Consider the following 57,142-nt stretch of genomic DNA (forward strand, 5'->3'; position numbering starts at 1 on the left):
TTACAGTTTTCATAGCGGATAGATTCCTCCTGTTGCTTTTTTGGTTTAGCAACTTAACTGTAACACAGAGGTTCTCTATTCGCTATACTTTTTTTGCTTTTTGTAACACATCAATTGTAATCCTACAGAAGTACACATCACGAATTTACATTGTTTTGTTGACATATCGTGATTTTTGGTTTATAATATAATGATATTAAATGGAGGTGCGATAATGGCTGTATGTTATGATAATTTATGGAAACTGCTTATTGATAAAAAGCTCAAGCGTACTGATTTAAAAGAGCTTTGCGGAATTAGCAGTAATGTTTTAGCAAAACTGGGGAAAAACGAACCGATTTCTATGGATTCATTAGAAAAAATATGTGCTTCGTTAAGTTGTCGTATAGAAGATGTTATGGAATTCGTTGAATTTGATGATACAACAGCACAGAAATAACAAGAGGAGCTTAATCAAAATGGCAAATAAAAAAATGGCTATAAATACTGTTCCGATTATTGATACAATTATAAACGGAGATAGTATAACATACATGGCATTGCTACCAGATAATTGTGTAGATCTTATCATTGCTGATCCGCCATACAATTTATCTAAAGGCAGAGATTGGAAATGGGATAATAGTATAACGTTAAACGGAATGGGTGGAAATTGGAATAAGGTAATGGAATCTTGGGATGATTTTACCCTTGAAACTTATTATCAATTTACATTTGCGTGGTTACAAGAAGCGCAGAGAATATTAAAGCCTACTGGCTCTATGTGGATTTTCGGAACTTATCATAATATTGGAATAATTAATTTAATCTGCCAAATACTTAAAATTGAAATTATCAATGAAGTTGTTTGGTATAAAAGAAATGCTTTCCCAAATCTATCTGGAAGACGTCTTACTGCGAGCCATGAAACAATTCTGTGGTGTAATAAAGGTGGCAAAAAAAGAGAGTATTATTTTGATTATGAATATTCAAAAAATGGCAACTTCGTTGGCGACGGTCTAAAAAGCCCAGAAAAACAAATGCGCACTGTTTGGGATATCCCAAACAACAAAGATAAAGAAGAGTTAAGATACGGAAAGCACCCTACGCAAAAACCGATTAAAATTTTAACTAGGATGATAAAACTTTCATCTAAAGATAGCGATATTGTATTCACGCCATTTGCTGGGGCAGGAAGTGAATGTGTTGCTGCTAAACTCTGTGGTAGACATTATCTTGGTGTTGAGCTTGAAGAAGATTATGTAACTATAGCTAACAATAGATTATATCATACAAAACCAAAGTGTGAGCAATTTACATTGTTTGAAACTATAAATCAGGAGGAGTAATAATGTTTCAGCCGGTAATTAAATGGAGTGGTAGCAAAAGAACACAAGCTGAAATCATTTGTTCTTTTCTTCCTGATAAATTTGATACATACTTTGAACCGTTTATTGGCGGTGGATCAATGCTATATGCCATTAATCCATCTAAAGGAATATGCGGTGATGTTTGTGAGCCGTTGATTTCACTTTGGAATAAAATAAAAAACTCCCCTGCCGAGTTGGCAGAGGAGTATAGATTGCGTTGGGAAAGATTACAGAAAAATGGATATGAGGTTTATTATGAAATTAGAAATGATTATAATAAAACCCATAACCCAGAAGATCTTTTGTTTCTTTCCAGAACTTGTGTTAATGGCTTAATTCGTTTTAATTCGAATGGTGATTTTAATAACTCTTTTCACCATACTAGAAAAGGGATTGAACCAGGAAAGTTAAAAGGAATTATTAATGACTGGTCTTCACGTATTCAAACCGCTACATTTATTGCAAGTGATTACGAAGAAACAACCGCAGCCGCAACCGATAAAGATCTCGTATATTTAGATCCGCCATATTTTCACACTAAAGGAAGATACTATGGAACAATTGATTTTGATAGATTCCTTGCGTATCTTGAGTCGCTCAATTCAAGGAAAATTAAATATATTCTTTCTTTTGATGGAATACGTGGTGACAACGATTACACTGTAGAACTTCCTAAAGAACTTTACAAGCGACATGAGTTCATATCTTCAGGAAATTCGAGTTTCAAAAAAGTAATGGATGGAGAAAGACAACAAGTATATGAATCATTGTACCTTAATTGGTAATTCATGATAATGTAATATACGGAGTATAAGTTCTGCCAAGAAGATAACTTTTTAGTATTTCAGTTTTTCTTGAAGATGTAACTATTTCAATATTCCATCCGCACTCTCTAGGTTCAAGAATAAATAACATATCGCAATTGCTGTGATCGAAAACGATGTCGTTCCTCTGAGCGGTATTTTTTAAATAAGCGGCAGCAGATATCGTTTCAAAAGAAGAAAACTCTAAATTTTGATGTGAACGTTCCCAATTTCCGACAGAAGGAATATAGTTGCGCTCAACATTTGGTATGTAATTCATCAAACTGTAGATATAGTTTTTTAGCCCTAAACCAACATCTGTTTCTAAGTCGGACGATTTTTCTTTTGATTCGATTGACAACAATAGGGGTTTCTCAAACACGTCAAACAACTCGATGATATGATCCGGACGTTTTCCTTCAATGTCGCTACTTACTCTTGGAAGAGATAGCCATCTATATTCTTTGTTGTTAAGAATCACAGAAAAACCGCTCCAATCTCCGCCCGGAGGGTTACACATGCCTTCGAAACAATATCCATTCAATATGTGCGAAAACAGAAAATGAATGCCTGTGTCAACATCATCTTCATGATATTCTGTGGGCACACTAGAAAACACAGCCTGTACAAGATTCTCATTCAAGATATTCCTTGTTGAATATTCATTCTTTAATTCAGTTGTGTTCATCAAAGCACATGCATCAGATATTGGACCTGACAAAATAGGTACGTCAAGTGCGACAAAATTGCTCAAAGCAAGTATTGATTTCCAAAAACCATTAGCATTTGCTAATCTTTGCGGTGCATTTAAAAGTCTAATATAGTTATTATAAATTATAGGTCCGTACAAATAGGTCATCACATCAACATCTGATGCGGACAACATGGTTGCCAAAGGAAGTAATCCTCTATCCGGTCGATTGTCATCACCTCGAGGTTTAAACCCTTTTATCAAACACAACACTAAGTGTTTATCTGTGGCTGCAATCAGATTAATTGTTTCTTCATCGAATTCTGGGTAAAGGAGCTTTAATCCTCTAGCAAAAATAGGACGCTGATTGGTTGGGATAATACCGAAAGGAAGATCTCGAGAGGCCAGTCCAATACTAACTCCATCAATTAAAGTTAAGACATCTTCTGATTTCCCATGATGACCCCTTGCAGTGATGGTTTTATGGAAGTTAAAGGTGGAATTTTCGTTTGCAAAATCAATAATATCCAAAGGACTATTATATAAATCAATCCATTGTTGCTGAGTAAAGTTGGTGTTTGGATTGGAACCATTGGATAAAAACAGTACAACATTCATGTTTTTCCGCAATAATATCTCTTCAACTTCACTTGTGTCCATGTCAAGCATTTTGCAAACAATATATTCCTTTAGCTCTTTTTCTCCAAAATCTTCCTCATTAAAGTTAGCAAGGGATATATCTCTTGATTTGTCAAATTCTTCGGACTTAACATAAACTTGCGCAACAAAGTTTTCCGTGTTTTTTGTAAAGTTTATATAACTATACGGTACTGCGGGGTTAGGAAAACGCAATGCCTTACGAGCCCTTGTTCTACTATCAAGTTCATATTTAACAAAATCGACAATATAAAGATACGGACAACCCGCCCTTCCTGTAGAAAAAGCCCTTCCGCTCCGTTGCCATGCTTGATTTCCTGCTTGTAAAGCACTGCAAAATTCAACAGCAAAAAGGATAGTCTCATTTTCGTTTTCAACTTTTGTGATAATGGCATCCGGCGTTTCATCAAGAAACGATCCGTTCGCCTTTAGGATATCAAATATATTTTCCTGCCAACGATGGCGACCAGATTTATTGAATCCCGGTAATAATTCTAAACACCATGTTTGTTCAAGATCTTGATATGTAAAACTCATTTGAATATTTATTGTTGATGGTGAAATAAGAGAAGTTACGAAAGATTCGGGATTAATTTCTTCTCGTATCAAACGGGCAATTCGTTCACACTCTACAATATTGTCACCATGAATTCTAAATGTTCTCATAATACTGCCTCCTTAATCGTCGATAAATAACTTATAAGTTTCAACTCCTAGAGCATCAGCGATACGTTGAATGTTTTCTAAGGAAATACTTCTGCGATAACATTCAATAGCACTAATATAAGTACGATGCATACCGCATTTATCAGCAAAAGCTTCTTGTGATATGCCCAAAGCGGTACGGTATTTTTTTAAGTTAGTTCCAAAAACTTTTACAATATCCATAGTTGCAATCCTCCTTATAATATATTATAATATAATTGAACACTATAAGTCTACATACAATAAGTGTCTGAAAAGAGGTCATAAAATGGCTATAAAGAAAATCAAAATTAGAAATTTCAAATGTTTTAAAGGACTATTTGAAATAGAATTGAATAAAGGTTTGAACATTCTCGTTGGCAACAACGAAACGGGTAAATCAACTATTTTAGAAGCAATACATATTGCATTAACAGGTTTATATGGTGGAAGAAATATCAGAAACGAGCTTTCCCAGTACCTATTTAACAAAGAAGTTGTTGACTTATACATTAACTCCGTCAATAGTGGTTCCGCATGGCCTCCACCCTCGATTATCATTGAAATATTCTTTGATGGATCTATTGATCCGGAGTATGAAGGCAATGAAAACTCAGAACATGATTCTTGTGAAGGCTTGAAATTTGAAATTACTTTTAATGAAAAATACAATAGTGAATACAATACTTTAGTTTCCAAGAAGAGTATGATGAGCATTCCAATTGAATATTACGAAGCTTCTTGGACTTCGTTTGCTCGCCAATCGGTTACCATTCGAAGCATTCCTATTAAATCTGCAATGATCGATTCTTCTAACTATCGCTATCAAAATGGCTCTGATGTCTATATATCAAGAATTGTAAAAGATTTGCTTTCACCTGAAGAGGTAACTGCGGTTTCACAAGCACATAGAAAAATGAAAGATACATTCATAGATGATGACTCTATCAAAGCAATTAATAAACGAATCAGTTCAGAATCCTCAATAGTTGACGGAACTGTTTCGTTGACTGTAGATTTAGGAACGAAAAATGCTTGGGAAAGTAGTTTGGTAACACAGTTGAATGATGTCCCCTTCGGCTATATAGGCAAGGGGGCACAATGTGTAATGAAAACCGAATTGGCACTGACTCATAAAAGTGCACAGCACGCCCAAATAGTTCTTCTTGAAGAGCCTGAAAGTCATCTATCCTTTTCAAAATTAAATCAGTTGATTAAAGCTATTGAGGAAAAATATGATGACAAGCAAATAATTATTTCGACGCACAGTAGTTTTGTTGCAAATAAGTTGGGGTTAGAAAATTTGCTGCTCCTTGAAAATCATCAAGTTATTAGAGTAACAGAATTGGCATCAGCGGATTTCTTTAAGAAGATATCAGGGTATGATACCTTAAGACTTATATTGTGTAAGAAAGCTATATTGGTTGAAGGTGATTCTGATGAGCTTGTAGTTCAAAAGGCATATAAGAACAATAACAACAATCACCTTCCCATTGAAGATCAAATTGATGTAATTTCAGTAGGTACATCTTTCTTGAGGTTTTTAGAATTAGCAGAAGCTTTGAATTTGAACGTTGCTGTAGTTACTGACAATGATGGCGATATAGATGCAATTGAAAGAAAGTATGCTAATTTTATTAAGGAGAACAAGAAGGATAATATCAAAATTTGTTATGATGAGGTTGTGGATACTGGTGCGCTCACTATTAATGGCAAACCGTATAACTATAACACTCTTGAGCCTAAATTATTAAAAGCGAATGGAAACGATTTAGCGTTATTTAATAAGATACTTGGTACTGATTTTGAATCTCTTGATGAACTTCAAAAATATATGAAACATCACAAAACAGAAACCGCATTGGCTGTTTTTGAAACAAGCGAAGAGGTGGCTTTCCCTGAGTATATATTGGAGGCTATAAAGGATGAGTAATAAACTAATTATTGCTGCGGCAGGATCAGGAAAAACAACTCATCTTGTTAATGAAGCTTTGAAGGTTACAGATGGCAAAGTTATTATTACCACATATACTGAAGCAAACGAAAAAGAAATTGTCAAGAAATTCTACAAATTAAATGGGTGTGTACCTGATAATATTACTATTCAAACTTGGTTTTCATTTTTAATACAACACGGAGTTAAGCCCTATCAAAGTGTTATTTATAATGGCAAAGTTAAAGGATTGTTGTTAGTTAATGAAAAATCCGGTTTTCGTTTTAGGGGTTGGAATGGACAACCTGTATATTTTGGAGAAGATGACCCGAAGAATCATTATTTTAGCAAATCGCAACTTATATATTCTGACAAGCTTTCCAAATTTGTTGTTAAAGCAAACGAATTAACGGATGGAAAGGTAATCAAGCGAATAGGCAAAATTTATTCCCATATATTCATTGATGAAATTCAAGATATGGCGGGATATGATTTGGAAATAATTAAGCTCTTGTTTTCTTTAGACTCTAATGTTTTATTAGTTGGAGATCCCCGACAAGTAACTTATCATACTCACGATGAAGCAAAACACAAAAAGTATACAAATGGCAACATAAAGGAGTTTGTTGAGAATGAGTGTTCAGAGCTCTCTGTTGATATAGACGATACAACGCTCAATAAGACTTATCGAAACAATCAACCGATATGTGAATTCGCTAATTCAATTTATAGCAATTTCAAACCTTGTGAATATATCGAACACCTACCAACGGGGCACGATGGAGTGTTTTTCGTATCACCGACGGATGTAGATGCTTACTTATCAATTTATCAACCTATGCAACTAAGAGATACTCGAAGAACATCTGTAAATTCTATGTATTCCGCAATGAATCTCGGTGAATCTAAAGGGCTGACTTTTGAAAGAGTGTTGATTTACCCTACTTCAAAGATGCTTGATTGGATGTTGGATCATAGCAAAGAAATGAAACCACAAAGCAAATCGAAATTTTATGTTGGTGTCACTAGAGCGAAACATAGTGTGGCAATAGTCTTTAATAATAAAAACGGAATTACCATACCGGGAATAATTAACTTCACATTATAAGAAAATCGGTGGACATACATCCGCCAATTTATCAAATGTTATTCAAAAGTGTTCATGTTACGACAAAAACCACTTGACAAACGAATGTTCTGTCATGTATACTGAAATACCCTCGTAGGAGGGACTACAACTGAATATGATGTCTTCGTAGAGGTATAGTTAAGCACCAGTCCGCTATACCGCCGGTGATCTCTTTGGAGAAAGCCGTGATTCGTCACCGTGAATTTTTTGTACTGTTTATGGTGGAGTTGAGTCGACACAAATAGTATGGTCTTTTTGAATTAATTCAAAGCCGTTATATATGAGCATCTGATTTGAAGCGAGAGCTAAAAGCTCCCGCCGATTATTAGTGTTGATATATAACGGCTTTTTATTTATTCTTGGACTACTTAATAGAATTTACGAACATGACATATAGGGCGAGTATGTTTCCACTATAAACTGCTTAAAATAGATTGCTTTGCAGCAGATGATCCTAACCAAAAAGAAGTACGGCAAAGAAAACGGATATATTGCTTGGCACGGTTATCAGAGCTTTAAGCCAGGTGAAGTTACGGCAAAAGAAGCACACGAAATCGGATTGCAGACAGCAAGAGAATTGTGGGGTGATCGGTATCAAATTATCGTTACAGATTCATTGGGTATATTGAGAAACCCAAATGCGGAGGTAATTACAATGCAGACACCTGAAAAGGCGTGGCAGTCGAGTTATTACCAAATCCGCATAAAACAAAAGAGCAGGCTTAAAAACCTGCTCAGTACATAACGAAGAAACTCGAAACTGCAAAAAATCGAGTGTCCATAACTCAAATCCGTTATGAACACTCGATATGGTGCGGATAACAGGACTTGAACCTGCATGAAATTGCTTTCACATGGACCTGAACCATGCGCGTCTGCCAATTCCGCCATATCCGCATATTTAATTTTTGCTCCTAATTTTTACACGGTGGAGCGACCGAGGTGGGGAGTATATCCTAATCCACATATATCATAACAGAAAATCTGTTACAAACTTATTTTACACAGAAGTGGCGTGACCTGAACCATGCGCGTCTGCCAATTCCGCCATATCCGCATATTTAATTTTGCTCCTAATTTTTACACGGTGGAGCAACCGAGGTGGGGAATATATCCTAATCCACATATATCTTAACAGAAAAATCTGTAAGAAGTTAATTTACACAGAGGTGGCGTAACGTGAACCATGCGCGTCTGCCAATTCCGCCATATCCGCATATTTAATTTTTCTCTCTGAATTTTTACACGGTGGAGCAACCGAGGTGGGGAACATATCCTAATCCACATATATCATAACAGAAAATCTGTTACAAACTTATTTTACACAGAGGTGGCGCGACCTGAACCATGCGCGTCTGCCAATTCCGCCATATCCGCATATTTAATTTTTGCTCCTAATTTTTACACGGTGGAGCGACCGAGGCGGTGCTTACTTTCAGATAAATCTTACTATTCGGCATACTCCGCATATATCATAACAGAAAATCTGTTATAACCTTACTTTACGCAGAAGTGGTGTGATCTGAACCATGCGCGTCTGCCAATTCCGCCATACCTGCATATTTAATTTTTGCTCTTTTATACACGGGGAGCTGTCGTACCATGAATAACCTTAAGTTAAAAATACTGTTTAACCTTATCCATTTATTCAATAGGTTGCTTATGCAAACTGCTTAAATATTATATCAAGATATTATCATTATGTCAACTAAAATTTCTCTCTAATTTTAACACATACAAATTTCTCTCTAATTTTAAATTGCTGACATCAATTTATATTAAATTCTGAGATAATTGCCTTGCTTTGGCTGAATTTTTAATTTCCGGTTGATATTTTATGGCAAAAAAAGTATAATTAAATGCAGACATTGAATCAGAAAGGTTGTATACACTATGAATCAAAACGCAGTTGATTTTTTGAAAACCTTAAGCGGTAAAAAAATCGCTCTTTGTGGAATTGGTAAAAGCAATTTGTATTTAATAAAATTATTCAAAAAATACGGGGCTGAGGTTATAGCCTGCGATAAGCGTGACGAGGCTGCACTTGGCGAGAACGCAGTTCTTGCTAAAAATGCAGGAGCTGTTTTATCGCTCGGCGAAAATTATCTTGATCTTGACGATATTGATATACTTTTTAGAACCCCCGGAATGAGATACTATATGGACGAGCTTGTTGCCTTTAAAAAGAAAGGTGTAGTTGTAACCTCTGAAATGGAAATGTTCTTTGAGCTTTGCCCTTGTAAAATCATAGCTGTTACAGGCAGCGACGGGAAGACAACAACCACCACAATTATCTCTGAGTTTCTCAAAAAAGAGGGGAAAAGAGTGTTCCTCGGCGGCAATATAGGTACTCCACTGTTACCTCAGATTGAAGAAATTACAAAGGACGATATCGCCGTTGTAGAGCTTTCAAGCTTCCAGCTTATTTCTATGCGTAAAAGCCCTGAAATTGCTGTTGTAACAAATCTTGCTCCTAATCACCTTGATATACATAAGGATATGCAGGAGTATATCGACGCCAAAAAGAATATAGTGCTTCATCAGAGTGCCTTTGGTAAGGCTGTTTTAAATCTTGATAACGAAATTTCAAACAGCTTTGAAAATGATTGCAGAGGCAAGGTTCTTAAGTTCTCAAGAAGAAATACTGTTGAAAATGGAGCTTATTGTGATGAAAACGGCTGTATGATTTATGCCGAAAACGGAAAAACTATTCCTGTTATGAACGCAAGTGATATAAAAATTCCGGGTCTTCATAATGTTGAAAATTACCTTGCTGCAATTTCAGCTGTGTGGGGAATGGTAAGCATAGAAAATATCGTAGAGGTTGCAAAAACCTTTGGCGGTGTTGAACATAGAGCTGAATTTGTCCGTGAGCTTAACGGTGTAAAATATTATAACGATTCAATCGCTTCAAGTCCAACAAGAACAGCCTTGGGTACATTGTCACTTTACGATTTTAAAATTATACTCATTGCAGGCGGTTATGACAAAAAAATTCCTTATGCACCGTTAGGCCCTGTAATCAACGATAAGGTTAAGGTATTAATTCTGATGGGTGCAACCGCTCCTAAAATAGAGCAGGCTGTGAAAGAGGCGGAAAACTATAATCCTGATAATATCAAAATTATCCATGTTTCAAATATGGGCGAAGCTGTTAAGGCGGCTCAGGAAAACGCAATAAGCGGAGATATTGTTTCAATGTCACCGGCAAGTGCAAGCTTTGATTTGTACAAGAACTTTGATGAAAGAGGAAAGCACTTTAAATCTATTGTAAATAACCTTTAATTGAAAGAATGATATAAATGAAAAATCTACTTTTTGACCTTTGCTCGGCAAACGGTGTAAGCGGAGAGGAAGGCTCAGTTGCAAAAATTGCTAAGCTTATAATGGGAACCTACGCTAATGTTGAATGCGATGTCAACGGCAATGTTATTGCTGAATTTGGCAAGCTTGACGCGAAGTATTCAATTATGCTTGATGCTCATATTGATCAAATTGGTCTTATTATAACCCATATTGACTCAAACGGCTTTGTTAAGGCGTCGCCATGCGGCGGAATTGACAGGCGCATTTTGCAGGCTGAAAAATTTTTAATTTTGGCAGATAAACCGATTCCGTGCATATGCTGTTCAACTCCTCCGCATTTGTCTTCAGGAAATGATGAAAAGGCTGTTTCTGCCGATAACCTCTGGTTTGATACAGGCATCAGCGGTGATAAGCTAAAAGATATTGTTTCCCTTGGCGACAGAATTGTATTTGACGGTCATCCAAGAGAGCTTCTTAATAATCGGGTAACCTCCAAAGCTCTTGATAACCGAGCAGGCGTAGCCGCAGTTATGTATTGTGGAGATTTATTGAAAAAGCAGGATTTAAACTGCAAGGTTATTATTTCTCTCTCCACAAGGGAAGAGGTAAATATGCTCGGCGCAAGGACGGCAGCTTTTTCCTGTTACCCGAGTGAAGCTGTTGCAGTTGACGTAAGCTTTGCTAAGCAGAGCGGTGTACCGTCAGAGAAAAGCGGAAACATAGACGAAGGTCCAATGATCGGCATAGCACCTGTGCTTGATAAGGAAATTTCAGAAAAGCTAATAACTGCGGCTAAGGTTAAGAAAATGAAGTATCAGTGTGAGGTTATGGGCGGTGCAACAGGAACAAACGCAGACGTTATTTCCTCCACAAGAGGCGGCATACGAACAGGTCTTGTTTCCATACCTCTTAGAAGTATGCATACAGGTGCAGAGATTGTTTCGCTCAATGATATTGCCGCAGTTGGCGAACTGTTGGCTGAATATGTTTTAGAAAGGAGTATTGCTGTATGTTAGATTTATCCTTTCTTAAGAAGCTATGTCTGTTAAGTGGAATATCAGGCGATGAAAAAAAGGTAAGTGAGCTTATTCAAAAGCGATTAAGGGATAGCGGAGCAGAAATAAATATTGACGGTATGGGAAATCTTCTTGTAACCAAAAAGGGAAGGAAAAGAGCAAAGAATAAAGTTCTTCTGTCTGCCCATATGGATGAGGTAGGCTTTATAGTAACTGATATTAACAGCGACGGAACTCTGAGGCTTGAAACGGTTGGCGGTGTTGACAGAAAGGCTGTATACGGAAAAAATGTAATTGTCGGTAAGAATTGTATCAACGGTGTTATCTCTGTAAAACCTGTTCATTTGCTCAAGCCTGATGAAAAGGACACTGTTATACCCGTTGATAAAATGGCTGTTGACATTGGTGCAGAAAGCAGGGAAGAGGCGATAAAATATGTTTCTCTCGGCGACAGTGTTTCGTTTGTTCCAAATTATAATGACGATAACGGAATAATAATGGCGAAGGCTCTTGACGACCGTGCAGGATGCTATATTCTTACTGAAATATTAAGGCAAGAGCTTGAATATGATATAACTTGCTCCTTTGTTGTGCAGGAGGAAATCGGCTTAAGAGGAGCGAAAGCCGCAGCATATACGATTGACCCTGACTTTGCAATTGTTGTAGAAGCAACCACAGCTTCAGATATACCAGGCTGTGACGACACAAATAACGTATGCTGCGTAGGTAATGGCGCTGTACTCTCATTTATGGACAGAAGTACAATTTACGATAAGGAATGTTTACAGCTTGCCTTGAAAACAGCGCAGGAGAAGAAAATAAACGTACAGCTGAAAAGAGCGGTTGCAGGCGGCAACGACGCCGGAGCAATCCATACCTCACGTTCAGGTGTGCGAACGATGGCTGTTTCACTGCCTTGCAGATATATTCATTCTCAAACAGGGTTAATATCTGCTTATGACTTAGAAAGCTCTTTTAATATTGTAAAAGAAATGGCTATGAAGCTTGCTGTAATTTAATGATACGTTCAATTAATAATACTGATAAAATTAATGCCTTAAATCCTTTTGGCATAAGGATTAAGGCATTACATAATGCATACGGTGGTACAAATATTTGCAGCTTTTATGTTGATACCGATACCTCCTGTATTATGGCGAAAAGCGGAAGCGTTTTGATACTTGATGGTAGCAATACATCTGATAATCAACTGTTATTTGACTTTTGCAAACTGCTCGGTGTAAATAGGTTACTGTGTAGCAGTGAGCACACATTTTCAAAAGAACATAAAACAGAGGGGTATATACTAAAGCATAACGCCTCTAAAACCAACTTACACAATAAGCGAACAGTAATAAATGATAAACTGCGTGACATTTTTCCGCTGATAAAAAATAATCTCGGTGAAAGTCTTTCCGGTGTCAGCTTTGATGAATTTTATGTTGATTTATCACACAAGGTTCGTCACGGCTGTGCTGCAGCAAGCATTGTATACGACGAGTGTAATCAACCCGTTTCATGTGCTGTTGCTCCATTTGTGTGCAATGAGGGAGCTGTTATTTCTGCTGTTTGCACAAACAAAGAAATCCGAAATAATGGCTATGCTTCTTCCGCAGTTAATGCAATAATTGACCACTTGACAGCCTGCGGGGTTGACAAAATTTTTCTTCAAATCAGCAATATAAAATTGCTCGATTTATATAATCGACTCGGATTTGTGTGTTCCGGTAAGTGGCAGGAAATATTATTATAAATTATATATGAGGTTAAGATGAACAGTTTTTTTAAATTTGATAATAGAATAATTAAAGCCGCAAAGCAGGCAATGAGCCTTTGTAAGGAAGAGATTGAAAAAATTGAAGAGATTAAAGAATATAATCAAAATAAAATGCTATACGCTTTTCAAAAAGCGCAGACAAGCGAAAGCCATCTGCTTGCTTCAACCGGCTATGGCTACGGCGACAGAGGCAGAGACGTGCTTGACGAAATTTATGCAACTGTATTTGATGCTGAGGACGCATTGGTCAGATATAATTTTGTCAGCGGTACACACACACTTGAGGTTGCGCTTTTCGGTGTCTTAAGACCCGGCGATAAAATGCTGTCTGTAACAGGCACTCCGTATGATACAATTCATCCGGTTATCGGAATAAACGGCGAGGGTGACGGCAACGGCAATCTTAAGGACTTTGGTGTTGAATATGACGAGGTTCCGCTTACAGCCGATGAAACGCCCGACTATGAGGCAATAGAAAGAGCGATTGACACATCCGTTAAAATGGTGTATATCCAGCGTTCAAGAGGTTATAGCACACGACCGTCCTTAACCTGTGAAGAAATCGCAAAAATCGCCGGAATAGCCAAAAGAAAAGCACCTGCTGCTATTGTTATGCTTGATAACTGCTACGGTGAATTTGTAGAGGTTAATCAACCGCTGTCAAACGGTGTTGACCTTATGGCTGGATCTCTCATTAAAAATCCGGGTGGCGGCATTGCTCCGACAGGCGGTTACATAGCGGGTAGAAGGAATTTGGTTGAGCTTTGTGCTTGCCGATTAACTACTCCTGCAACAGGCAAGGAGATAGGAGCTACTCTCGGTCATAACAGAGAGCTATTTATGGGTGCCTATAATGCTCCGATTGCAAGCTGTGAAGCGTTAAAAACAGCTGTTTTTGCAGCAGCCTTGTTTGAGGTTTTAGGTTATGAGGTTTCCCCACGGTATAACGAGCAAAGAGGTGATATAATACAGGTGATTAAGCTTAAGTCACCTGAAGCCCTTGTAGCGTTTTGCAAGGGTATTCAACAGGGAGCGCCAATTGATTCTTTTGTTGTGCCTGAGCCATGGGATATGCCCGGCTATAACTGCAAGGTAATAATGGCAGCCGGTGCGTTTACGCTTGGCTCTTCTATTGAACTTTCCGCAGACGCTCCTTTGCGTGAGCCCTATGCTTGCTGGATGCAGGGCGGTATTAACTTTCCTGCGGGTAAAACCGGCGTAATGCTGGCAGCACAGTCAATGCTTAATGAAGGGATTTTGTAATAACCGTTTTTATCAGTACTTTATATTAAAATTACGAACGCACCGATAGCCGGTAAATTGGCAGTCGGTGCGTTTTTCTCGGTATTAAATTACGTTATGGTCTTTTGATATAAGTAAAGAGTTAACAGTTTTTTGCAAAAATCTGTTAAAAAATTTTACTGTGACACCGGTTAGCAAAGCTGAAATTATAGTGCCTTCCCTTGTTCCTACGATAGTGAAGTTGAATAGTAACAGAGATAATAATATCGCTGTAATAACGCAGCTGACATCAAAAGCTATTTTTACATTACCAAACTGTTTATGTGTTGTGTCTGAAATAGCTTTTACAAATGCCTCTCCTGAGTTCATTATAACATTGGCTATAACAGCAAGCGAAATGCCAAATCCTAAAATTATGATTCCGATTATAACCATTAACAATTTCATAATGTACAAATCTGTGGGAATTCCCGAAACTATCCACATTCCAATGTCTGTAAAATACCCGAATAAAAATGATAACGGAATTTGCAAAAGCTGAATCAATTGGAATTTCTTTCTGAGAATTAATATCTGTCCCAAAATCAAAACACAGTTCCAAATTATCAACCATGCGCCGATAGAAAGAAAATCAAATTTGTAGCTCAAAACATTCGCCACTGAAGAAATAGGGGAAACACCAAGCTCACCGTGTTTTGTAAACGCAACTCCAAGAGCAGAAAAAAACAGACTGATTATGAAAAGTATGTATCGCTTTGTAATTTCTTTTTTATTCAATTTCGTCAACTCCGTTAACGTCTTTATTTCTTATTTTAACTTTCGACAAAGGGTTTGATTCAGCTGCTTTTTCGAGCTGTTCACTCGATAGATGAGTGTAAATTTCTGTTGTTCCGAGGTTTTCGTGTCCTAACATTTCCTGCAAAACTCTTATATCAACGTTTCCGTGCTGGTACATCAGCGTAGCGGCTGTATGCCTTAGTTTATGTGCAGAATAGCCGTTTCCGTCAAGTCCGATTTTTTGAAGAGACTTATACACAACATCCTGAACAGCCTGATTTCCCATACGCCTTTTAATTTGACTTATAAAAAGGGCGTGTTTATCTTTTGTATCGTTTGGCCGAACGGCAATGTAGTTTTTCAAAGCTGAAACGCAGGAATCGTTTAAATAAACAATTCTCTGTTTGTTTCCTTTGCCTGTAACAGTCATTATATTATCGGTTAAATTAATATCGCTGATATTCAGACCTACAAGCTCAGACAGGCGCAAGCCGCAGTTTAAAAATAACGTCAAAATGCAATAGTCACGCTCTTTATATCTGCCGTCAACGCTTTGTAAAAGCTCAATACTTTGCTCAAGCGTAAGATACTTGGGCAGTGATTTTTTAGTTTTCGGCACTTCAAGCTCTTCGGCAGGATTAATAGAGAGCAGACATTTTTTATTTGTAATATAAGAGAAAAAGGATTTTATGCTGGAAGTTTTTCGTGAGCGAGTTTTAGCATTATTTTGCCTGTCGGTAATTGCGTAATCCATAAAGGAATAAATATCGGTAAGAGTAACAGTTTTGATTAAATCAATATCAATGTCAGAAATTTGAATCTTATCAAATTCAGCATCGGGTTTTTCACGACCCTTGAGAATTTTTATGTATCTAAAGAAGGTTCTGAGGTCGAGGTAGTATTCGTCAACTGTTTTTTGAGATTTACCTTTGATATTCTGCAAATAGCCAAGAAAATCCTTAATAACATCCGGCGCTTCAAAAATATATTTGCTATTCATTTCACCACCACTTTCATTTTAATGATAACACAGAGAAGGAGATAAATCAATTGTCAAAACTACACAAAATGAATATTTTGTGTAGTTTAGGGAAGGGGAACAAACAAATTCTAAATAATAGCTACAATCCCACCGATGTCCAAAAGCGGCTTATTACTCAACTTTATTAGCTCAACACCGTGGTTTTTACAAAATGATTTAATGTTTTTGAAGTCGCTGTGCTTAGAATAATCTCCACAAAACGCCAAAGTATTCTTATCTAATTTAAAGCAACAACCGCCGATTAATCCGTAATCATAACCGTCAAGCATTACCGAGCCTTTTGAAACCTTAAGAATGTCAATATCTGTCTGATTATTGCATTTGCTGAAAATTGCTTCGTCGTCAGTTATTATTGCGTTGTGGCTGACAACAGCCGTTGAGCATTTTGCGTAGCCTTGGTTAGCGTCAATAATTTGTACGCCGTTTTCTATGTAAAGCCTCAGCAATTCTTTATTACTGTGGCGTATATTGCAGATATATTTGTCGCCGATAAAAGCTCCGTTTAAGCTGATATTATGCGGGTATTTGCATGACGGGCAAGCTTTTTCAATTATTATATTTGCTTTAGGGTTTAGAGCTTCAAGTTTATTTTTCAGCACCGAACAACTGTTCCGTAGGAAATAGAGGGTTTCAGAAAAATTATGAACCTGCATATCTGCGTGATATCTTTCACTATACGGCAAGTCAACAGATTCAATGCTTTCTATAACATTTATGCCAAGCCTTTTAAGCTCGTCTGTAATACAGCAGTATTGAGGCGATACGATTGCCGCTTTTATTTTGCGTTGCGGTAAATTAGGATTATTCATTTTCTTCTCCATTATTCATATTTCAGCGCATCAATAGGCTTAAGCTTAGCAGCCTTAATTGACGGATAAACTCCAAATACAATTCCTGAAATAGTTGCGAACAGAATTGTAAAGACAATATATTTCCAGTCTGCTATTAACGTCATTTCCATTATTGAAGTACCAATATAAGAAATAACCAACCCAAGTATCACACCGATTATCGAACCGATAAACGAAAGCAAAAATGCTTCTGATAAAAATTCGCTTACAATCTTTTTCTTTGACGCACCTATTGATTTTTTTATTCCGATTTCTCTTTTTCTTTCAGACACTGAAACGAGCATAACCGTCATTATACTAAGGCCGGCAACAATAAGAGAAATTGCGCCAATTGCAGTTAAAATCAAGGTAACAATGCCCAGTATATTTGCAAGAACATCCCTTTGCTTTGCCATATTGCTTGCTGTGTAGCCGTCATCAACGCCCTGTGATGAGTTAAGTGTCTGAGTAATTCTGCCGGACAGCTCATCAATATCAACTCCGCTGTCAAGCTTTGTAATGATTTGATTATAATTGCTCTGTCCGGTAATTTCAGCCGCCGTTGTATACGGTATATAAACAAAGCTCGGCACATAGCCGCTTAGAGCGTTTTGTAACATTCCACTGCCTGTCTTTAACACGCCGACCACACTGTAATCTTCAACAGCACCGTTTATATTAACTCGTACTGTTTTGCCGACTATGTTGTCTGTACTGAAATTTTGATTAGAAAAAGCCTTGTCAACCATACAAACTCTTGCTGAGGACGCAATATCATTTTTATCAAAAAATCTTCCATACAACACTTTCAGAGAAACAGTTTCTTGCGCAGTTTCGTTAATACCCCATGTAATCACATCTGTGCTGTCATCTCCAAGGAGAAAGCTTGACGGGAGTGCCATAACAGGCGTGGCACTGTCAATTGAACTGTTTGTTGAAATAAGCTCAAGCTCTGCATTTGTCAACGGAAGCTTTTTGCCTTCTTTAATTGTGATGTTCATTCCGCTTAAGCCTAAGCTGTCAAGCTCGTTATTTACTGCCGTAGTGCCGCAGGCGCTGATACAACTTATAATAATAACAGAGGTTACGCCGATTATTATTCCTATCATAGTTAATGCGGCTCTGCTTTTTTTGCGGATGATATTGCGCATAGCGCATGACAAGGTATCAATCATTTTCATCCTCCGTTGCCTTTGCAAAGGATTGTTCTTTAATGTCTTCCGGTGATGAAATAATCAGTTCGTTTTCGTCAATTCCGGAAAGAACCTCTACCCCATTTTTATATTCTTCTCCGGTTTTTACACTGCGCTTTTCACATATTCCTGCCTGGGAATAGCAAAGAACATATTCCTCTCCACTGTCATCGTATTTAATAGATTCATACGGCAATATTACGGCGTTGTCCTTACTTCCGACAGTTATAGTGCATTTTACCGAGTAGCCTGACTTTACAACGTCTGTCAAACCGCTGTCTATTTTTACAATTACATCTATTGTTGTTTCTTTACCTGTGCTTGTAGTAGTTTGCTTTGCAGAATTACCTATTTTGAAAACAGTGCCGTTCATAATATTGTTTTTGACCGCATTGCAGGTTAACTTTGCTTTTTGTCCAACCTTTATTTCACTTATTTTATTTTCGCTTACACTGAGCCGTGCCTGCATTGAATTACTTTCTGCAAATGTTATTAATTCGTCACCCGGAGAGATAAGATTTCCTTTCTTAATATTAACTTCGCCTACTGCTCCGTCATAATCGCTGCAAACAAGAATTGGCTCAGCGCCGTTATCAACTTTAGTTGATACAGCGATACCATCCTTTTCGTAACTGTCAAGCGAGCTTATATCTCCGCTTAAAACTGATTTTATTATTTCATCTTCAGTCATTTTTGCGGCTTCATCAACCTGAGAGCCTAATGTCGACGTATTTTGAGGAATATAAGAATATAGCTTATCTCCTTTTTTAATTATATCTCCTTCTGTTACAAAAACTTCTTCAACAACAGCAAGCTGATTAGCGCACAAAATTTGGTTGTCGCTGTATTCCATTCTTCCTGTGCATATAACCGTTGTATCTACTTTTTGAGGGTCAACAGATATAACCTTAACATTTGGAACCTTTGAAATGATTATTCCGCTTGTAATAAAGCATAACGATATAATAACTGCTGTTAAAGCAATAATTGTAGATTTTTTAACCACTAACACCACTCCCTTGCTATTCTATTATTTATCGAATAGCGTGTTTTATTAATGTTAGTGTATTAATTTTATCATTTAGGATTTGCCTTATACTGCCATACAGATTAAATTTATACACAGCGCAGCAGCGCAGGCAAACACCGCTACAGTTAACAAGCTTTTTTCCTTAAAAGCAAGTATGCAGGCAACAGCAAAACCTGCTGCCGAAGCAACATAATTTCCTGTTGAAAACAAAATAGCAGGAAAAGTCATAGCTCCGAGCACTGCGTAAGGCACATAGTACAAAAAGCTTTTTATAAAAGTGTTTGTGATTTTACCTCTGAAAATAACAAACGGAATTACTCTTATAAGATATGTAACTCCTGCCATAATAAAAAGATAGATGAAAAAGTCTTTTACTAACATTGCGTTTCCTCCTTTATCGGGAAGAAAATTGCTCCTACCAGAGCTGCAACTACTGTACAGATTATAATTACAAAGCCGCTTGAAACGCTGCTCAACACAGGTACCCATTTAAATGCGCAGCTCAACAGTACGGAGATAACTATAACCTTTAATATTGCCGAATTTTTCTTTGCCGGTGGTATTATTATTGCCAAGAACATACCATAAATTGCAATGCACAGCGAATCTCTTACAACTCCGGGCAAAATTTGTCCTGCTACTGCTCCGAGGAATGTACCTGATGTCCACCCTAAGACAGGCAATGCAATAATACCGTAAAGGTAGTTACGGCTGACTTCATTTTCGTTGCCCATTGATACTGCAAATATTTCGTCGGTAATGCCAAAGCCTGTCAGCCAGCGGTGAATACCTTTAACGCTTTTATCCGTTTTTTGTGATAATGAAAGCGACATAAGAGCGTAACGTAGATTTATAATCAGCTGAGCGCAAGCCATTTCTACCCAAAATCCACCGCCTCTTACCATTATATCAAGTCCTGCGAACTGACCTGCAGATGTGAGGTTTGTCAGCGAAACCAACACAGTCTCCCACCAATTAAGACCGGAGGCGATTGATTGAAGACCGAATGTGAAGGAAACCGATATATATCCCAAACCTATAGGAATTCCGTCCCTCAGTCCTTTTTTTAAGTCCGTCATATTTTTACCCCTCATAAACCGTCTTTACTTAAAGAAATTGTATATTCCAACTGCAAAAATAATAAAGACTATAACAGGCAAAATATATGTCATATATCCTCGCATAAAGCTTTTAACCTTAATACCCTTACCGGTATTGGCTTCTTTAACAAAGCTTTGCCATCCCCAACCTTTTTTACTTACGCAAAAGAGAATAAATACTAACGAGCCTAACGGAAGGATAATATTGCTTACAAGGAAATCCTCAAGGTCCATTATTGTCGAATCTGCTCCGAATGGGTGAATGTTACTGAGTAAATTAAAGCCGAGAGTACACGGAAGAGAGAGTACAGACATTAACACAGCGTTTATCGCACAAGCCTTTTTTCTGCTCCAATTAAATAAATCCATTGAGGATGAGATTATACCTTCAAACACTGTAAAGATGGTTGAAAGTGCAGCAAAAGACATAAATACAAAGAAAAGAGTGCCCCATATTCTTCCCATAGGCATATTGTTAAATATATTTGGAAGTGTAATAAAAATAAGGCTAGGACCACTGCCGGCTTCTACGTTGTAAGCAAAGCATGCCGGGAAAATTATAAGACCTGAAACGAACGCTACAAATGTATCAAGCAGAGCAACATTGACAGCCTCGCCCATAAGACTTCTCTCTTTGCCTATATAGCTTCCAAATATAGCCATTGCGCCCATTCCAAGGCTGAGTGTAAAGAACGCCTGATTCATAGCCGCAACTATAACATTGCCGATGCCTGCTTCAACCATTCTGTTGAAATCGGGCAGAAGATAAAATGCCAAGCCTTTTTCTCCTCCGTCCATAAATATACTGTTTACGGCAAGAATAACCATAATCGCAAGCAGAGCTATCATAAGGACTTTTGTTATTCTCTCTAACCCGTTTTTGAGTCCGAATGAGCATACTAAAAAGCCGATAATAACAACAATCAGCATATACAATACCATTGAATTTTGGTCAAGCAGCATATTGTCAAAGTGCTGTGCAACTCCGTTTGTATCAAGTCCCTCAAATTTTCCGGTTGCCATTGAAACAAAATACTGAAGCATCCAACCAGTGACACTTGTGTAAAACATCATAAGAAGGTAGTTGCCTATGACTGCAACAGAACCGTGAATGTGCCATTTTGTGCCCTTTGGTTCAAGCTGCTGATAAAGTTTTGCAGCGCTTTTCTGGCTTGCACGCCCTAAAGAGAATTCCATTGTCATAACCGGAACACCCATAATAATCAAAAAGAATAAATAGATTAAGACAAATGCACCACCGCCGTACTGACCAACAACGTATGGGAATTTCCACACGTTTCCTATTCCAATTGCACAGCCCGCACTGAGCAGAATAAAGCCAAGACGGCTGCCTAATCGTTCTCTTTGCATATTTTCGTAACCCCTCACAAATATTGATTTTAGCTATGAATTGATAATTTGTTATTATATCATAAAGCTGTAATTTCCTAAATGAACAAATAAAACCTTATGAATACATACAAAAAGGTATTCCGCAGTGTGTGTAGAATACCTAATTATATATGGATATGAAAAATATAATACTAATCAGATACAAAAGAAAAAGCTTCTCTTATATTTTTTACACCTATAATTTCAATATCAGTGTAATTTGATTTGTTTATACTTTTAAGGCTGTAATATGGTACAATACAGCGTTCAAAACCAAGGCGTTGTGCCTCGCTTATTCTCAATCCGCAGTGCGAAACAGCTCTGATTTCGCCTGCAAGACCTAATTCACCAAAAGCGAGCGTTCTTTCATCAATTGGTTTGTCCTTAAGACTGCTGACAAGAGCCATTGCAACAGCAAGGTCAACAGCAGGCTCGTCAAGTCTTAAGCCACCGACAATGTTCAGATAAGCATCTGTGTTAGAAAAGAAGAAACCTGCCCTTTTTTCAAGAACAGCAAGCAGAAGCGACATCCTGTTAAAGTCAAAGCCTGTTGCCATTCTTCGAGGATTGCCGTAGTTGCTTGAGCAAACCAATCCCTGTACTTCAGCAAGAATAGGCCTTGTTCCCTCAATAGCGCAGGCAACGCAGGTACCGCTAACATTTTTCGGTCTGCCTGATAGAAGCATTAGCGACGGGTTTTCAACATCAAATAACCCCTTGTCGCTCATTTCAAGAACACCTATTTCATTTGTTGAACCGTATCTGTTTTTAATAGCACGCAAAATGCGGTACGTCATTTGCTTGTCGCCCTCAAAATACAACACAGTGTCGACAATATGCTCAAGCACCTTTGGACCTGCTATTGCACCATCTTTGTTAACATGACCGACTACTATAATCGGCACATCAAGGCTTTTAGCGCAACGCATAAACATATTTGTACATTCTCTAACCTGAGTTACACTGCCGGGTGACGAGCTTAAGTCAGATAAGCTCATGGTTTGGATTGAATCTATTACAACTAATTCCGGCGATTCTTCCTTAATTAATTCGCATATTGTCTGGCAATCTGTTTGAGTGTAGAGAAAAATGTTATTCCCGTCAACCCCAAGCCGAGATGCTCTAAGCTTAATCTGTCTTTTAGATTCTTCGCCGGAAACATACAGTACTTTTTTTCCGTTTTGTCCCATATAATTGCATACCTGCATTAATATTGTCGATTTACCTATTCCCGGATCTCCGCCGATAAGTACAAGTGAGCCTTTAACAAGTCCGCCGCCAAGCACACGATTTAATTCCTTAGAGCCGGTTGAGTATCTTTTTTCATCGTCGGTGTCAATATCAGTAATTTCCTGTGGTGGAGAATATATAGCTGTTTTAGATTTTATGGTTGATGGGTTTTTAGCGGCTTCTTTTATTTCCTCATTCATAGTATTCCATTCGCCGCATCCTGGGCATTTTCCTAACCACTTGGCAGATTCATAGCCACAATTTGAGCATATGTAAACGCTTTTGATTTTAGCCATTTGCTTTCACCTCAATTATCAGTGGATTATCGGGTTTTTCTGTTTCGATTTTAAGCGTATAAAGCTAAATAAAAGGAGAAAACAAAACGTTCACTCCTTAAATACCACATTATTTTTAAGTATATCACTAAAAAGTCGCGATTGCAAGCAAAACAACGCCGATAAATTCTTATAGAATACTATAAAAAACAGCGGCTTTTGCCGCTGTTTAAACTGTACTGCAATTAATCTGTCCTGCCCAAGAGATAATCAACAGAAACCTCAAGTATGTCCGCAAGAGCAACAAGCTCAACGTCTGTTACAAACCTTATCTGCCCCTCAAGTTTAGAAAGACCCGAGGCGTTCATATCAACACCGTTCACTTGAAGCTGAGCTAAAAGCTCCTTTTGCTTCATGCCCTTCTTTTTTCTTGCTGACTCTACCCTTGCACCTATTAGATTTCTTGTGCCAAGCTCTTGCTTACGCAATCTCATTACATTATCACTCCGCCAAATTCTATAAGCACAAAATACGTGAAAATACTTCAATTGCAATTGTTAGAAATTATTATCGCATATTTTGGCATCCTGTAAAGATTATAATATTATAAAAGAAAAAAAACAAGTTCTTTTTTGCAAAAAATAGCAACAAAATTTAAAAATCTCAACATTTGTGCCGATTTTTGTCTTAGGCAACAAAATACAGTACTTACAAAAAAGTGAAGCAGTAAATATACAAAACGTAAAGCCTGTAAAATCTGTTTCGGATTTATAAGAATAAAATGTTTGTTTATTTTCACAAAGGAATTATTCAGCAGCCATAAATTTAATAAAAAAATTTGTGAAGTTTTACCGTTATTAATTTTCATATTCCGTATTTAGTTTTAATTCGTTGAAGTTTCTTTCCGATAGGTTTCGTCATTAAAAGAAGAAAAACAACGTTTGACACAGCATAAACAGCCATTATTGGCAGTGATGTTGCGAAAAATGCAAAATAACGCTCAACATTAAAGCCTCCGTCTGCCCACAGAGTTGTCCATATATCCATTACCATAGAATAGAAAACGCCTGAGAAGATACCCCACAGCGAAATAGTTAACTTATTCTTTATAATATATCTTGCAAGCACGCCTGAAAGTAAGCCGACTAATCCCCACACCATCATCTGAAACGGGGTCCACGGACCTTGTCCAAAATAAAAATTAGACAGCAGTGCGGAAAATGCGCCGGTAATAAATCCACATTCACCACCGAAGTACAGTGCAGTAATAATGACAATTGATGTAACCGGTTTAAAAAACGGAATAGGTGAGAAAACAAATCTGCCTGCCACTGACAGTGCAATCATTACAGCTATAACTGCAACAAGCTTTCCGTTAGCAGCATTTTTCTCGAAACTCAAAACAAACGCAAGTGTTGATAATACAGCTATAATTAATGATGCAATATCATACCTGTTGTTACTGAAAAGTGTGTATGAAAGTATAACAGTTATCGGAACAGCTATTAAAAGCAGTATAGACGCAATTGTTTTTTTCAAAACGCTCATATTCACTCCTCCGAAGCTTTCCACATTTTCGCAACATCTTCACAGGTTACGGCATTATCAATTATACCCCTTGATATTCTGTTTGCGTCAGTTGTGTAGAAGCAATTACCGCAGAAAAAGCTTTGCGGTGCTGAACAAGAGATGATTTCACCGTTAAAGAGCAAAGCGCAACGGTCTGCCGTTTGTGCAGAAAATTCAATATCATGAGTAACAGTTATCACCGTTACTCCTTGTTTGCACATAGCCTTGATTAACCCCGTTAGCTCCTTCTTGCCATTGGGGTCTATACCCTTTGTGGGTTCATCAAGAAGCAGAACATCCGGATTTTTGAGCATAAGCTTTGTCAATGCGGCACGCTGAGTTTCTCCGCCGCTTAAATCGTAAGGATGACGGTCAAACAGATTTGAAATATTAAACACTTGAGAAAGCTGTGCTATTTTTTCTGCTCCGTCTTTATCAGAATATCCAATTTCTTTGCAACATTCAGTTAAATCTTCAAGCAGATTATCCTTTAAGAATACAAGCTCTGCTCTTTGTGGCAGCATGGAAATTCTATGCTTGTTATCAGATTTCATCTTTCCGATATACGGCTTAATTCCTCCACTAAGCATACGCAAAAGTGTACTTTTACCAGCTCCATTTGCACCTAAGATGCATAGACTCTCTCCTTTGTATACGTCAAGGTCAAGCTGGCGAAGAACATCGGGTGTATTTTTCTGATAGCGAAAGTGAATATTATGAAGCTTTATTATTCGCTGTCTATTATTCATTTTTGCTTTTTCAATATTTTGTTTTATATATTTCCCCTCAAAAGCCTTTCTAAGGTACGCTCTGCCCTGTCTGACATCTATCGGGCATTCTCCATCGCCGTTTGTCATTGCATATATTCTTGAAGAGGCAGGAAGTGAGTTGAACAATGGTGAAGCCTTGTCTTTGATAATTTGTTCGGCTATGCTTTTAGGTGTATCACAATATTTTATTCTGCCGTTTTCCATAACAGCGACCCTGTCAGCAAGCACAAAAGCATCTTCAAGGCGGTGTTCAGTCATAATTACGGTTGTGCCTGTTTCCCTGTTTAACCTTGTAACAGCGTTTAAAAATTCTCGTGCCGCTATTGGGTCAAGCTGTGATACAGGCTCGTCAAGGAGAAGCAACCGAGGCTGCATCGCCATGACAGACGCTAAGTTTAAAATTTGGGTCTGACCGCCGGAAAGCTCACTTGTGTTTTTGTCAAACCAAGATGAAATGCCGAGAAAGCTTGCCATCTCACCTGTTCTGAGTCTTATTGTGTTTTTATCAATTCCTAAGTTCTCAAGACCAAACGCTAATTCGTGCCATACCTTGTCAGTAACAATTTGATTATGAGGATTCTGCATTACTAATCCAACGTCACAGGAATTTTCATTATCACGAGGATTGCCGAACAGAGTTATTTTACCGTTAAGCTCACCAACAGGTGAAAGCTCTTTTTTTATTAACTTTAAAAGTGTTGTTTTGCCGCTGCCACTGCTGCCGCACAGCAGAAGGATCTCACCTTCTTCAACTGTCAGGTTTATATTATTAATGGCATAATCCTGCCCTGTGGAGTATTTAAAGCTTAAATTTTCGAGATTGAGTATTTCCATTTAATCTCACCCCACAGATTTATTGCAGTCGGCATTAGGAGAAAAACCGCACATAGGATGTACGATACATCAAAATTAATTTTATCCATCTCCGGATAATAGTTATAGTTTAGTAAGCCGCTGAAAAAGACAATATACACAAAGCCTGTTATAGTATAAATCAGCAGCAGAAAATCAGCAAATGTAAATCGAAAGCGAGAGTAGCTTACCCTTTTATGTAAGCCATAGCCTCTTGCTTTCATTGAGCTTAATTGTTCAACAGCACCCTCAAGACTGCGAGTAATAAGGCAGGAGAAAATGGCGATATGTTTTTTTACCCTTTTTATTATTCCGCATCTAATAGGAATGATAGAATTCTGTATTTCAAGCATTTCTCGACCACCACTGATAAATTGTGGTACGAGCCTTAAAGCCATAGATATTGTTAGAGCTGCTTTTGGCATAACAGCGCCAAACAGGCACAGAAACTTGTCCGATGTAATTACGGTGTTATAGCAGGAAAACCACAGCAAAACTGCAATTATAACTGCTCCGAGGTATACACCGTACACAAATGCCTCCAGCGTTATAGGGTTTCCGTTTAAGAAAAAAAGCACTGTGACACCGTTATGACTAAATATTGGGTTTGTTATGGCTGTAAGCAAAAAGATAAGTGGATATATCCACACGCTTTGTGTTGCTTTTAGCGACAGATAGAAAACAAACGCCGCTACAATTGAAATTGCCGCAATTACGATATTGCGGCTGAACATAGTTATGCACACAGCTGAAATCAGATATAAAAATGATGAAATAGGGTGAAAAGCCGAAAACCTCTGCATTATTTCCACTCCTTAGTTTTCGCTAAAATTTGGTGCTCCAAGGTCAGCACCCAAATTGCAAGTGTACTGCCACCGTACAACATCACCATCACTCAGCTTATAATTTGCAGACGAGGTATTCCCAAACTCTCCGTTTACGCTGTAATACCATCCGCTCAGCTCCCCGCAGGAAAATTCGTATATATGATTTATTCCCTTAACATAAACCGAACCAAGGGCGTTCTGCTCTGCTCCCTGAAACTCCAGATGAATACGCTTATCTTTTGTTGCTTTTTGCAGAATTGAAAAGGCTGTGTCATTTTCATCAATAGGATATTTCGTTTCTTCAAGGATAACTCCGTCATTCGGAACATACTTTTCATTTTTAATGCTTTCATCAAGCATATCATAGTTATCAAGTATGGTTTTGCAATCTATGGAAACAGTTGCATAACTGCCGTTGCCACTTGAGCCGGAAGAGGAATAGTAATCGTCAACACTTTGAATTGAGCAAGAGGTGAATGTCAAGGCAATGCAAAGCAATGATACGAGAAATGTCAGATGCTTTTTCATATTCACTCCTCCGTTGTAAGTCCGTTATCATCATTTGCAGAGCTGTCGAGCATTTCATTTCCGGAAGCGTTTTCATTTTCTGAATCTTCGCTATCCGAATTTAATTCTTCGTCGCTTTGCTTTTCAAACTCTTCCCTATCCTTTTTGAGCATATTAAAAAAATCGTCCTCAGGTTTTTGCTTTATAAGTCCTTTTTTCTTTCTGTATAAATAATACCCAACGAAAGCAGCAATCAAAATTATGCCAAGCAAAACGAATGCAGTTGAATTTATTGCAGGGCCGTCGTTATCACTGCTTTGAGTTATCATCTCTTGTGAGCTTGTACTTTCGGAGCTGTTTTTCTGTTCTAAAATGCTGTTTGAACTACTGTTGCCTGACGCATCATTGCTCTTTGTCGCCTTTGCACTTTCCTTTTCATTAGCTTTCACACTTCCGCCCGTAGTACCACCGATAGATGAAGCTGATTGAGAAGAATTTGCAGAATTTGAGCTTGACGATAAAGCGGCAGTTGTACTTCCGCCATGATTTTGAGCAGAATTCACACTTGAAGAGCTTGAACTATTGCTGCTTGATGTTTTGTGTGGATTTGACGGTACGGGTATGGTTGGCTGCTCGTTGTCTGTCTTTGGAACAAATGTTGTCATCCTAATGCCGTCGGTAAAGTCAAATAATCGTGCACCGCCGCCGTAAAAACGTTCAAGAGCCGCAACTGCACCCAAAGCCTGCTCACTTGCCATAGCGTCAGAGCCACCGCCCGGCTTATGTGCAAAACCGCCGTCGCTTTGTTTATAGCTCATTAATGAATCAAGCAAGCTACGATTTTTTACAAATCGCTTATCTGACTGAGGGTCAATTCCAAGCGAGCATAGAGTGATTATAACCTGGCTTACACTTTCACTGTTTACAGTTCCGAAAGACTCATATCCACCGTCCTGCTGTTGTGCATCAGAAAGAAATGCGAGCGATTCGTCAATGATTTGACCGACAGTCTTAGTTACGGTTCTGTTTTTTCTGCCATACTTCGGAACATATGTGTAGCTTTTATTGTCATACTGATAAGGCGCAAGTGCGCAAAGAGTCATCGCTGTTATGTCAATGTCTGATTTGGTAGCCATAGGAACAACAGAGAAACCGCCGTCTTTAATTTGATATTTAAGTATTTCAATGATAATTTCTTCTCTGTTATAGCTGCTGCCATCAGGAATTTTTGTATTAAGGCTATCGAGAGTAATAAGCCCCCATGTCCAGCCGTTGATTCCCTGTTTACCTAATGAGGCTGTTCTTTTTCTGTTGTACACTCCGTCTGCGATAAGGTTTACACCGCCGACATTATAAGGGTTTCCGCCCGCTGATATTACAGCTAAAGCGATTTTATGATAGTCGGTGGCGTAGGTATCGGAAAGCGTACCGCTTTCATTATATTTTTTGACTACATAAGTTGTAATTGAATCAAGAAAGCCTTGTGGATTATCCTCAAAGCCGAGCCTGCCCATATAGCAGGCATACCACTCACCACCTGAAGAATTTGCAATATTCTGCGTGAATTTATCGGTAAAAAGGCAATTTCCTGTTCCCTCAGCATTTTTCTTCCATTTTACTATACCGTTGGCAGTTGTTCTGAAATCGTATGAGGAATAATCCGCAGCTCCTGCAACAGTAACAGAAGACATAAGAATAAGTACAAATAAAAATATTGCAGCTGCTCTTTTCATTTTAATTCCTCCAAAACAGATATTTATTCAGTACGGGCGCAGCTATAATGCTACGCCCGTAAAATGTCTTATACTATACCAATTCCGATTTTTTGCACAGTAATTGCGTCTGAAAGATTTACTGAACCGTCGCTGTTACAATCAGCGATAAGAGCTTGTACGCTGTCAAGGCTTGTAATTTCAAGTGAAGATTTCTGAATAAGTATTGCATCCTTTACAGATACGGAGCCGCTCAGGTCAACATCACCTGTAATCGGATTGAGTCTTGCTATGGTGTTATAGTCACTAAGGACTGAATCAACCTCTTGTTTCGTTGCCGGAAGATTGGCGGCGGTGTTTTTTAATATTTCAACAGAGTTGTAAAGCGGTGAGGGTTTAGTTGCACTCGACTGCCCAATTACCCTTGTAAGCTCAGTTTTGTCTGTTGTTTCGTAGAAATCCGAGTGATATCCCCACTGCGGCATACCTGAGAGATTTGCAAGACCTATATCTGCACCACAGTCGAGTGAAAATTGAACCCTGATAACATCGCCGTTGTTAAGCTTAGTTTGCGATAAACCCAATGACAATGATTCAGCTGTTGGCTGATTAACGCTGAACATCCAGCCGGAAAGCGGATAATAGTCGCCGGCAATTAAATCATTAGGAGTATAGTCCTCGTCAAGATAATCTCCAAAAAGAATATCCTCATCATATTCATCGTCGTGTGCAATGATAGTATTTAATATATATGACGGAATTTTGTCAGTATGAGCGAAGGTTATGCCTTTTAGGTAAAATCCGTACTCGTTCGTTGAGCTAAATGCTATTTGTTTTTGTTCAAGAGCTTTTTGCACGGCTGTTGCTGCCGTATCGCCCTCGTTAAAGCTTATCAGTGTCGGCTCTACAACATATCCGCAGCCGATTGAGAATGCTTCAATTGAAACAGTAACAGTTTTTTCTTCGTTTGGTGCTGCAGCGGCACTTGTTGCAAATATGCCAAGTACAAGAATAAGCGACATTGCAGCTGTTGTGATTTTTTTGATTGCTTTCATTTTTAATTCCTCCGATTAAAATTTTTATTTCGGAAAACAAAAAAGCGCCATAACGGCGCAGCAATACTTATATAAAGTACAGCCATTCTCCTCCGAAATGTCAGTTTACTGTAAGTGCGGCAGGTCTCCTGGCTCAAATTCAACCTAATTGCTCGCCTTCCCGACCGAAGTCAGTGACTTTTATAGAGCTTTCGTCATTTTTACAGTAGCGGGGACTGCTGCGGATTCTAACCGCATTCCCTTTTAATTCTCTGTAAAGAGAAACCGCAAATACAATGTTAAGTTTATACGATATCGCACTCTATGTCAAGGAAATATTTATTAGCGAATATTCACAGCAAGTTTCACAGCACAGTGCAGCAGTAAGCTCACCGATATTAAAGCAGGCAAAACTCCACTGCTTTTCGTCATTAGAATTCAGAATAATATCTTTACCAGAAATACCAAAGCTGAAGCTTTTAGGCGAGAGTTCAAAGCCAAGTCCCTTAGCCTTCATATAGCTTTCCTTTAAGCACCAAAGCTTATAGAAATCGTTTTCCAAGTCGAAGGTCTGTGAAAGATAAGAAAGCTCGTTTTCACAAAATACAATCCGTCCTATCGACATATAATTTCTCTCACTGTGCTCTTGAATATCAAGCCCAACCGAAGAATCTGATACCGCAACAGCGCAAACTCCTCCGCTGTGTGATATTGAAATGTAACCGCCGTGTTTTAAACACGGACAACCGTTTTTATCTTTATAGAGAACAGAGTTATCGCCAAACACTTTATTTATAATCAAGCCGATTGCAAGACAATCAAGCTTATCATCCTTTTTTTTGAGCCTTTTAAACCGCTCAAACCGTTCGGCTGACAAAAGGCTTTCTGCTTTGTAAACAAAAGGCTTTGCCAGTGCGCTTTCCATATAGTATATTTTAGTCATGAATTTATGGTAACTCCTTTAATTTCAGCTGTCGGTCAAGTGTCTGAGCTTTAAATTACGTGCGTACTTCGGTCGCCAATTTCCTCTTAGGTAGAACACAATTGAAATTGTCGCTGAAATTATCCAGCCAACAGGCCAGCTCCACCAAATTCCGTATATACCGAAAAAGGGCGAGAGTATAAACGCCATAATGACCCTGATAATAAGGTCAGAAAATGTTGTTGTCATAAAGCTTGCCATTGCGCCGCCACCTTTAAGCACAGCATCAGTGGTGAGCTTAGCGGCTACTGAGAAGTAGAACGGTGAAGTAATAATTATAAAACTTGAGCCGGTTTGAATAGCAACGTCACTTGGCGAATTCATAAACAAGCCAACAAGAGAATCTCTGAATGTAAGAGAAACAACGGTTACTACTGCGCAAAAGCTCAGCGCCATAACAAGCGCACTTTTATACCCTAAGATTACCCTTTTAAGCTTCTTTCCGCCTATATTCTGAGACGTATAGCTTGACAATCCGTTTGACATTGAGGTAAAGCATGTTATACAGAATGTGTTGATTTTTACAGCCGCAGAGTAACCTGCTACTGTTGCGGAACCAAAGCCGTTTATCAAGCTCTGAATAAATATGTTTCCAACTGACACAAAGCTTTGCTGAATAATACTGGGGATTGCAATGCGGCTAATATGCGAGAGCATTGAAAAAGAGAAAATGGGTGCTTTTTCTTTATTATCAGCTTTAAGTTTTGAAAGGCGCCTTAGCAGAACAAAAAAAGCTAAGACAGAAGCAACGCCTTGAGCCACAAATGTTGCCCATGCAACACCCAAAACTCCAAGGCCAAAGGAAGCGACAAACAGCACGTCAAGAGCAATGTTGCCAAGTGATGACGCAATAAGAAAATACAGCGGCGTTTTGGAGTCACCAAGTGCGGTAAAAATTGCGTTGCAGATATTATATACAAAAAGAAATATAAGCCCGGTTATGTATACTTTAAGATATACGCTGCTGTCGGCAAAAATATTTTCAGGAGTGTTAAGCAAGGCAATAACAGAGTCGCAAAAGATGAGCCCAAAAACGGTCAGTATAAGACTTAAGACTACAAAAGAAATAAATGACGTGTTTATTGCAAGGCGCATATTGCGATAATCCTTACCGCCAAAGTACCGTGAAATTACTACATTACAGCCAACAGAGCCGCCCATAGCAATAGCCACAAATATCATAGTAACAGGAAAAGAAGCTCCTACTGCCGCCAAAGCATTTTCACCGGCAAAATTACCTGCAACAATACTGTCCGCCATATTATAAAGCTGTTGAAAAACACTGCTTAAAAGCATTGGCATTGAAAAGCTCCATAATATTTTTGCAGGACTCCCCTTTGTTAAGTCCGTAATCACTTTTAACCCCTCTTCCAAACAAATCTATGCTGAATTTAGTATAATTCCGCAGTTATAATTTGTCAAATAAGTGTCAGGATTAATTTGCTGTATTATGAAGATTTATGAGTTATATATGATTTCATTTCATAGTTTGCTTATATTTTTTTCGAGTTGCCAACCCTCCTCTGATATGCCTTTGTGCCTTGTTTATTTCAAGAATATTTTTAACCTCAATGTAAAGACCGGGATCAACGCCCTTTAGCCTTTGGCTGACATCCTTGTGAACTGTACTCTTGCTTACTCCAAACTTTTTTGCAGTACTGCGAACTGTTGCTCCGTTTTCTATTATGTATTCTCCAAGCTCAACAGCACGTTCTTCAACTATTCCTTTCATACGCTGCTCCTCCCTATATAAGTCTTTAGCTAATATATATGTTATTAAAGCGGAGCAATATTACTTTTTAATTTTGAGTGGCCCGTATAGTCATAATAATGAATAATTCTTGATATATAAATAAAATGCTACAAAAATCTACTAATATTTATATTTTTTCCATTGACATTATCCTAATCAACGAGTATAATATAAAGTGTGAAAATATTATAGGGGGATTTTCTATGTTAACAAAAAGCGAACTCGAAATCATGGAGCTTTTGTGGCAGGAGGACGAGCCGCTGACAAGCTCACAAATTATTGATATGTCTGTAAACAGATCATGGAAAAAAAGCTATGTACATTTATTGATTAACTCGCTTCTTGACAAAGAAATGATTGAGATTGTAGGGTTTATCAAAACAACTAAGAATTACGCACGTACCTTTAAAGCTAAGATGAGCAAAGAGGAATACTCTGTTAACAGATATACAAGTATGCGAAGCTTTCAGCAGAGCGATATTCCGAAAATGTTATCTGCTCTAATCAAAAAGACAGATGACCCTGCCTTGATTAAACAGCTTGAAGATATGATTGAAGCGAAGAAAATAGAGCTTCAAAAGTAATTTTTAAGTCTTTTTAGTTTTTATCTTATTATGCAGTACAACTGAATGATTTTGAAAGCGAGTGATTTTATTGTTAACCAAGAGTGAACTCGAAATTATGGAGCTTATGTGGAAAGAGAACAAGCCACTTACAAGCACCCAGATTATCGATTTATCAGTTAATAGAACTTGGAAAAAGAGTTATGTGCATCTTTTGATCAATTCTTTGATAGAAAAGGACATGATAGAAGTTTCCGGATTTGTAAAAACAACAAAGAACTATGCACGCACATTTTCAGCTAAGCTTACAAAAGAGGATTATTCCGTAAACCAGTTCACATCTCTTCACGGATATAACGATAGTGATATTCCAAAGATTGTGTCTGCTTTAATTGCTCAGACAGACAGTCTTGAGGTTATTTGTGAGCTTGAGAGAATAATTAAAGACAGAGAAAAAGAGCTTGAAGCTTGATTTTTTAGTACCTATTTGATGTATTATGGATATCTCACTTTATTCAATGGTTATGTCACTAATAACCAGTAGCATAATTATTTTAGTGATTCACTTTTTTACCAAAAACAGAAAAATTGACAGGCACATCGGTCTTACCAGCATTATTTTCTTATATATTGCCTCAATTATCAGGCTTGCTGTTCCGATTGAATTTCCTGCCAATGTTATAATCATAAACGACCCGGTGGTTTACCCTATCTTTTCAGATTTCTTATTTTCTCCGATTATTGACACAAGAACAAGCAACTTTGACCCTATTAACAGTATAAGATATGTTGATTTATTTGCGATACTACTGTTAGTTGGTACCGCAATTCTCTTGCTTAGGCAGGCATTAAAATACCATCGCTTTATAAAGCTTATAAAAAGCTATACTAATCTTGTCACACCAAGAGAACAAAAGGCATTTGATAAAGCAAAATCAGAAGTAGGTTTTAATCGAAAAGCTGAGCTTAAGGTTATTGATGAAAACATCAATCCGATGACTTTCGGAGTTGTTAAACCGGTTATTCTTCTTCCATGCAACGATTTCTCTGATGATGAATTAAGTTTCGTTCTCAAACATGAGATTAACCACCAAAAGAACGGTGACCTTTTCATAAAGCTTCTTACAGAGATTTACTGCTGTATCTTTTGGTGGAATCCGTTTGTATATTTGCTTAAGTACAATCTTTCACAAAAGCTTGAGATTAAGTGCGATTATGCGACAACCCGTGATTATGATATGCAGAAGAAAACAGACTATCTTACCACTATCCTCAAATGTATGAAAGAGAGCACAAATAAAGAGATAAAAAACACTTTGTCTGTGAAATGCTCGTTTGTAAGTTCAGAGTTTGCTGTTGCAAGTGACGCTGATTTTGCACTTGAACGCTTCAATTATATACTTGAAACCGATAATCGAAAAGAATTCGGTAAACTTGTTAATATTGCACTTGCTGTTTTTTGTATAATAGTTCTTGCATTATCTTACATATTTATTTGGCAGCCAAACGGAGGAAGCGTTGTTCCAACTGAAGCGTATATGGACGGTGATGATGGTTGCATTATTTCCGACTCTACAAATTCATATCTTGTTCCGCAATCTGACGGCAGTTATTTGTTCTATTTTTCTGAATCCGATGAACCGATATATGTTTCAAAAGAGGAGTTTCAAGAGGGTTTGTATGATTGTTATCCAATAAAAGAATGAGTGAAAGTCAGCAGAGTAGAATATTTTTACTCTGCTGACTGGAAATTAATTAAAGGAGGTGATAAGAATGAAATCGATTAAGAAAACAGTTGCATTTGTTTTGTGTGCCTTAACTCTTCTTTCAAGCGCAGTTATTGCCTCAGCAGCAGAAACAGCTAACGCCGAGGAAGAAACAATAACAGTAACTGCAATAAAGCCGGGTGATGAGCCACAAGGTGATCAGATTTATTGGAAATATAGAAAATATTTCGGTGTTCTCCAAAAAAGAAGATGGAATGCAACAAAACGTATATGGGTTGATAAGGCTTGGATAAATGTTTAATTTTTTTTTGCACGCAAGTGTGAATATAGTACACAATTATTAGTATTGTACTAATATTACATTTATTCAGTCAAAGGTGAAAGCCGCAATAAGGTCATTGTAAACCTTATTGCGGCTTTCGTTTTATATATACAATTTCCAATTAAGCGTTCACACTGTTTGCAAGCTGAGTATAGATTTCCTCCGGAATCATTGGCGTGTTTATACGTCCCCAAGTATCTGCTGAGATTTCACCGTTCACAGCATATTCATGACCTGCCTCTTTCATAATCTCCAAGAAAGGCTTAGTCACCGGCTCTGCTTCTTTCACATTGAACATTGGAGATTCAGGCACAGTTATAACAGTTGAGCGTTCCTCGCCAAACATCAGTTTAAACTGAGCTGTCATTGCCTCAAAGTTGTTTTTACCGCTTGGAAAGCCGCAGCCGCAAATCATAATGTAGCGTGTTTTAGAAAAATCATGCTCACTGATATGCTCATAATGTTCGCCAACCTTAGCCATAGCCATTGACGAAAGCGGCATCGTTCTGTCAACAAGAGCCTTTAAGTGCGCCGGCATACCATAGCAATATAGCGGGAAGCTCCATATAATTATATCTGATTGCAATATTTCATCAAGGATTTCTCTCATATCGTCCTTAATTACGCAGGTCCCACCGTTACGCTTGCAAACAAAGCATCCTCTGCAAAATTCGATGTTCTTCCCTATTACATCTATAATTCTTATGTCAAATTTATTTTCACTCTCCATACCATCAAGAAAAGCACGAGTCATATGCATGGTGTCGCTCCCTTTTCTTTTTGGTGAGCCGTTAAAAACAAGAACCTTCATTTAAATTACCTCCTTGATTCATTTTCATTTACGTTTTAATACATTAATAATAATATATATAGCAACCAAAGCAACAACAGATCCGCCTAAAATCAGATACATTGTGCTCTCCTCTACCTTGTCTCCGAAGAAATATATGTTGCAGTCAATGCCATCTTTTATGTTCTCAATAACTTCTGACGGGAAGCCTATGTCTGAAAGTTCATTAAATACGCCATTCATTGTGTGGTTGCGTATAAGAGCAGTGCCATATGTTCCCGGAAGGAACGACAACACATTTTGCAGACCCTCACTGAAGCTTGAAATCGGCATATAAGCGCCGCAGATAAATCCATAGCCCGCACTTATAATCGTTCCGACTGCAGAAATCTGACCCTGCGATGATAAAAAGAAGTTTATTATACTTGAAAGTGCTGTGCCAAACATTACAAGCAGGAACACGTCAATAAATATTAAGGGGATATCAGATACGCTCATATACCAGCCAACATTAGCAAGATAAATTAAGCCGGCTCCCACAGCAATGAAGCAAATTATCAATGTTGAAACAGCGGTTGAAATGTAGTAACCTAATGCAAGAGTCGAGCGTTTAACAGGAGTAATTGTCAAATCACTCAATGCGCCTGTAACCTTGTCCTGAACCATAAGCATATTTGACATAAACGCTACTGTTACACAGCAAACAGCCAACAATGACGAAATAAGCTGACTGCCTACAAGACCATCAATAACCCCATCGGACACATTAAAGCCCTTTGGAAGTGCATCAACAAAGCTTGAGCGAAAGACATTTGCTAAGAAAGTTGCATACAACACAAGCAATATAATCGGTGTAATCAGAGATGTAAAAAACATACCCTTATCTTTAAAAAACAGCTTTGTGTTTCTGCGAATAAGTGCTGATAGTGAACTCATTTTGTTTCGCCTCCTGTAAGTCTTTTTCCCGTAACGGCAAGGAAAACGTCGTCCATTTTACCCTTTGTTATTTCAAAGTCTGTGAATATATCGGGATATTTAGTGATTAATTTGGTCGCATCAGCGGTAGACGGTACAGCAATTCGATAAGCGTCTCGGATTACTTCGTACGGTTTGTCAAGCAGACTTACCTGCTCCTCAGTAATAGAGTATAGAGTTATGAAATCGCCTGTGTATGTATTCTTAAGCTGCAAGGGTGTACCCTGTGCCGATATTTTGCCACTGTCGAGTATAATAACATAATCAGCGTCGGCAGCTTCCTCCATATAGTGAGTTGTTAGGAATACAGTCATATTTTCCTGATGGCGTAGCTGTGAAACAACGTTCCAAACTGTTTTTCTTGTCTGTGGATCAAGACCTGTTGTCGGTTCGTCCAGGATAAGAATTTTAGGCTTATGAAGAAGCGCACGAGCAATGTCAATTCTTCTGCGCTGACCGCCCGATAGTTTGCCAACCTGTCTCTTTAAAATTCCGTTGAATTCCAAAAGCTCTGAAAGTTCATTTAATCTATCCTTAAACGCATTTCCTGATATACCGTAAAGTGCCGCACGGCTTTTGAGGTTGTCATAAACTGACAGCGACTTATCAAGCACTGAGTTCTGAAAAACTACGCCCAATTCACTTTTAATTTTGTCAACACTTTTGTCAAGGTCTGCTCCGTCAACCACAATCTTACCACTGTCCTTTTTTAGTTGACCGCACATAATAGAGATTGTCGTACTTTTTCCTGCTCCGTTAAGTCCTAAAAAAGCGAAAAGCTCTCCCCTCTTAACCTTGAAGCTTAAATCCTGAACTGCCTTAACCTCGCCAAAGCTTTTGCTCAAATTGCTTATTTCAATAATATTGCTCATTGCTCACTTTCTCTCCTCTCTGCGATGTCTGAGTTTTTCATTTATTTCGTCTGCAGTTTTTCGGTCAATCAAATAGCTTGAAAACCGCACAAACACGTCAACCAAAAGAATGACTGCAACCATAACACAGCCGCCGATAAAGCCCCGGTACATTCCAATGAAATAACCCATAGTCATTAGAACTATTTCAATCAATACAGTGTGAATTACGGTGCGTATCCAATGCTGCTTTCTACTCAATTCATTTTTTGAATAATACACAAGCGTTGTTAAATCAGCCGCCAGTGAAAACAGACCGGCCTGCCACAAATATGAAATCGGAATTTGTGTTGTCGGGTCTGTTGAACTCACAATTGCAAGTGTTGCAAACATTGTTCCTGTGTATATAATAAAAAAGTGCAATATCAAAGTTCGAATCCATTCGTTTTTATTCATAGTATCATTCTCCTTTCATTGTCGGCTCGTTAAATACCCATACGCTTTTTAAGCTCGCTTACATACTGCCGAGATACCACAGCCTTTTCACCGTTTAACAAGGTTGCTTCAAAGCGACCGGAAATGGACGGCGTTATGTAGTCAATTTTATCTGCGTTGATTATCATTGATTTTGCCGCACGAAAAAGGTTTGTACCACGACTAAGCTCTTCAAATTCATATAGCTTCAGTCTGCTGTCATAAACATCATCTTTGCAATATATAAAAGACTTATTTTCAACAACTTCGAAGTAATAAATCTCGTCAAAGCTCAGTCTGTGTATCGTTTTTTCCTTATAACCGATTATGCCCTTATTTGATGTCTTTAGCTCCTGAAGCATCTTCACAGTATTAGAGTTGATATTATGACAACGGATAATGATTTCCTCTTCAATATCATTGTCGATTTCTTCAATCGAAATTCTCATATCTTTATCCTCCTCGATAATTAGAATAACGCATTGAAATTAATATGTAAATACAAAATTTGCAAGCTGTTAAAATTCTTTGGTAAGATGCATATAAGCTGCTGAAAGCGGTTTATCACCTAACAAAATGCGCCGCAAGTAATACTTGCGGCGTAAAAACTGGCATAATAATAGTCAATATAAAAAACTTAAATTATAATAATGTTTAAGTTTGTTGTATTACCATATACGACGTCGAAAGGAATGGTAAAAAACATTACGTTTGGTCAGCATAGCATTAAGTAGCATTACGTTATTATTATACGAATTAGTATTGCTACACCATTCTGAACACAGCTGAAACCGTCATAATTTTATCTTTACATTCGGCAAAAATATCTCCATCCATTTTTTTCATAAGTCTACGGCATATATACAGTCCAAGTCCGCTGCCGGTGTTTGAGCCGACATTTGAACCACGCCAAAAGCTGTCAAATATGTGGGTAAGCTCACTGTCAGATAGCTGTGAGCCTGTATTTGATACGGATACAATAATACAGTCCTCCTCATGGGCAAATGACAGTGAAATACTCTTTCCGTCACCGTACTTAACCGCATTTTCTATTATATTTTGCAGCACCTCAACGCCACGGTCAATATCGCCCTTTAGCAGACAATCACAGTATTTATTTACAATGAATTCAATTTTTAGCAAGTCAAGCTTGTCAGAATAAAAGCGTTTTATTTCGTTTATCATTGCTGATAAATAGAACTCGCCGTTATTCACCGAGAGGTTGAGAAAGTCCTCGTTAGACGCCTTTATTATTTCATCAACATAGCCCCTGATTTCATCGCACTTTCCGCTTATGCTTGCGGCAATCTTGTTTTTCTTTTCCTCTTCTTTATACAAATTTTTTTCAAGTGCTTTTGCGTACAGCTCTATTATGCCAAGCGGCGTTTTTATGTCATGAGAAAGCGAAAGTACAAGTGTTTTCTTATCCTTTTGAAGCGCAAGCTCCTGCGTTTTTTGTTGCTCAAGCTTTTCACGCAACAGGTCAAGTCCCCAAACAAACCTGCCGAAGAATCTGTTTTTATTTTCCTTAAGCGCAATTGTAAGATTCCCCTTGGCTAGTTCAAACGGAACCTCGCACAATGTATTAAACGGCTTGACCATTTTGAAGTATATATAAAATAAAATAACAATTACTACAACTGCCATTATAGTAAGAGCAATATTAATAAGCACAAGCATATTGCTATTATCATTGTTAAATTTATATTCAAATCGATAGACTGAGCCGTCAATTTCTTTTATCAGAAAATCGCTGTCAGTATTATAAAAGGAGGATTTATTATTCTCGTCAAGCACTTCAACGGCTGTTATGTAATTATACTCGGACAAATCAAAGCTTTCACCATTTAGTATAGCTTGTTCAATTCGGCTTGCTTCAACTCGGTACGGTCTGCCGCTTTCATCGTTGCTCTGTGAAAGAAACAATATATTAACCGCCACAAACACAGCGATAATTACAGATATAACAGCGGCAAGCACAACTTTAAAGCCTTTCAAAATTGCTCGCCCTCCCGCTCATAACGGTAGCCTATTCCCCACACAGTTACAATTCGCTTGGGATTTTTAGGCTCGTCCTCTATCTTCTGCCTTAACCATTTTATATGTACAGTTAAGGTCTGAGGTTCACTGAAGCTGTCGAATCCCCATATCTTATTGAAAAGCATATCTTTGCTGAGTGTTTGTCCGGAATTTTCCATAAGCAGAGCGAGCAAGTCAAATTCCTTTTGAGTCATTTCTATTAACTTATTATCCTTAAATACAACTCTCTTTGACTTATCAAGACGTAAATTACCGTCCGTTATGCTTTCGCTTTGGTATCTGCGCTTAAATATTCCTCTGATTTTTGCAAGCAGAATGTCAATGTCATAAGGCTTTTCGATATAGTCATCCGCTCCAAGAAGCAACCCTGCAAGCTTGTCGTCCTTTGCGGTTTTAGCACTGACAATAATTATCGGTGTGTTCGAGGACTCACGTATTTTTCTGCAAACTGTTAAGCCGTCAACTTTTGGCAGCATTACATCGAGCACAACAAGCCTTGCGCCTTCTCTTTCAAAGTGACGCAAAGCATCCTCTGCGCTTTCACACAGCACAACGGAGTAATTCTCATTTTTTAAAAAGTCGCAAAGCAACCCGCCCATTTCGGCGTTATCCTCAACAACGAGTATATCTGTCACAACAAATCCTCCTGTTATATTCCAATAAGCTGTGCAGTATAGCTCATTGCCAAATGCACAGCTTATTTAAGCATATATTTACCAGCCCATTTCCATAAGCCAGTTGTTCAGACTGCGCTCACGTTGCCTAAGCTCGTTTTCGGATTTATACCTATCAAAATTATACTCGCCTTTGATGTTGCCGTCAACTATATACATTACTCTTGTGCATTTTGCGGCAACCTTTACATCGTGGGTTACAAGCATAATTGTTGTACCGTCGGCGTTGATTTTTCTTAGCTCCTCCATAACCTCGTCTGAGCTTGTGCGGTTTAACGCACCGGTAGGCTCATCTGCGAAAATCATCTGCGGCTTGTTTATCATACTTCTGCAAATGCAGGCACGCTGAAGCTGACCACCGGAAACCTCGTTTATATCATTATCTGCTATTTCAATAATGCCGAGCTTACGCATAAGCGACATACCGTATTCAACCTTTTCTTTTTTAGAAAGCATGTTTTTCTTTGATTGGCAGGCAGGCAAAACAATATTGTCAAGGACAGAAAGATTTTTAAGCATATACATCTGCTGAAAGATAAAGCCCATTTCATCAAGCCGAATTGAGGCAAGCTCGCTTGATTTCAGTGAGGCTATATTCCTGCCGTCAAACACAACCTCGCCCGCTGTTGCCTTATCCATACCCGACACAGTATATAGCAAAGTTGATTTGCCTGACCCTGACGGTCCCATTATAGCTACCATTTCACCCTGCTCAACTTTAAAGTTCACATTTTTGAGTACATTGTTCTGACGTTTGTTTGTTATATATGTTTTGCAAAGATTATTTACTTCAAGTACGTTTCTCATAAGTTTCCTCCTACCTTTCTATACATCATTCTGTTTCAGAGCATTCGGACGCCGATATAGTTCTTATATACTGAGCTGTTAAAAGTGCGCTTATAAGTGTTACTCCTATTAACAGAAGCGGATAGATAACACAAACTTCAAGCGGTTTAATGGCATAATCGACGCCGTATAATGCTCCCATCATACTGAAAATCGGTCCGACTGCAAGGTTTGTTAACGGTATCATTAAAAGCAAAGAAATTATTGCGCAAACAGTGGCTACTATTACAAATCTTAGTGTGTGCCATTTTATAATAGCACTATTTCGGAATCCAATCGCCTTTAATAGTGATATTTCACCACGCTCCTTTGCGATAAACGAACGTTCCATCAGCATTGTCACTAAAGCTGTTACAATTAAAACAACAATCATTACCAACATTCTAACGCCGTCAATCATTTCACTGACACCTACAATTGAATCTATATACTCATCAGCATTATATACGTTATCGGTCGAGTAAAGCGTTTTGATTTTTTCAACTCGATTTATAATTTCCGCATCACTCGGATTATCAGTGAAGTTAATCTGATACGCTAAGGAGCCTGATGACTGGATATAATCAATGTCAACCGATTCGTGTATGCGTACAGCCTCGCCCATATTCATCATACTTTGAAATATAGCTGTAATAATATATTTCTTTTCGCCTTCAAGCTGTCTTAATGTTATTGTGTCGCCGATTTCAGCGTCAAGCTCATCGGCTATCTTTTTTGTCAATGCAATTTCGTTTTTGTTTTTCGGGGCTGTACCCTCACAATAAGTATATTGGTCTGTTGTAGTTCCGAAGCCCTGATATACAGGCGACTTGCATTTTTTATCTCCGTGGGTGAGAGTAATATGAAAAATTGTTTCAAAAGAACATTTTGCAGGCATACCGTTATTTTTTAGCGTTTTCTCCATTTCATAAATATCCTTTTCAAGCTTTTCCTCGCCGTTTTCAACCATATATGACATCTGTTTTGAAATATCACTCATATATACATCACTTTTGGTAATACCGAAGGAAGGTATAATCTGATTACTTTTAAGCGTATTTGCGGTGTTTACTAAAATCAAAATCATTGACAGACAAAGTGTGAAGGTAAGAATAACAGTTGCAAACCGACCCGGACTGCTGAGAATATCGTTTGCAGCTATAAATGACGAGGGCTTCAACTTACTTTTGCTGAGCTTAAGTAATCCTTTTTTCTTAAATCGTTCACCTGTTGAGCCGTTGCGGATTGCGTCAACCGGCGTGAATTTTTTCATCTTTCCGGTGCATAGAAAGCAGAATAGTAAAATTATAGCTATAACACCAAGAGAGCAGGTTATATTTATCAGATATCCGCTGTCTATTCCCATTACTATTGTCTGAGACACGCTGTCAAGCATCATATTGCCAAAAGGAACACTTATAAATAATCCGATAACTGAACCGATAATCGCAAGTGCAAGATACTTGACCATATACAAACAACGAATTTTTATATTTTTAATTCCAATTGCCTTCATAACACCGATTTCACGGTATTCCTCAGCCATTGAAAAGTAAATTGTAAATCGTAAAACAAGAAATGCAATCAGAATAAGACAAATGCTCATAACAAGCAATGTTGCTGCTATAACAAGATCCATAATATAAGCGCTTTTTATTGTGCTTTTGTCACAATTAAAAATAATACCGCTGTCCTGCTCACTGAGCTTAGCTTTTATTGCCGAAGTATCGTCAGTATAAATGTCACACAGATTGCCTCTGTACATTGAAGAATATTTTTCATCTTCAATTAGCTCATTATAGTCACTTTGGTTTACAATGAAACGAGCCAGACCCATCATATCAGAACCAAACACTGCGTCCTTTATGCTTCCGCAAACCTCAAGACTTTTTGAAACACTGCCGATTTTGAACGTAATTCTATCACCGATTGATATATTATTTTTACTTATCAATTTATTTGATAGCAAAACTTTACCCTTATCTACGCCTTTAACAACTTGATTGCTTTCATCAAATATATTAAGGCAAATTTTGTTAAACGGCTGCAAAATGCAAGAAGCCTGTGTATCAAGCTTTTCTCCTTTATAATAAATATTGTTTGAATTAAGAAAAATCAGCGGCTCAATTTCGTAGTACTCAATTGATTTAATTTCGTCAATTGTTTCAATAATCGGATCTTCCCCATTGAATACTCTTGTAACTGCAAGATAGTCAGGCACTCCTGCTTTTTCAAAGTAAGTATCAAGCGCTGTACTGACTGACAGCATATTATTGATGCTACTTGAGATGAAAGTTGATGCGAGAATAATGAACAGCAGCAGAATAATATTCATAGTTTTCTTGCGCTTTAAATCACGTTTCAGAATACTTAAGTACATTTGATTACCTCCTTCGTTGAGATGATTATACGGCTTAATTTATTAAATAATCATTAAATCTCTTTAATTTTTTTTAAGTTTGCGGTAAAATATATAAAAACAAGTTAGGAATGATTTTATGGTTATAGGCTGTCATTTATCAGTGTCTAAGGGCTTTGCCGCTATGGGCAGGCAAGCGATTTCAATAGGCGCAAACACATTTCAATTTTTCACAAGGAATCCGAGAGGAGGACGAGCAAAGGAGATTGACGAGAGGGATGTATCGGAGCTAAAAAAGCTTATGAACGAAAACAACTTCGGTTTGATACTTGCTCACGCACCTTACACGCTGAACCCATGCTCAAAAGATGACAAGACACGAGAATTTGCACTCCAAACCATGATTGATGACTTAAAAAGAATGGAATATCTTCCCGGGAATTTATACAACTTCCATCCGGGAAGTCATGTTGGTCAGGGAATTGACAAAGGAATTGAGCTTATCAGCACACAGCTCAATGCTGTATTGTATGAGGATATGAGCACAACAGTTCTGCTTGAAACAATGGCAGGAAAAGGAAGTGAGGTTGGGTCGAGATTTGAGGAGCTAAAGGCGATAATTGACAATACCAGGCTTAAGGACAAGCTTGGAGTGTGCCTTGACACCTGCCATGTATTCGACGCAGGCTATGACATTGTAAACCGGCTTGACGAGGTTCTTTATGAATTTGACAGAATCATTGGTATTGACAGACTGAAAGCAATTCATTTGAATGATAGTATGAATTATCTCGGATGCCATAAGGACAGGCACCAAAAAATCGGCTTGGGCGGCATAGGTCTTGACGCATTTAAGAGGATAATTAATCACCCTATGCTTAAGGCTCTGCCGTTCTTCCTTGAAACGCCTAACGAGCTTGACGGCTACGCCGATGAAATAAAAACCCTGAGAAGCCTTTACAAATAACATTCATAGTATAACAAAAGGGAGCACAGCTTTTATGTTAATTAAACCTTGCTGTGTTCCCTTATATATTTTATATTTAATTGGAAAGTATCGGCAACAGACAAAGAACAATAACGCCGAGTGCTATTCTATACCAGCCGAAGATCTTGAAATCGTGCTTTTTGATGTAACTCATAAGGAATTTTATTACAATAACCGAAACAATAAATGCTACTGTCATTCCAACTACTAAAGCAATAATCTCGCTGCTTGTAAAGCCAAACCCCGTATTCAGGAAATACTTTAATAACTTAAAACCGCTTGCGCCGAGCATAGTCGGAATAGCAAGAAAGAATGTATATTCAGCTGCGGTAGTTCTTGAAATACCGAGCAAAAGTGCACCGATAATTGTTGCACCGGAACGTGATGTACCGGGAATCATAGCCAGAGCCTGAAAAGCGCCGATAATCAGCACGCTTTGATATGTAATCTCATTTATAGAATTGAACTTGGGCGTTCGCTTTTTGTTCCATGTTTCAATAACAATAAAGCCTATACCGTAAATTATCAGCATTGCAGCAATAACGTACGGCGCATAGAGATACCGGGTAATAATATCATCGAATAAAAATCCGATCACAGCCGCCGGAAGACAGCCTACAATTACCTTTGCCCACATACTTAATATGCTGCGTTCAATAACAAGAGCATGGCCGGAAGAGCGCTTTAACTTTTGCAGCTTTATTGGCCAAAGTTGTTTCCAAAAAATTACGATAACAGCTAATATTGCGCCAAATTGAATTACCACAAGGAACATATCCTTGAACGCTTCCGTCATATCCATTTTCATAAATTCGTCAACCAACAGCATATGACCTGTGCTGCTAATCGGGAGCCACTCGGTAATACCTTCAATTATTCCCTGAAAGATTACCTTAAGCAGTTCAATAAAATCCATTTTTATACCTGCCTTTACAAACTAAATTTTTATTTACCGGAAACCTGACAAAATGATATTTGCTGCAGTCCCAACAATTTCACATAATCAATTATTTTTATCATAGAGGATTTTCAGTCCCTTAATGAGCAAATCATTATCTACGATAATATTACGCTTGCAAAACGGAATTATGCTGCCTGACAAACCGCCTGTTGCAATAACAGTTGTTGAATAGCCAAGTTCGTCCTCTATTCTGTCAACAACGCCGTCAACCATTGCCGCATTAGCAAATATTGCGCCGCTTTTCATACAATCAATAGTGTTTTTGCCGATATTTTTTTTCGGAGCTTCAATGCTAATCTTCGGCAGCTGAGATGTGCGTGATGTAAGCGCATCCTGTGAAATCTTAACGCCTGGTATTATCATACCGCCAAGGTAGTTTTTGTTCTTATCTATTACCGAAACAGTCGTGGCAGTGCCCATATCAAAAATAATAATAGGCGGCTTATACTCGTTAAGCGCAGCTATTGCATCAACAACCTGGTCACTGCCGAGCTGAGCCGGATTGTCAAGGAGTATATTAAGTCCCGTTTTAAGCCCCGGACCAACTATAAGGGGTGTTACGCCCGATATAAAGTTCACGGCTTTCTTTACTATTAACGCAAGAGGAGGCACAACAGATGACATAATAGCGCCGCTGATTTGATTAACGTCAATTCCGCCGATTTCCAAAAGACTTTTAAATTCTACGGCATACTGATACTCTGTTTTTCCATGATCTGTGGCAACTCTTGCCTCGTAAACAATTTTATTATCATTTTCAATACAGCCGAGAACAATATTTGTATTTCCTACATCAATTACCAATATCATTATATCACCCTTTTTGGCGTTGAAAAAAATTATCAATGCGACATTCTAAAGCCGAATCAATTAAGCCTTTATATTATGCACTATAATAAAGAAAAAGGCAAGTTTTATGTATAATTTTCTTTACAATTTTATACAGTCATTGCTATAATATATTTAAACAATCTTATTAAGCGTAATGCGAAAGGAAATTACTATGTTTAAAAATAAAACCGTTATTTTAGGAGTAAGCGGCGGAATAGCCGCTTATAAAATACCGAATCTTGCACGTCTGCTAATAAAGCAGGGCTGTGATGTTCACGTAATTATGACTGAAAATGCGACCAAGTTTATAACAGAGGACACCTTTGAGGCGTTGACATCAAACAAATGTATTGTAGATACCTTTGACAGAAACCACCCATTTGAGATAAAGCACATTTCCCTTGCAACTAAGGCGGACTATATGCTTATAGCTCCTGCAACAGCCAATGTAATAGGCAAAATTGCAAACGGTATAGCTGACGATATGCTGACAACCACTGTAATGGCTTGCAAATGTCCTGTTGCAATTGCGCCTGCAATGAACACAAATATGTATCAAAATGCTATTGTTCAGGATAATATAGAAAAGCTTAAGAAATTCGGTTATACTATAATTGAGCCGAACTCAGGCATCCTTGCGTGCAGAACTGTTGGAGCAGGCAAAATGCCGGAGCCACAAGAGCTTTACTCTTATGTTGAGCGTGAGCTTGCGTGCGACAAGGACTTAAAGGGATTAAAGCTTCTCGTCACTGCAGGGCCTACTATTGAGCCGATTGACCCGGTAAGATATATAACAAACCATTCTTCAGGTAAAATGGGATATGCAATAGCAAAAGCGGCTATGCTAAGAGGTGCTGAGGTTACTCTTGTAAGCGGCAAATGTGCGCTTGAGCCTGTCCCCTTTGTTGAAACGGTAAATGTAACAACAGCCGAGGATATGTTTACCGCAGTTACTTCAAAAGCAAGTGAACAGGACATTATCGTGAAGGCAGCAGCAGTAGCCGACTACACGCCGCAATCCGTGAGCGATCAAAAAATTAAAAAGTCAGACAGTGATATGAGCATTGCTCTGAAAAGGACAAAGGATATTTTAAAATATATTGGTGAGCATAAGCGTGACGGTCAGGTTATCTGCGGCTTTGCAATGGAAACCGAAAATATGCTTGAAAATGCAAGAAAAAAGCTTAAAGCAAAGAATATAGATATTATTGCAGCTAATAATGTTAAGGTTGCAGGCGCAGGCTTTGAAAAGGACACTAATGTTTTAACGCTAATAACAAGTGACGGCGAAACACAGCTTGAACTTATGAGCAAGTTTGAGTGCGCAAACAAACTGCTTGATGAGATTATTAAAATTAAGACAAATAAGTGAGCTGAAACTACGGATAATTGCTATTATTAAAAGTTTTATTCTTGACGAATGTTGGCAGATTATTGAAATCACAGTCTGATTTTTTTAAAGAAGCACGAATAATTTAAAAAAAGTATTGACAAATAGACCCAAAACAGCTATAATACTTAAGGCGTTAAGGAATGAAGGTTATCCCGTTTCTTTTCGCCTTGACATATATGGTGGGTATAGCTTAGTTGGTTAAAGCGCCAGTTTGTGGCACTGGAGACCGTCGGTTCGAATCCGACTATCCACCCCATATGACTCATTAGCTCAGTTGGCAGAGCACTTGACTTTTAATCAAGGTGTCCGGAGTTCGAATCTCCGATGGGTCACCACGATATGAGGGAACGGTTTTACCTTTCCCTCATATTTGTTAAACTTAATATTGGGCTATAGCCAAGCGGTAAGGCAACGGACTTTGACTCCGTCATTCGCTGGTCCGAATCCAGCTAGCCCAGCCACTGAAAGCTGAGGAACTCTTTAAGTAAGCCTCAGCTTTCACTTTATAAAATATATTGAATAGCGGTATGACTAAGGCTTTATGCCTTGCCATACCACTTTTTTTACACTCCGGTTATCTTTATTCTGTCAACCTCTATTCCGGATTGTCCGTTTACAATATCCTTAATTACGATGTTTGTTTCGTCGTTCATCTCAGCTTTTTTCAGTACAACACTACATTCAGAATTCTGAATAAAAACAACACAGTCAGAAAATCCCTTAGCTTTTATCAAACCTTCAATATTACTCTGCTGCTGATATATGTTTGCTATCTGAGATGCATCTTTTACCGCCTGTATCTTTGCTGCTTCGTCGCTTGAAGCGGCTTCTAACACTTCTTTTGCCAAATCCACAGTTTCATCCTGCACCTTTTGACGATTGGTGCGAACATCTGCGAAGTATTCGTCCGTTGATTTACTTTCATTAGCTTTATCACCGCTTTCTTTGTCAGAAACAGGCTTGTCGGTTTGGTTGTTAACAAGCTGAGCCTGCCCAATTACTTCGTCTGCATTCGCCTTTACAAGGTTATTGTCAGATAACTGCCAATTCAAGTACACAGCTGCACCAAGCGCTAAAACAAGCGATGCGAGAATTATTTGTCTTTTTCCGATTTTCATTTTAAATCCTCCGTTTATTGTGATAATTTTGTTATGCAAACCCTTGCCGATGATATGTTTAAAGCCTTTGTAACGGCTTCAAGAACACGCTCACTAACAGTTGAGCTGTCTGCACCGCTGCACACAACTAACACTCCCCTTACATCCGGTTCTATTACCTTAAGCAACATTCCGTCCTCGCTGCCATCTGACCTTCGCACAGAGAAATACTGAGTTTCTATGCTTTCATCGGTGCCCTCAGACGAAGCTTTGGAAGTTGAGCTTTGCTTTTTGTTGACGGCATATACATTTTCACTGCCGTTATCAAGCGTTAAGAACACCTCGGCATTGCCAACTCCATCTATTTTTGAAATGATTTTTGATAGGTCAGCTTCCATTTTCGTTTTATATTCGCCGAGGTCGGTGTATGAATGACCTACAGTCTTTTCATTTGCATTATCATTACTGCTCCCTTTTGAGCCGCTGAAAAATGTAGATAAAAAAATCAATATCATTCCGCCGATACAAAGAGCAATAATAATCTTTTTGATTTTATCATCCTTAAAAAGAATAGAAAGCTTTGACTTTATCTCCGTTTTTTTCTCGTCATTCATTTTATTACCCTCCGACCAAAACCTTACAGTCAAGACCAAGGTTGTTTTTTATTGTGTTTTTAATTTTAAAGCCTTGCCCCCTGTCCTCTTCACTTATATATATTACAGATTCTATCCCTTTTATGTCGGTTAATTTGTCACTATCTGTTTTTATCTCAATTTTATTCGGTGTGACGCCGATACTTTTAAGCTGCTGCGCAACAAGAGCTTTAACCTTTTCCATTGCAAGGGAAGTTCCGTTTGACTGCGCTTTTTCCTCAAGCTCGTTAAAGCTTTTCTCTTTTATGTTTATGCTGTTTATTTCACTTGTTACAGCACTTACAATCCCACCGAGCGGAAGGATAATGATGGCTACCATAAAAATACCGACTGCAAACCTGACAATTTTTGATATTCCACCGTTCGGCAAAAGCATCTCGCAAATCAGACATACGGCTGCACCTGCGCAGATTGAGCATGCCCAAACTATAACTTCACTCATTTACGAACCTCCCAGTATCAACAATATTGCAGTTGAAATTATCATAACAGTCATACAGCATAGTAAAAGCACAAGAAGCAGAGTTACTACCTTTTTTACACCACATAAAAGTGCTTGTGGTGCACCAAGTGAAAAGACCTCGGCAAATGCGGCGCAACAGCTTATTGTAAATAGCCAAACTACACATTTCAGTATTGCAGGCAGATAAAGTGCAGTTGTTCCGAGAATAGCAAACACTCCGACACCCGATTTAAGAAGCTTCAGGCTACCTTGCACCGTCAAAAACGCATCACTCAAAGCACCGCCCACAACCGGTACAAAGGAGCTTATTGCAAACTTTGCCGCCTTAATACCCGTATTGTCAGCTGCGGTCCCGATAAAGCTTTGAAGAGAAATAACCGACACAAAAATTGACATCATAAACGAAATAACCCACTTAAACGCTGAATGTGCAAGGCTGATTATTCCGTTAAGCTTTATTTTGCTGCACAGCGAGGATACAACTGTAATTCCGAGCAGCATATTAAGTATTGGCGAGAGCAGCTTTGAACCTATTTGAGAAATTACCTCTCCTGATGCCATGACCGTTGTATAGTAGGATGCACCGGTGATTGAGCTTCCGGAGGCGACAAGTATTCCTGCCATTATCGGAACGTATAAAAGCATAAAGGCAGCTCCGTTTTGTATTGCTGTTACACCGACTGAGAGAGTATCGGCAACAGGAAATACAATTACTGAGCAAAGACACAGCGCTGTTATTATAGAAGCAGTACCGTCAAGTGGTGACAACCCTCCTGTACCTTTAAGGCAGTCAGAAAGCGCACAGAAGATTATTATTCCTAATACGGCGAGCATACAAGCAATTGGCTGAAAGGAGCTTTGCCCGAGCAAATTAAGTATTTCAAGCAAAAGTGAACCGACGCTTAAATTATTAAGCTGCCGCCAATCAGGAGAATCTATACCAATATCTTGCAAAGTATTCTTCGCTTCATCAGAGAGGCTATAATACAGGTCATCCGCTCCGCTTTGCTCAAGCTGTGAACTGTAATAATCCTGCAAATCCTCGCTTATTTCCGCTGCATTAGCAGATGTTATGCTTGCAGCGACAATCAGAAGCGAAAAAACAAAAATTAAAATTCTTTTCATTTTCAACACCGTTATCCGCCTATAATATTGACGGCATAATTTATTATTTCTTCGAGCAGCGGTAAACACAAAAGCACCACGGCGATTTTACCCGCTAATTCAACCTTACCTGCCAATGCTCCCTGTCCGGCATCACGGCAAGAATCTGCGCTGAACTGACAGATATAGCATATTCCGATTGACTTAAGCAGTATTGCAACATTCTTGCCTGCGTCACCTATAAGGTCTGAAAGCCGTTTAATTAGGTCAATAGCCGGTGACATTGATGTAAGGAGGACAGATAAAATAATAATTCCTGTTATTAAAGCAGTAAGCATTGCTATTTCAGGATTATACTTTTTAAGCAGAACAACAAATACAGCCGCAACTGCCGCTAAAATACAAATTACAAAAATGTCCATATTTAAAGACCAAACAGGGTTTTTATAGTTGTGAAAAGTCCGCTTATTTCGTATACCACCATGAGCAAAACAACGATAAGGCCCGCAAGCGTAGTCATCATAGCCTGCTCCTCTCTGCCGGAGCGAATAAGTACCTGGTTCAAAACGGCAACAATTATTCCGATTGCCGCTATTTTAAAAATCAAATCAACATTCATTAAATTCATCCTCTAAAGAAAAAACAGTCCTGCGCCTATACCGCAAAAGGTTCCGAGCATACGATAAAGCTTTGACTTTTTAATACTCTCTTCACGCTGAGAATCAAGAAGCTGCTTAACAAGCGATATATAAAGGTCACAGTGCGCAAGCTGACCGTCACAATCTGATAAGCCTAATTCTGAAAAAAAATCAAGCAGCAGCTTTTTATCGCTATCCTTTAACCCATATGAGCTTGAAATTGAGCTTACTGCTGTTTTTGCTGCTTTCTTAGTACCACTATGCATAAGGTTTTCCGACATTGTTATAAGCAACGGCTCAATCATCTTTTGCTCGGTGCATAACAATGTAGAAATATCGCTGAGCGTATAACCGAGTTTTTCACGCAGAGCGGTCAAAAAGAGAAGAAGTTGTTCAAAAAACAAAATTCGGTTTGTTGTTTTTCTTGAAATCAAAACTCCCGACAGAACTCCTGCGGATATTATCATCACTATTCCTGCCGCCTTTACCACCGAGCAAATCCTCCTTACTTAACACTTCCTTTATATCTCCCGGATTCTCTCGGCTTTTCAGAAAAATTATTTTATCGAATGCTCCGGTTTTGAGCAGAGCAACACCCTGAGGCTTTTTCAAAAGCTCAGAAGCGCTTCCTGCATGGAGCGTTGCAATAACTTTAACACCTGCGTTAAGGCTTTCTTCCAGAAGACTTGTTTCATTTGAAGTGCCTATTTCATCACAGATTACATAATCAGGCGAAAGACATCTGACAGCATGCATTACACCATCACTCTTTGAAAAGCCATCGAGAACATCTGAATAACCTAAATCGTTTTGCGGCACGCCTGAGAAGGTTGCGGCAAGCTCTCCCCTTTCATCTATTACAGCAGTTTTCTTAGAGTACACAGTTGAAAGCTGACGAGCTATATCCCTTAGCAGTGTAGTTTTTCCACAGCACGGTGGTCCGCAAAGCAACATGCCGCAGTTTAAATCCTTTATGTATTCAATAACCTTATCCGCACAACCAAGCAACTCTCTTGCTATACGCAGATTAATGCCTGAAATATCACGGATATTATATATCTCTCCGTTTCTGTAAACTGCTGTACCGCAAAGTCCGGCTCTATGGCCGCCTTGCATAGTGATATACCCCTTACGGATTTCATTTTGGCGACTATAAACTGAGTAACTGCAAAGGTTCTGGAAGCAGTCAGCTATATCCCTTTGTGTGGTAATTATCATTTTACCCGAAATAATCTCTGTTACTGCCTTGCTATCGGCAGTCAGATAAAAAGTATCTTTTTCGGTGCAAATCATTACCGGCTTGTTCACTCTTAGTCGGATTTCCTGTGCTGCTTTTTTGCAATCATCACTGATTCTGATTATTCGCTCATACAGACGTTGCCCTAAACCTCTCGACGCTCTATCAAAGCGTCTGATTGCGTCACGGTTTTCACTCATTTTAATCATCCTTTCGGTTTGTTCAATCAATTATATGGACGAGTCTATTAAAATATGATAAAAAAATAGCGGCCTATCCATAAAAGAACAGACCGGAAATTCAGCCGTCGTATTTAACTGTCAGGTTATTTACATATTCCTGCATCTCAACTTTTGACTTTACATTATGAGTACCGCTTAATACAGCCTGCTTATCACTATCAGGCAGCTTTGAAAAGACTATTAATGCATCGGGATTTTTCGCAAGAGCCATAGAAAAGCCAAGCGGCAATTCAGACAACATATCCATACTTACATCACCTCATGATTATAATATGAGGATTATAAGCTTTTATACTTAAGCCACTGATAGAAATAAAGACATCAAAAATCGCACAAAACTTTTGAAAAAATAATCTAAAAAAACGAAAAAAAGTCTTGACTATTTTCACTCCTTATGATATTATAATAAAGCTGATTGCACGGAGGGGTGTCCGAGCGGTTTAAGGAGCTAGTCTTGAAAACTAGTGATTCCGAAAGGAACCAAGGGTTCGAATCCCTTCCCCTCCGCCATTAATTTTTGCAAACAGCAATGTTTTAATAATTAATTGTTGTTTGCCCTACGGAGGATTACTCAAGTGGTGAAGAGGCTCCCCTGCTAAGGGAGTAGGTCGGGTAACCGGCGCGAGGGTTCAAATCCCTTGTCCTCCGCCAGAAAAACCGGCTTGTTATACAAGTCGGTTTTTCAACTTTTTTAAAAGCTTTTCAGCGTTTATTCTATGTTTCCGTAGCTCAGCTGGATAGAGCAACCGCCTCCTAAGCGGTAGGTCGGGTGTTCGAATCACCTCGGGAACGCCAAAAACGGTCACGGGCGAAGAAGTTGATTTAAGTGAGCCTCTTCCCCCACGACCGATATGTTTTTATAATATGGAGACGTATCGAAGTGGTCATAACGGGACTGACTCGAAATTTCCTAAAGCTTAGGCGGTTTTGTCCGCTTAAAATCCTTGATTCATCGGGGATTTTGAAACATTAAAATCGAATATTTTTTCCTGTTCTCTCCTGTAGTTCTCTCCAAATCGTTTTTGAACGAGAAAAACTACAGTTTAGAAGATACACGGAGAGTTGTCCGAGAGGTCGAAGGTGCGACACTCGAAATGTCGTGTACAGAAATGTACCTAGGGTTCGAATCCCTAACTCTCCGCCATTGAAAAAGCCTGTAATCAAGCCGATTTCAGGCTTTTTCTTTTTGCTTTTTTAAAAACAAGTGGTCAGAGAGTACAACATTTTTTCCTTACCTCAATTTGAGGTTTCACCGCTCCAGCGGCTTGTGAAGCCGCCTGTTTCAGGTAATTGCAATCCGCTTTCCATTGCTTGTGCAGAAGAGATTTTTGCACTGTAATCAAGATGAGCATAAATATTTGCCGTCGTAGAAAAATCCGAGTGACCAAGCCATTCCTGAATATGCTTTAAGGGTACACCGTTTGCGAGTAGTAGTGATGCACAACTATGACGAAGATCGTGGAAACGCATACGACGCAGTCCCTTCTTTTCAAGAATTTCGGGAAAACGTGAGGTCAGGTAATGTGCCTTCAATCTTTCTCCCATTTCATCCACAAACACATAACCGTCGTATTGATAGTTGTAGCAATTTCCACAGACCTTTTTATTAAGTTTCTGTGCTTCCTTGACTTGCATAAAGTAATCCTTGAAGCTACCCACAAGCGGCAAAGTACGAAGGCTGGATTTTGTTTTTGCAGACTCCTTTTCAATCTCTTGATACTTGCCGCCCAAATTGATGGAGGTTACGGTTCGTTTAATTGAAATTGTCCCTAGTTCAAAGTCAATGGCATCCCATTTGAGTCCCAATACCTCACCACGCCGTAGCCCATAGAAAGCCGCCACCAATACGGGAAGCTCCAACTTTGTCCCCTTGATTGCTTCAAACATTTTTTGCGTTTCCTCTGCGGATAAGAATACCGGTTGAAAATCATTCTTCCTTGGGCGATCCACCTTGGAGGCAACATTCTGAATGATCATATCGGTTTTCACAGCGTATTTTAGAGCTGAGTGGATAACAGCGTGATAATGAATGACGGTGTTCGGCTTAACGACTTTAAGCTTTTCGGAATAGAAGCTTTGAATGTGCCTTGCCTCAAGTTCCCGTAGTGTCAGCTTTTTTTGACGGAAGTACGGCTCAATAGAACTTTTAATAAGCCCTACGTATGAACTGTAAGTAGCAATTGCCAAACGCCCCTTTGCAATCTCAAGCCATTCAAGTAAATAATCAGCAAACAACATATCTGCGCTCAAATCGTTTACTTCGGTGGGAATGACAAATTCTCTCCGTATTCTTGATAACTCCGCTTGAGCCTTGCGCTTGTTTCCCTTTTCGGGTAGTCCGAGGGGAATCCATTTTGTTTGTCTTTTTTCGCCGTTGTTTCAACTGAGCACGGCGTAATAATAACCTTTTTTAATTTGCAGATGTCCTGCTACCATTTTATTTTCCTCCTCGTATAATATGTTTATAGCCCAA

General features: G+C 38.5%; 59 protein-coding genes, 8 tRNA genes and 1 riboswitch. Of the genes, 24 read left to right on the plus strand and 43 right to left on the minus strand.

The genetic code is table 11. The features are described from left to right. Positions 1-214 precede the first annotated feature (214 nt). From GMA13_RS03265 to GMA13_RS03275, 3 genes are read left to right on the plus strand one after another with little or no spacing between them, the layout of a single operon-like run. The gene (locus GMA13_RS03265) at positions 215-439 is read left to right on the plus strand and encodes a helix-turn-helix transcriptional regulator (RefSeq protein ID WP_255882667.1); all 225 of its coding nucleotides are present in this window, start codon (positions 215-217) and stop codon (positions 437-439) included. 19 nt (positions 440-458) lie between these two features. After that, complete coding sequence (locus tag GMA13_RS03270) at positions 459-1,328, plus strand: site-specific DNA-methyltransferase (protein WP_255882668.1); 870 nt, start codon at positions 459-461, stop codon at positions 1,326-1,328. Positions 1,329-1,330: 2 nt separating this feature from the next. Further along, positions 1,331-2,134 (plus strand): DNA adenine methylase, encoded by an 804-nt coding sequence (locus GMA13_RS03275; RefSeq protein ID WP_255882669.1) that lies wholly within the window; start codon positions 1,331-1,333, stop codon positions 2,132-2,134. A gap of 1 nt (position 2,135) precedes the next feature. Here the strand turns inward: GMA13_RS03275 and GMA13_RS03280 are convergent, their stop codons facing one another. Together GMA13_RS03280 and GMA13_RS03285 are read right to left on the minus strand one after the other, a co-directional pair. Further along, positions 2,136-4,166, minus strand: a complete 2,031-nt coding sequence (locus GMA13_RS03280) for a hypothetical protein (protein WP_255882670.1) — start codon at positions 4,164-4,166, stop codon at positions 2,136-2,138. A 12-nt stretch (positions 4,167-4,178) separates the two neighbouring features. After that, entirely contained in the window at positions 4,179-4,388 is a 210-nt protein-coding gene (locus GMA13_RS03285; RefSeq protein WP_255882671.1) for a helix-turn-helix domain-containing protein, read from the minus strand. Between the two features lie 85 nt (positions 4,389-4,473). Between GMA13_RS03285 and GMA13_RS03290 the strand changes: the two genes are divergently transcribed. The 3 genes from GMA13_RS03290 to GMA13_RS03300 all read left to right on the plus strand — a co-directional run bounded on the left by GMA13_RS03290 (position 4,474) and on the right by GMA13_RS03300 (position 7,991). Then, complete coding sequence (locus GMA13_RS03290; protein ID WP_255882673.1) at positions 4,474-6,117, plus strand: ATP-dependent endonuclease; 1,644 nt, start codon at positions 4,474-4,476, stop codon at positions 6,115-6,117. Continuing rightward, positions 6,110-7,225: a UvrD-helicase domain-containing protein gene (locus GMA13_RS03295; protein ID WP_255882674.1), complete on the plus strand. Its 1,116-nt coding sequence runs from the start codon at positions 6,110-6,112 to the stop codon at positions 7,223-7,225. The genes GMA13_RS03290 and GMA13_RS03295 overlap by 8 nt, the downstream gene beginning before the upstream one ends. 469 nt (positions 7,226-7,694) lie before the next feature. Further along, positions 7,695-7,991 carry a relaxase/mobilization nuclease domain-containing protein gene (locus GMA13_RS03300; protein WP_255882675.1) on the plus strand — a complete coding sequence of 99 codons (297 nt, stop codon included), beginning with the start codon at positions 7,695-7,697 and terminating at the stop codon, positions 7,989-7,991. A gap of 65 nt (positions 7,992-8,056) precedes the next feature. Here the strand turns inward: GMA13_RS03300 and GMA13_RS03305 are convergent. Beyond that, positions 8,057-8,143: transfer RNA gene (locus GMA13_RS03305), tRNA-Leu, on the minus strand. Between the two features lie 996 nt (positions 8,144-9,139). Here GMA13_RS03305 and murD point away from each other — a divergent pair. The 5 genes from murD to GMA13_RS03330 are packed head-to-tail and all read left to right on the plus strand — an operon-like array spanning position 9,140 to position 14,608. After that, complete coding sequence (gene murD, locus GMA13_RS03310) at positions 9,140-10,531, plus strand: UDP-N-acetylmuramoyl-L-alanine--D-glutamate ligase (RefSeq protein ID WP_255882676.1); 1,392 nt, start codon at positions 9,140-9,142, stop codon at positions 10,529-10,531. A gap of 17 nt (positions 10,532-10,548) precedes the next feature. After that, on the plus strand, positions 10,549-11,568 hold the full coding sequence (locus GMA13_RS03315) for a M42 family peptidase (RefSeq protein WP_255882677.1): 1,020 nt from the start codon (positions 10,549-10,551) through the stop codon (positions 11,566-11,568). Next, positions 11,562-12,587, plus strand: coding sequence for a M42 family metallopeptidase (locus GMA13_RS03320; protein WP_255882678.1), 1,026 nt, complete (start codon positions 11,562-11,564; stop codon positions 12,585-12,587). The genes GMA13_RS03315 and GMA13_RS03320 overlap by 7 nt, the downstream gene beginning before the upstream one ends. Further along, a complete protein-coding gene (locus tag GMA13_RS03325; protein WP_255882679.1) occupies positions 12,587-13,321 on the plus strand; it encodes a GNAT family N-acetyltransferase in 735 nt (244 codons plus the stop codon). Before GMA13_RS03320 ends, GMA13_RS03325 begins: the two co-directional genes overlap by 1 nt. Positions 13,322-13,339: 18 nt before the next feature. Continuing rightward, on the plus strand, positions 13,340-14,608 hold the full coding sequence (locus GMA13_RS03330; RefSeq protein WP_255882680.1) for a methionine gamma-lyase family protein: 1,269 nt from the start codon (positions 13,340-13,342) through the stop codon (positions 14,606-14,608). A gap of 84 nt (positions 14,609-14,692) precedes the next feature. Here the strand turns inward: GMA13_RS03330 and GMA13_RS03335 are convergent, their stop codons facing one another. The 19 genes from GMA13_RS03335 to spoIIID form a co-directional block, all read right to left on the minus strand. Continuing rightward, positions 14,693-15,364: a YitT family protein gene (locus GMA13_RS03335; RefSeq protein ID WP_255882682.1), complete on the minus strand. Its 672-nt coding sequence runs from the start codon at positions 15,362-15,364 to the stop codon at positions 14,693-14,695. Further along, entirely contained in the window at positions 15,357-16,364 is a 1,008-nt protein-coding gene (locus GMA13_RS03340) for a tyrosine recombinase XerC (RefSeq protein ID WP_255882683.1), read from the minus strand. Before GMA13_RS03340 ends, GMA13_RS03335 begins: the two co-directional genes overlap by 8 nt. 110 nt (positions 16,365-16,474) lie before the next feature. Then, the gene (locus tag GMA13_RS03345; RefSeq protein ID WP_255882684.1) at positions 16,475-17,215 is read right to left on the minus strand and encodes a DUF6873 family GME fold protein; all 741 of its coding nucleotides are present in this window, start codon (positions 17,213-17,215) and stop codon (positions 16,475-16,477) included. An 11-nt stretch (positions 17,216-17,226) separates the two neighbouring features. Next, entirely contained in the window at positions 17,227-18,411 is a 1,185-nt protein-coding gene (locus tag GMA13_RS03350; RefSeq protein WP_255882685.1) for an ABC transporter permease, read from the minus strand. Continuing rightward, positions 18,404-19,435, minus strand: coding sequence for an efflux RND transporter periplasmic adaptor subunit (locus GMA13_RS03355; RefSeq protein WP_255882686.1), 1,032 nt, complete (start codon positions 19,433-19,435; stop codon positions 18,404-18,406). Before GMA13_RS03355 ends, GMA13_RS03350 begins: the two co-directional genes overlap by 8 nt. Positions 19,436-19,522: 87 nt before the next feature. Beyond that, entirely contained in the window at positions 19,523-19,840 is a 318-nt protein-coding gene (locus tag GMA13_RS03360; protein WP_255882687.1) for an AzlD domain-containing protein, read from the minus strand. After that, on the minus strand, positions 19,834-20,538 hold the full coding sequence (locus GMA13_RS03365; RefSeq protein ID WP_255882688.1) for an AzlC family ABC transporter permease: 705 nt from the start codon (positions 20,536-20,538) through the stop codon (positions 19,834-19,836). The genes GMA13_RS03360 and GMA13_RS03365 overlap by 7 nt, the downstream gene beginning before the upstream one ends. A gap of 24 nt (positions 20,539-20,562) precedes the next feature. Continuing rightward, entirely contained in the window at positions 20,563-21,930 is a 1,368-nt protein-coding gene (locus tag GMA13_RS03370) for a sodium-dependent transporter (protein WP_255882689.1), read from the minus strand. 173 nt (positions 21,931-22,103) lie between these two features. Further along, positions 22,104-23,477 (minus strand): DNA repair protein RadA, encoded by a 1,374-nt coding sequence (gene radA, locus GMA13_RS03375; protein WP_255882690.1) that lies wholly within the window; start codon positions 23,475-23,477, stop codon positions 22,104-22,106. A 224-nt stretch (positions 23,478-23,701) separates the two neighbouring features. After that, positions 23,702-23,950 carry a helix-turn-helix domain-containing protein gene (locus tag GMA13_RS03380; protein ID WP_255882691.1) on the minus strand — a complete coding sequence of 83 codons (249 nt, stop codon included), beginning with the start codon at positions 23,948-23,950 and terminating at the stop codon, positions 23,702-23,704. A 370-nt stretch (positions 23,951-24,320) separates the two neighbouring features. Further along, entirely contained in the window at positions 24,321-25,004 is a 684-nt protein-coding gene (locus tag GMA13_RS03385; RefSeq protein WP_255882692.1) for an ECF transporter S component, read from the minus strand. Between the two features lie 2 nt (positions 25,005-25,006). After that, the gene (locus GMA13_RS03390) at positions 25,007-26,629 is read right to left on the minus strand and encodes an ABC transporter ATP-binding protein (RefSeq protein WP_255882693.1); all 1,623 of its coding nucleotides are present in this window, start codon (positions 26,627-26,629) and stop codon (positions 25,007-25,009) included. Further along, complete coding sequence (locus GMA13_RS03395) at positions 26,602-27,450, minus strand: energy-coupling factor transporter transmembrane component T (protein WP_255882694.1); 849 nt, start codon at positions 27,448-27,450, stop codon at positions 26,602-26,604. The genes GMA13_RS03390 and GMA13_RS03395 overlap by 28 nt, the downstream gene beginning before the upstream one ends. Positions 27,451-27,462: 12 nt before the next feature. After that, positions 27,463-28,002, minus strand: a complete 540-nt coding sequence (locus tag GMA13_RS03400; protein ID WP_255882695.1) for a DUF4430 domain-containing protein — start codon at positions 28,000-28,002, stop codon at positions 27,463-27,465. Positions 28,003-28,004: 2 nt separating this feature from the next. Beyond that, positions 28,005-29,714: a prenyltransferase/squalene oxidase repeat-containing protein gene (locus GMA13_RS03405; protein WP_255882696.1), complete on the minus strand. Its 1,710-nt coding sequence runs from the start codon at positions 29,712-29,714 to the stop codon at positions 28,005-28,007. A 68-nt stretch (positions 29,715-29,782) separates the two neighbouring features. Then, positions 29,783-30,748 (minus strand): dockerin type I domain-containing protein, encoded by a 966-nt coding sequence (locus GMA13_RS03410; RefSeq protein ID WP_255882697.1) that lies wholly within the window; start codon positions 30,746-30,748, stop codon positions 29,783-29,785. Positions 30,749-30,848: 100 nt separating this feature from the next. Continuing rightward, a riboswitch (cobalamin riboswitch) is annotated at positions 30,849-31,032 on the minus strand. Positions 31,033-31,049: 17 nt separating this feature from the next. Continuing rightward, positions 31,050-31,670 (minus strand): 4'-phosphopantetheinyl transferase superfamily protein, encoded by a 621-nt coding sequence (locus tag GMA13_RS03415; protein WP_305119686.1) that lies wholly within the window; start codon positions 31,668-31,670, stop codon positions 31,050-31,052. Positions 31,671-31,694: 24 nt separating this feature from the next. Then, positions 31,695-33,065, minus strand: coding sequence for an MATE family efflux transporter (locus tag GMA13_RS03420; protein WP_255882698.1), 1,371 nt, complete (start codon positions 33,063-33,065; stop codon positions 31,695-31,697). 121 nt (positions 33,066-33,186) lie between these two features. After that, entirely contained in the window at positions 33,187-33,441 is a 255-nt protein-coding gene (gene spoIIID / locus GMA13_RS03425; protein WP_255882699.1) for a sporulation transcriptional regulator SpoIIID, read from the minus strand. Positions 33,442-33,665: 224 nt separating this feature from the next. On the opposite strand from spoIIID, the gene GMA13_RS03430 reads away from it, so the two are divergent. The 4 genes from GMA13_RS03430 to GMA13_RS03445 all read left to right on the plus strand — a co-directional run bounded on the left by GMA13_RS03430 (position 33,666) and on the right by GMA13_RS03445 (position 36,053). Then, positions 33,666-34,046 carry a BlaI/MecI/CopY family transcriptional regulator gene (locus tag GMA13_RS03430; protein WP_255882700.1) on the plus strand — a complete coding sequence of 127 codons (381 nt, stop codon included), beginning with the start codon at positions 33,666-33,668 and terminating at the stop codon, positions 34,044-34,046. Between the two features lie 70 nt (positions 34,047-34,116). Continuing rightward, entirely contained in the window at positions 34,117-34,497 is a 381-nt protein-coding gene (locus GMA13_RS03435) for a BlaI/MecI/CopY family transcriptional regulator (RefSeq protein ID WP_255882702.1), read from the plus strand. 25 nt (positions 34,498-34,522) lie between these two features. Next, the gene (locus GMA13_RS03440) at positions 34,523-35,731 is read left to right on the plus strand and encodes a M56 family metallopeptidase (protein WP_255882703.1); all 1,209 of its coding nucleotides are present in this window, start codon (positions 34,523-34,525) and stop codon (positions 35,729-35,731) included. 67 nt (positions 35,732-35,798) lie between these two features. Continuing rightward, complete coding sequence (locus GMA13_RS03445; protein WP_255882704.1) at positions 35,799-36,053, plus strand: hypothetical protein; 255 nt, start codon at positions 35,799-35,801, stop codon at positions 36,051-36,053. A gap of 142 nt (positions 36,054-36,195) precedes the next feature. Here GMA13_RS03445 and GMA13_RS03450 read toward each other — a convergent pair whose 3' ends face one another. The 9 genes from GMA13_RS03450 to GMA13_RS03490 all read right to left on the minus strand — a co-directional run bounded on the left by GMA13_RS03450 (position 36,196) and on the right by GMA13_RS03490 (position 45,083). Then, complete coding sequence (locus GMA13_RS03450; RefSeq protein ID WP_255882705.1) at positions 36,196-36,885, minus strand: flavodoxin family protein; 690 nt, start codon at positions 36,883-36,885, stop codon at positions 36,196-36,198. A 24-nt stretch (positions 36,886-36,909) separates the two neighbouring features. Beyond that, a complete protein-coding gene (locus GMA13_RS03455; protein WP_255882706.1) occupies positions 36,910-37,800 on the minus strand; it encodes an ABC transporter permease in 891 nt (296 codons plus the stop codon). Beyond that, positions 37,797-38,711: an ABC transporter ATP-binding protein gene (locus GMA13_RS03460; RefSeq protein ID WP_255882707.1), complete on the minus strand. Its 915-nt coding sequence runs from the start codon at positions 38,709-38,711 to the stop codon at positions 37,797-37,799. Before GMA13_RS03460 ends, GMA13_RS03455 begins: the two co-directional genes overlap by 4 nt. Positions 38,712-38,714: 3 nt before the next feature. Then, on the minus strand, positions 38,715-39,146 hold the full coding sequence (locus GMA13_RS03465) for a DUF3021 family protein (protein WP_255882708.1): 432 nt from the start codon (positions 39,144-39,146) through the stop codon (positions 38,715-38,717). A 29-nt stretch (positions 39,147-39,175) separates the two neighbouring features. Then, complete coding sequence (locus GMA13_RS03470; RefSeq protein WP_255882709.1) at positions 39,176-39,613, minus strand: LytTR family DNA-binding domain-containing protein; 438 nt, start codon at positions 39,611-39,613, stop codon at positions 39,176-39,178. Between the two features lie 316 nt (positions 39,614-39,929). Next, positions 39,930-41,162, minus strand: a complete 1,233-nt coding sequence (locus tag GMA13_RS03475) for a HAMP domain-containing sensor histidine kinase (RefSeq protein WP_255882710.1) — start codon at positions 41,160-41,162, stop codon at positions 39,930-39,932. After that, positions 41,159-41,839, minus strand: a complete 681-nt coding sequence (locus GMA13_RS03480; RefSeq protein WP_255882711.1) for a response regulator transcription factor — start codon at positions 41,837-41,839, stop codon at positions 41,159-41,161. Before GMA13_RS03480 ends, GMA13_RS03475 begins: the two co-directional genes overlap by 4 nt. 78 nt (positions 41,840-41,917) lie before the next feature. Beyond that, positions 41,918-42,685: an ABC transporter ATP-binding protein gene (locus tag GMA13_RS03485; RefSeq protein WP_255882713.1), complete on the minus strand. Its 768-nt coding sequence runs from the start codon at positions 42,683-42,685 to the stop codon at positions 41,918-41,920. A gap of 25 nt (positions 42,686-42,710) precedes the next feature. Further along, positions 42,711-45,083: an ABC transporter permease gene (locus GMA13_RS03490; RefSeq protein WP_255882714.1), complete on the minus strand. Its 2,373-nt coding sequence runs from the start codon at positions 45,081-45,083 to the stop codon at positions 42,711-42,713. Positions 45,084-45,201: 118 nt separating this feature from the next. Between GMA13_RS03490 and GMA13_RS03495 the strand changes: the two genes are divergently transcribed. Next, complete coding sequence (locus GMA13_RS03495; RefSeq protein ID WP_255882715.1) at positions 45,202-46,029, plus strand: deoxyribonuclease IV; 828 nt, start codon at positions 45,202-45,204, stop codon at positions 46,027-46,029. 76 nt (positions 46,030-46,105) lie between these two features. Here GMA13_RS03495 and GMA13_RS03500 read toward each other — a convergent pair whose 3' ends face one another. Further along, positions 46,106-46,966: an undecaprenyl-diphosphate phosphatase gene (locus GMA13_RS03500; protein ID WP_305119687.1), complete on the minus strand. Its 861-nt coding sequence runs from the start codon at positions 46,964-46,966 to the stop codon at positions 46,106-46,108. A gap of 87 nt (positions 46,967-47,053) precedes the next feature. Further along, positions 47,054-47,821: a type III pantothenate kinase gene (locus GMA13_RS03505; protein WP_255882716.1), complete on the minus strand. Its 768-nt coding sequence runs from the start codon at positions 47,819-47,821 to the stop codon at positions 47,054-47,056. A gap of 193 nt (positions 47,822-48,014) precedes the next feature. Here GMA13_RS03505 and coaBC point away from each other — a divergent pair, with 193 nt between their 5' ends. The 4 genes from coaBC to GMA13_RS03525 all read left to right on the plus strand — a co-directional run bounded on the left by coaBC (position 48,015) and on the right by GMA13_RS03525 (position 49,696). After that, positions 48,015-49,214, plus strand: a complete 1,200-nt coding sequence (coaBC, locus tag GMA13_RS03510; RefSeq protein ID WP_255882717.1) for a bifunctional phosphopantothenoylcysteine decarboxylase/phosphopantothenate--cysteine ligase CoaBC — start codon at positions 48,015-48,017, stop codon at positions 49,212-49,214. 200 nt (positions 49,215-49,414) lie between these two features. Next, positions 49,415-49,491 (plus strand) — tRNA-His (locus GMA13_RS03515). A gap of 3 nt (positions 49,492-49,494) precedes the next feature. Further along, positions 49,495-49,570, plus strand: a tRNA-Lys gene (locus GMA13_RS03520). Between the two features lie 51 nt (positions 49,571-49,621). Then, positions 49,622-49,696: transfer RNA gene (locus GMA13_RS03525), tRNA-Gln, on the plus strand. Between the two features lie 102 nt (positions 49,697-49,798). Here GMA13_RS03525 and GMA13_RS03530 read toward each other — a convergent pair. The 9 genes from GMA13_RS03530 to GMA13_RS03570 all read right to left on the minus strand — a co-directional run bounded on the left by GMA13_RS03530 (position 49,799) and on the right by GMA13_RS03570 (position 54,916). Continuing rightward, a complete protein-coding gene (locus GMA13_RS03530) occupies positions 49,799-50,353 on the minus strand; it encodes a SpoIIIAH-like family protein (RefSeq protein WP_255882718.1) in 555 nt (184 codons plus the stop codon). Between the two features lie 14 nt (positions 50,354-50,367). Then, on the minus strand, positions 50,368-50,946 hold the full coding sequence (locus tag GMA13_RS03535) for a hypothetical protein (protein ID WP_255882719.1): 579 nt from the start codon (positions 50,944-50,946) through the stop codon (positions 50,368-50,370). 4 nt (positions 50,947-50,950) lie between these two features. Continuing rightward, entirely contained in the window at positions 50,951-51,427 is a 477-nt protein-coding gene (locus tag GMA13_RS03540; RefSeq protein WP_255882720.1) for a stage III sporulation protein AF, read from the minus strand. Then, the gene (locus tag GMA13_RS03545) at positions 51,428-52,573 is read right to left on the minus strand and encodes a stage III sporulation protein AE (RefSeq protein ID WP_255882721.1); all 1,146 of its coding nucleotides are present in this window, start codon (positions 52,571-52,573) and stop codon (positions 51,428-51,430) included. 11 nt (positions 52,574-52,584) lie between these two features. Then, positions 52,585-52,974, minus strand: a complete 390-nt coding sequence (locus GMA13_RS03550) for a SpoIIIAC/SpoIIIAD family protein (protein ID WP_255882722.1) — start codon at positions 52,972-52,974, stop codon at positions 52,585-52,587. 2 nt (positions 52,975-52,976) lie between these two features. Beyond that, positions 52,977-53,171, minus strand: coding sequence for a stage III sporulation protein AC (gene spoIIIAC / locus GMA13_RS03555; RefSeq protein WP_255882724.1), 195 nt, complete (start codon positions 53,169-53,171; stop codon positions 52,977-52,979). A 12-nt stretch (positions 53,172-53,183) separates the two neighbouring features. After that, complete coding sequence (locus GMA13_RS03560) at positions 53,184-53,657, minus strand: stage III sporulation protein AB (RefSeq protein WP_255910449.1); 474 nt, start codon at positions 53,655-53,657, stop codon at positions 53,184-53,186. Further along, positions 53,584-54,627, minus strand: coding sequence for an ATPase, T2SS/T4P/T4SS family (locus GMA13_RS03565; protein WP_255882728.1), 1,044 nt, complete (start codon positions 54,625-54,627; stop codon positions 53,584-53,586). The genes GMA13_RS03560 and GMA13_RS03565 overlap by 74 nt, the downstream gene beginning before the upstream one ends. Before the next feature lie 100 nt (positions 54,628-54,727). Then, positions 54,728-54,916, minus strand: a complete 189-nt coding sequence (locus GMA13_RS03570) for a hypothetical protein (protein WP_255882730.1) — start codon at positions 54,914-54,916, stop codon at positions 54,728-54,730. Between the two features lie 174 nt (positions 54,917-55,090). Between GMA13_RS03570 and GMA13_RS03575 the strand changes: the two genes are divergently transcribed. From GMA13_RS03575 to GMA13_RS03590, 4 genes are all read left to right on the plus strand, one after another. Further along, positions 55,091-55,179, plus strand: a tRNA-Ser gene (locus GMA13_RS03575). Positions 55,180-55,230: 51 nt separating this feature from the next. Next, a tRNA-Ser gene (locus tag GMA13_RS03580) sits at positions 55,231-55,320 on the plus strand. Between the two features lie 67 nt (positions 55,321-55,387). Then, positions 55,388-55,464: transfer RNA gene (locus GMA13_RS03585), tRNA-Arg, on the plus strand. A gap of 261 nt (positions 55,465-55,725) precedes the next feature. Then, a tRNA-Ser gene (locus GMA13_RS03590) sits at positions 55,726-55,813 on the plus strand. A gap of 92 nt (positions 55,814-55,905) precedes the next feature. Here the strand turns inward: GMA13_RS03590 and GMA13_RS03595 are convergent. Beyond that, a complete protein-coding gene (locus tag GMA13_RS03595; RefSeq protein WP_255882731.1) occupies positions 55,906-56,919 on the minus strand; it encodes a site-specific integrase in 1,014 nt (337 codons plus the stop codon). Between the last annotated feature and the right edge of the window lie 223 nt (positions 56,920-57,142).

The sequence above is a fragment of the Ruminococcus sp. zg-924 genome, assembly GCF_024433635.1.
Lineage (GTDB): Bacteria > Bacillota > Clostridia > Oscillospirales > Acutalibacteraceae > UBA7067.

Excerpts from the sequence above, each read along its gene's own strand:
- GMA13_RS03265 (WP_255882667.1), top strand. The coding sequence starts at position 215 with ATGGCTGTATGTTATGATAATTTATGGAAACTGCTTATTGATAAAAAG.
- GMA13_RS03270 (WP_255882668.1), top strand. The coding sequence starts at position 459 with ATGGCAAATAAAAAAATGGCTATAAATACTGTTCCGATTATTGATACA.
- GMA13_RS03275 (WP_255882669.1), top strand. The coding sequence starts at position 1,331 with ATGTTTCAGCCGGTAATTAAATGGAGTGGTAGCAAAAGAACACAAGCT.
- GMA13_RS03280 (WP_255882670.1), bottom strand. The coding sequence starts at position 4,166 with ATGAGAACATTTAGAATTCATGGTGACAATATTGTAGAGTGTGAACGA.
- GMA13_RS03285 (WP_255882671.1), bottom strand. The coding sequence starts at position 4,388 with ATGGATATTGTAAAAGTTTTTGGAACTAACTTAAAAAAATACCGTACC.
- GMA13_RS03290 (WP_255882673.1), top strand. The coding sequence starts at position 4,474 with ATGGCTATAAAGAAAATCAAAATTAGAAATTTCAAATGTTTTAAAGGA.
- GMA13_RS03295 (WP_255882674.1), top strand. The coding sequence starts at position 6,110 with ATGAGTAATAAACTAATTATTGCTGCGGCAGGATCAGGAAAAACAACT.
- GMA13_RS03300 (WP_255882675.1), top strand. The coding sequence starts at position 7,695 with ATGATCCTAACCAAAAAGAAGTACGGCAAAGAAAACGGATATATTGCT.
- murD (WP_255882676.1), top strand. The coding sequence starts at position 9,140 with ATGAATCAAAACGCAGTTGATTTTTTGAAAACCTTAAGCGGTAAAAAA.
- GMA13_RS03315 (WP_255882677.1), top strand. The coding sequence starts at position 10,549 with ATGAAAAATCTACTTTTTGACCTTTGCTCGGCAAACGGTGTAAGCGGA.
- GMA13_RS03320 (WP_255882678.1), top strand. The coding sequence starts at position 11,562 with ATGTTAGATTTATCCTTTCTTAAGAAGCTATGTCTGTTAAGTGGAATA.
- GMA13_RS03325 (WP_255882679.1), top strand. The coding sequence starts at position 12,587 with ATGATACGTTCAATTAATAATACTGATAAAATTAATGCCTTAAATCCT.
- GMA13_RS03330 (WP_255882680.1), top strand. The coding sequence starts at position 13,340 with ATGAACAGTTTTTTTAAATTTGATAATAGAATAATTAAAGCCGCAAAG.
- GMA13_RS03340 (WP_255882683.1), bottom strand. The coding sequence starts at position 16,364 with ATGAATAGCAAATATATTTTTGAAGCGCCGGATGTTATTAAGGATTTT.
- GMA13_RS03345 (WP_255882684.1), bottom strand. The coding sequence starts at position 17,215 with ATGAATAATCCTAATTTACCGCAACGCAAAATAAAAGCGGCAATCGTA.
- GMA13_RS03350 (WP_255882685.1), bottom strand. The coding sequence starts at position 18,411 with ATGATTGATACCTTGTCATGCGCTATGCGCAATATCATCCGCAAAAAA.
- GMA13_RS03360 (WP_255882687.1), bottom strand. The coding sequence starts at position 19,840 with ATGTTAGTAAAAGACTTTTTCATCTATCTTTTTATTATGGCAGGAGTT.
- GMA13_RS03365 (WP_255882688.1), bottom strand. The coding sequence starts at position 20,538 with ATGACGGACTTAAAAAAAGGACTGAGGGACGGAATTCCTATAGGTTTG.
- GMA13_RS03370 (WP_255882689.1), bottom strand. The coding sequence starts at position 21,930 with ATGCAAAGAGAACGATTAGGCAGCCGTCTTGGCTTTATTCTGCTCAGT.
- radA (WP_255882690.1), bottom strand. The coding sequence starts at position 23,477 with ATGGCTAAAATCAAAAGCGTTTACATATGCTCAAATTGTGGCTATGAA.
- GMA13_RS03380 (WP_255882691.1), bottom strand. The coding sequence starts at position 23,950 with ATGAGATTGCGTAAGCAAGAGCTTGGCACAAGAAATCTAATAGGTGCA.
- GMA13_RS03385 (WP_255882692.1), bottom strand. The coding sequence starts at position 25,004 with ATGAGCGTTTTGAAAAAAACAATTGCGTCTATACTGCTTTTAATAGCT.
- GMA13_RS03390 (WP_255882693.1), bottom strand. The coding sequence starts at position 26,629 with ATGGAAATACTCAATCTCGAAAATTTAAGCTTTAAATACTCCACAGGG.
- GMA13_RS03395 (WP_255882694.1), bottom strand. The coding sequence starts at position 27,450 with ATGCAGAGGTTTTCGGCTTTTCACCCTATTTCATCATTTTTATATCTG.
- GMA13_RS03400 (WP_255882695.1), bottom strand. The coding sequence starts at position 28,002 with ATGAAAAAGCATCTGACATTTCTCGTATCATTGCTTTGCATTGCCTTG.
- GMA13_RS03405 (WP_255882696.1), bottom strand. The coding sequence starts at position 29,714 with ATGAAAAGAGCAGCTGCAATATTTTTATTTGTACTTATTCTTATGTCT.
- GMA13_RS03410 (WP_255882697.1), bottom strand. The coding sequence starts at position 30,748 with ATGAAAGCAATCAAAAAAATCACAACAGCTGCAATGTCGCTTATTCTT.
- GMA13_RS03415 (WP_305119686.1), bottom strand. The coding sequence starts at position 31,670 with ATGACTAAAATATACTATATGGAAAGCGCACTGGCAAAGCCTTTTGTT.
- spoIIID (WP_255882699.1), bottom strand. The coding sequence starts at position 33,441 with ATGAAAGGAATAGTTGAAGAACGTGCTGTTGAGCTTGGAGAATACATA.
- GMA13_RS03430 (WP_255882700.1), top strand. The coding sequence starts at position 33,666 with ATGTTAACAAAAAGCGAACTCGAAATCATGGAGCTTTTGTGGCAGGAG.
- GMA13_RS03440 (WP_255882703.1), top strand. The coding sequence starts at position 34,523 with ATGGATATCTCACTTTATTCAATGGTTATGTCACTAATAACCAGTAGC.
- GMA13_RS03445 (WP_255882704.1), top strand. The coding sequence starts at position 35,799 with ATGAAATCGATTAAGAAAACAGTTGCATTTGTTTTGTGTGCCTTAACT.
- GMA13_RS03450 (WP_255882705.1), bottom strand. The coding sequence starts at position 36,885 with ATGAAGGTTCTTGTTTTTAACGGCTCACCAAAAAGAAAAGGGAGCGAC.
- GMA13_RS03455 (WP_255882706.1), bottom strand. The coding sequence starts at position 37,800 with ATGAGTTCACTATCAGCACTTATTCGCAGAAACACAAAGCTGTTTTTT.
- GMA13_RS03460 (WP_255882707.1), bottom strand. The coding sequence starts at position 38,711 with ATGAGCAATATTATTGAAATAAGCAATTTGAGCAAAAGCTTTGGCGAG.
- GMA13_RS03465 (WP_255882708.1), bottom strand. The coding sequence starts at position 39,146 with ATGAATAAAAACGAATGGATTCGAACTTTGATATTGCACTTTTTTATT.
- GMA13_RS03470 (WP_255882709.1), bottom strand. The coding sequence starts at position 39,613 with ATGAGAATTTCGATTGAAGAAATCGACAATGATATTGAAGAGGAAATC.
- GMA13_RS03485 (WP_255882713.1), bottom strand. The coding sequence starts at position 42,685 with ATGAGAAACGTACTTGAAGTAAATAATCTTTGCAAAACATATATAACA.
- GMA13_RS03490 (WP_255882714.1), bottom strand. The coding sequence starts at position 45,083 with ATGTACTTAAGTATTCTGAAACGTGATTTAAAGCGCAAGAAAACTATG.
- GMA13_RS03495 (WP_255882715.1), top strand. The coding sequence starts at position 45,202 with ATGGTTATAGGCTGTCATTTATCAGTGTCTAAGGGCTTTGCCGCTATG.
- GMA13_RS03500 (WP_305119687.1), bottom strand. The coding sequence starts at position 46,966 with ATGGATTTTATTGAACTGCTTAAGGTAATCTTTCAGGGAATAATTGAA.
- GMA13_RS03505 (WP_255882716.1), bottom strand. The coding sequence starts at position 47,821 with ATGATATTGGTAATTGATGTAGGAAATACAAATATTGTTCTCGGCTGT.
- coaBC (WP_255882717.1), top strand. The coding sequence starts at position 48,015 with ATGTTTAAAAATAAAACCGTTATTTTAGGAGTAAGCGGCGGAATAGCC.
- GMA13_RS03530 (WP_255882718.1), bottom strand. The coding sequence starts at position 50,353 with ATGAAAATCGGAAAAAGACAAATAATTCTCGCATCGCTTGTTTTAGCG.
- GMA13_RS03535 (WP_255882719.1), bottom strand. The coding sequence starts at position 50,946 with ATGAATGACGAGAAAAAAACGGAGATAAAGTCAAAGCTTTCTATTCTT.
- GMA13_RS03540 (WP_255882720.1), bottom strand. The coding sequence starts at position 51,427 with ATGAGTGAAGTTATAGTTTGGGCATGCTCAATCTGCGCAGGTGCAGCC.
- GMA13_RS03545 (WP_255882721.1), bottom strand. The coding sequence starts at position 52,573 with ATGAAAAGAATTTTAATTTTTGTTTTTTCGCTTCTGATTGTCGCTGCA.
- GMA13_RS03550 (WP_255882722.1), bottom strand. The coding sequence starts at position 52,974 with ATGGACATTTTTGTAATTTGTATTTTAGCGGCAGTTGCGGCTGTATTT.
- spoIIIAC (WP_255882724.1), bottom strand. The coding sequence starts at position 53,171 with ATGAATGTTGATTTGATTTTTAAAATAGCGGCAATCGGAATAATTGTT.
- GMA13_RS03560 (WP_255910449.1), bottom strand. The coding sequence starts at position 53,657 with ATGATAATATCCGCAGGAGTTCTGTCGGGAGTTTTGATTTCAAGAAAA.
- GMA13_RS03565 (WP_255882728.1), bottom strand. The coding sequence starts at position 54,627 with ATGAGTGAAAACCGTGACGCAATCAGACGCTTTGATAGAGCGTCGAGA.
- GMA13_RS03570 (WP_255882730.1), bottom strand. The coding sequence starts at position 54,916 with ATGGATATGTTGTCTGAATTGCCGCTTGGCTTTTCTATGGCTCTTGCG.